54 protein-coding genes and 1 CRISPR repeat array (2 of these 55 cut by a window edge) are annotated in these 55,635 nt (G+C 66.5%); of the genes, 23 read left to right on the forward strand and 31 right to left on the reverse strand.

Annotation, left to right across the window (positions count from 1 at the left end):
* Positions 1-268 (reverse strand): TFIIB-type zinc ribbon-containing protein (locus U3A55_RS03060; RefSeq protein WP_330990059.1); only part of this gene is annotated, 268 nt, incomplete at its 3' end.
* Between the two features lie 130 nt (positions 269-398).
* On the opposite strand from U3A55_RS03060, the gene gatC reads away from it, so the two are divergent.
* Both gatC and U3A55_RS03070 read left to right on the forward strand, forming a co-directional pair.
* Positions 399-677 carry an Asp-tRNA(Asn)/Glu-tRNA(Gln) amidotransferase subunit GatC gene (gene gatC / locus U3A55_RS03065; protein WP_330990060.1) on the forward strand — a complete coding sequence of 93 codons (279 nt, stop codon included), beginning with the start codon at positions 399-401 and terminating at the stop codon, positions 675-677.
* On the forward strand, positions 678-2,105 hold the full coding sequence (locus U3A55_RS03070; RefSeq protein ID WP_330990061.1) for an amidase family protein: 1,428 nt from the start codon (positions 678-680) through the stop codon (positions 2,103-2,105).
* A gap of 157 nt (positions 2,106-2,262) precedes the next feature.
* Here U3A55_RS03070 and U3A55_RS03075 read toward each other — a convergent pair whose 3' ends face one another.
* Positions 2,263-2,532, reverse strand: a complete 270-nt coding sequence (locus tag U3A55_RS03075) for a hypothetical protein (RefSeq protein ID WP_330990062.1) — start codon at positions 2,530-2,532, stop codon at positions 2,263-2,265.
* A 199-nt stretch (positions 2,533-2,731) separates the two neighbouring features.
* On the opposite strand from U3A55_RS03075, the gene U3A55_RS03080 reads away from it, so the two are divergent.
* Complete coding sequence (locus U3A55_RS03080) at positions 2,732-4,168, forward strand: APC family permease (protein WP_330990063.1); 1,437 nt, start codon at positions 2,732-2,734, stop codon at positions 4,166-4,168.
* 1 nt (position 4,169) lies between these two features.
* Positions 4,170-4,850, forward strand: a complete 681-nt coding sequence (locus U3A55_RS03085) for a universal stress protein (protein WP_330990064.1) — start codon at positions 4,170-4,172, stop codon at positions 4,848-4,850.
* On the opposite strand, the gene U3A55_RS03090 is transcribed toward U3A55_RS03085, so the two are convergent.
* From U3A55_RS03090 to U3A55_RS03110, 5 genes are read right to left on the reverse strand one after another with little or no spacing between them, the layout of a single operon-like run.
* On the reverse strand, positions 4,851-5,207 hold the full coding sequence (locus U3A55_RS03090; RefSeq protein WP_330990065.1) for a helix-turn-helix transcriptional regulator: 357 nt from the start codon (positions 5,205-5,207) through the stop codon (positions 4,851-4,853). It abuts the gene before it with no gap.
* Positions 5,208-5,232: 25 nt separating this feature from the next.
* Positions 5,233-5,940: an NRDE family protein gene (locus U3A55_RS03095; RefSeq protein WP_330990066.1), complete on the reverse strand. Its 708-nt coding sequence runs from the start codon at positions 5,938-5,940 to the stop codon at positions 5,233-5,235.
* Between the two features lie 24 nt (positions 5,941-5,964).
* The gene (gene menE, locus U3A55_RS03100) at positions 5,965-7,443 is read right to left on the reverse strand and encodes an o-succinylbenzoate--CoA ligase (RefSeq protein ID WP_330990067.1); all 1,479 of its coding nucleotides are present in this window, start codon (positions 7,441-7,443) and stop codon (positions 5,965-5,967) included.
* The gene (locus U3A55_RS03105) at positions 7,443-8,447 is read right to left on the reverse strand and encodes a mandelate racemase/muconate lactonizing enzyme family protein (RefSeq protein WP_330990068.1); all 1,005 of its coding nucleotides are present in this window, start codon (positions 8,445-8,447) and stop codon (positions 7,443-7,445) included. Before U3A55_RS03105 ends, menE begins: the two co-directional genes overlap by 1 nt.
* Positions 8,444-9,379, reverse strand: a complete 936-nt coding sequence (locus U3A55_RS03110) for a 1,4-dihydroxy-2-naphthoate polyprenyltransferase (RefSeq protein WP_330990069.1) — start codon at positions 9,377-9,379, stop codon at positions 8,444-8,446. The genes U3A55_RS03105 and U3A55_RS03110 overlap by 4 nt, the downstream gene beginning before the upstream one ends.
* 87 nt (positions 9,380-9,466) lie before the next feature.
* Between U3A55_RS03110 and U3A55_RS03115 the strand changes: the two genes are divergently transcribed.
* Positions 9,467-10,795 (forward strand): MFS transporter, encoded by a 1,329-nt coding sequence (locus tag U3A55_RS03115; RefSeq protein WP_330990070.1) that lies wholly within the window; start codon positions 9,467-9,469, stop codon positions 10,793-10,795.
* Positions 10,796-11,041: 246 nt separating this feature from the next.
* On the opposite strand, the gene U3A55_RS03120 is transcribed toward U3A55_RS03115, so the two are convergent.
* The 4 genes from U3A55_RS03120 to U3A55_RS03135 all read right to left on the reverse strand — a co-directional run bounded on the left by U3A55_RS03120 (position 11,042) and on the right by U3A55_RS03135 (position 16,837).
* A complete protein-coding gene (locus U3A55_RS03120) occupies positions 11,042-12,607 on the reverse strand; it encodes a receiver/sensor box histidine kinase (RefSeq protein WP_330990071.1) in 1,566 nt (521 codons plus the stop codon).
* A 176-nt stretch (positions 12,608-12,783) separates the two neighbouring features.
* A complete protein-coding gene (locus tag U3A55_RS03125) occupies positions 12,784-13,728 on the reverse strand; it encodes a 1,4-dihydroxy-2-naphthoyl-CoA synthase (protein WP_330990072.1) in 945 nt (314 codons plus the stop codon).
* Between the two features lie 35 nt (positions 13,729-13,763).
* The gene (gene menD / locus U3A55_RS03130; RefSeq protein WP_330990073.1) at positions 13,764-15,512 is read right to left on the reverse strand and encodes a 2-succinyl-5-enolpyruvyl-6-hydroxy-3-cyclohexene-1-carboxylic-acid synthase; all 1,749 of its coding nucleotides are present in this window, start codon (positions 15,510-15,512) and stop codon (positions 13,764-13,766) included.
* Positions 15,509-16,837 carry an isochorismate synthase gene (locus U3A55_RS03135; RefSeq protein ID WP_330990074.1) on the reverse strand — a complete coding sequence of 443 codons (1,329 nt, stop codon included), beginning with the start codon at positions 16,835-16,837 and terminating at the stop codon, positions 15,509-15,511. The genes menD and U3A55_RS03135 overlap by 4 nt, the downstream gene beginning before the upstream one ends.
* A gap of 99 nt (positions 16,838-16,936) precedes the next feature.
* Between U3A55_RS03135 and U3A55_RS03140 the strand changes: the two genes are divergently transcribed.
* On the forward strand, positions 16,937-18,085 hold the full coding sequence (locus tag U3A55_RS03140; RefSeq protein ID WP_330990075.1) for a cobalamin-independent methionine synthase II family protein: 1,149 nt from the start codon (positions 16,937-16,939) through the stop codon (positions 18,083-18,085).
* Between the two features lie 78 nt (positions 18,086-18,163).
* Here U3A55_RS03140 and U3A55_RS03145 read toward each other — a convergent pair whose 3' ends face one another.
* Complete coding sequence (locus U3A55_RS03145) at positions 18,164-18,760, reverse strand: sulfite oxidase-like oxidoreductase (protein WP_330990076.1); 597 nt, start codon at positions 18,758-18,760, stop codon at positions 18,164-18,166.
* A 167-nt stretch (positions 18,761-18,927) separates the two neighbouring features.
* Here U3A55_RS03145 and U3A55_RS03150 point away from each other — a divergent pair, with 167 nt between their 5' ends.
* Together U3A55_RS03150 and U3A55_RS03155 are read left to right on the forward strand one after the other, a co-directional pair.
* Positions 18,928-19,137, forward strand: a complete 210-nt coding sequence (locus U3A55_RS03150) for a DUF7120 family protein (RefSeq protein ID WP_145847473.1) — start codon at positions 18,928-18,930, stop codon at positions 19,135-19,137.
* Between the two features lie 55 nt (positions 19,138-19,192).
* Positions 19,193-19,471 carry a UPF0058 family protein gene (locus tag U3A55_RS03155; RefSeq protein WP_330990077.1) on the forward strand — a complete coding sequence of 93 codons (279 nt, stop codon included), beginning with the start codon at positions 19,193-19,195 and terminating at the stop codon, positions 19,469-19,471.
* A 318-nt stretch (positions 19,472-19,789) separates the two neighbouring features.
* Here U3A55_RS03155 and U3A55_RS03160 read toward each other — a convergent pair whose 3' ends face one another.
* The gene (locus tag U3A55_RS03160; RefSeq protein WP_330990078.1) at positions 19,790-20,239 is read right to left on the reverse strand and encodes a hypothetical protein; all 450 of its coding nucleotides are present in this window, start codon (positions 20,237-20,239) and stop codon (positions 19,790-19,792) included.
* A gap of 386 nt (positions 20,240-20,625) precedes the next feature.
* Positions 20,626-20,913 carry a DNA-directed RNA polymerase subunit L gene (locus U3A55_RS03165; protein ID WP_330990079.1) on the reverse strand — a complete coding sequence of 96 codons (288 nt, stop codon included), beginning with the start codon at positions 20,911-20,913 and terminating at the stop codon, positions 20,626-20,628.
* A 129-nt stretch (positions 20,914-21,042) separates the two neighbouring features.
* Here U3A55_RS03165 and U3A55_RS03170 point away from each other — a divergent pair, with 129 nt between their 5' ends.
* The gene (locus U3A55_RS03170; RefSeq protein WP_330990080.1) at positions 21,043-22,839 is read left to right on the forward strand and encodes a rhomboid family intramembrane serine protease; all 1,797 of its coding nucleotides are present in this window, start codon (positions 21,043-21,045) and stop codon (positions 22,837-22,839) included.
* On the opposite strand, the gene U3A55_RS03175 is transcribed toward U3A55_RS03170, so the two are convergent.
* Entirely contained in the window at positions 22,836-23,447 is a 612-nt protein-coding gene (locus U3A55_RS03175; RefSeq protein WP_330990081.1) for an METTL5 family protein, read from the reverse strand. The two genes, U3A55_RS03170 and U3A55_RS03175, sit on opposite strands and share 4 nt — an antisense overlap.
* Before the next feature lie 32 nt (positions 23,448-23,479).
* The gene (locus U3A55_RS03180) at positions 23,480-23,875 is read right to left on the reverse strand and encodes a hypothetical protein (protein WP_330990082.1); all 396 of its coding nucleotides are present in this window, start codon (positions 23,873-23,875) and stop codon (positions 23,480-23,482) included.
* A gap of 128 nt (positions 23,876-24,003) precedes the next feature.
* Here U3A55_RS03180 and U3A55_RS03185 point away from each other — a divergent pair, with 128 nt between their 5' ends.
* Both U3A55_RS03185 and U3A55_RS03190 read left to right on the forward strand, forming a co-directional pair.
* On the forward strand, positions 24,004-24,369 hold the full coding sequence (locus U3A55_RS03185; protein ID WP_330990083.1) for a MarR family transcriptional regulator: 366 nt from the start codon (positions 24,004-24,006) through the stop codon (positions 24,367-24,369).
* Positions 24,366-24,722 (forward strand): type II toxin-antitoxin system PemK/MazF family toxin, encoded by a 357-nt coding sequence (locus U3A55_RS03190; protein WP_330990084.1) that lies wholly within the window; start codon positions 24,366-24,368, stop codon positions 24,720-24,722. Before U3A55_RS03185 ends, U3A55_RS03190 begins: the two co-directional genes overlap by 4 nt.
* A gap of 1 nt (position 24,723) precedes the next feature.
* Here the strand turns inward: U3A55_RS03190 and dph2 are convergent, their stop codons facing one another.
* Positions 24,724-25,758 (reverse strand): diphthamide biosynthesis enzyme Dph2, encoded by a 1,035-nt coding sequence (dph2, locus tag U3A55_RS03195; protein ID WP_330990085.1) that lies wholly within the window; start codon positions 25,756-25,758, stop codon positions 24,724-24,726.
* Between the two features lie 149 nt (positions 25,759-25,907).
* Here dph2 and U3A55_RS03200 point away from each other — a divergent pair, with 149 nt between their 5' ends.
* Genes U3A55_RS03200 through U3A55_RS03215 form a run of 4 tightly spaced genes read left to right on the forward strand, consistent with a single transcriptional unit; the run spans position 25,908 to position 29,870 of the window.
* The gene (locus tag U3A55_RS03200) at positions 25,908-27,038 is read left to right on the forward strand and encodes an ABC transporter substrate-binding protein (protein WP_330990086.1); all 1,131 of its coding nucleotides are present in this window, start codon (positions 25,908-25,910) and stop codon (positions 27,036-27,038) included.
* The gene (locus U3A55_RS03205; protein ID WP_330990087.1) at positions 27,039-28,166 is read left to right on the forward strand and encodes an ABC transporter ATP-binding protein; all 1,128 of its coding nucleotides are present in this window, start codon (positions 27,039-27,041) and stop codon (positions 28,164-28,166) included.
* A gap of 17 nt (positions 28,167-28,183) precedes the next feature.
* On the forward strand, positions 28,184-29,068 hold the full coding sequence (locus U3A55_RS03210; protein WP_442978259.1) for an ABC transporter permease: 885 nt from the start codon (positions 28,184-28,186) through the stop codon (positions 29,066-29,068).
* 1 nt (position 29,069) lies between these two features.
* Complete coding sequence (locus tag U3A55_RS03215) at positions 29,070-29,870, forward strand: ABC transporter permease (RefSeq protein ID WP_442978260.1); 801 nt, start codon at positions 29,070-29,072, stop codon at positions 29,868-29,870.
* Here the strand turns inward: U3A55_RS03215 and U3A55_RS03220 are convergent.
* The gene (locus U3A55_RS03220; RefSeq protein WP_330990090.1) at positions 29,867-30,520 is read right to left on the reverse strand and encodes a helix-turn-helix domain-containing protein; all 654 of its coding nucleotides are present in this window, start codon (positions 30,518-30,520) and stop codon (positions 29,867-29,869) included. The genes U3A55_RS03215 and U3A55_RS03220 overlap by 4 nt on opposite strands.
* Before the next feature lie 80 nt (positions 30,521-30,600).
* On the opposite strand from U3A55_RS03220, the gene U3A55_RS03225 reads away from it, so the two are divergent.
* The 4 genes from U3A55_RS03225 to U3A55_RS03240 are packed head-to-tail and all read left to right on the forward strand — an operon-like array spanning position 30,601 to position 33,228.
* The gene (locus U3A55_RS03225) at positions 30,601-31,428 is read left to right on the forward strand and encodes an MBL fold metallo-hydrolase (RefSeq protein ID WP_330990091.1); all 828 of its coding nucleotides are present in this window, start codon (positions 30,601-30,603) and stop codon (positions 31,426-31,428) included.
* Positions 31,425-31,874, forward strand: a complete 450-nt coding sequence (locus U3A55_RS03230; protein ID WP_330990092.1) for a GNAT family N-acetyltransferase — start codon at positions 31,425-31,427, stop codon at positions 31,872-31,874. The genes U3A55_RS03225 and U3A55_RS03230 overlap by 4 nt, the downstream gene beginning before the upstream one ends.
* Positions 31,875-31,900: 26 nt before the next feature.
* A complete protein-coding gene (locus U3A55_RS03235; RefSeq protein WP_330990093.1) occupies positions 31,901-32,821 on the forward strand; it encodes a hypothetical protein in 921 nt (306 codons plus the stop codon).
* 29 nt (positions 32,822-32,850) lie between these two features.
* Complete coding sequence (locus U3A55_RS03240) at positions 32,851-33,228, forward strand: acyl-CoA thioesterase (protein WP_330990094.1); 378 nt, start codon at positions 32,851-32,853, stop codon at positions 33,226-33,228.
* A gap of 1 nt (position 33,229) precedes the next feature.
* Here U3A55_RS03240 and U3A55_RS03245 read toward each other — a convergent pair whose 3' ends face one another.
* Complete coding sequence (locus U3A55_RS03245; protein ID WP_330990095.1) at positions 33,230-33,502, reverse strand: hypothetical protein; 273 nt, start codon at positions 33,500-33,502, stop codon at positions 33,230-33,232.
* A gap of 107 nt (positions 33,503-33,609) precedes the next feature.
* Between U3A55_RS03245 and U3A55_RS03250 the strand changes: the two genes are divergently transcribed.
* Both U3A55_RS03250 and U3A55_RS03255 read left to right on the forward strand, forming a co-directional pair.
* The gene (locus U3A55_RS03250; RefSeq protein WP_330990096.1) at positions 33,610-34,131 is read left to right on the forward strand and encodes a GNAT family N-acetyltransferase; all 522 of its coding nucleotides are present in this window, start codon (positions 33,610-33,612) and stop codon (positions 34,129-34,131) included.
* 104 nt (positions 34,132-34,235) lie between these two features.
* Entirely contained in the window at positions 34,236-35,504 is a 1,269-nt protein-coding gene (locus tag U3A55_RS03255; RefSeq protein WP_330990097.1) for an MFS transporter, read from the forward strand.
* On the opposite strand, the gene U3A55_RS03260 is transcribed toward U3A55_RS03255, so the two are convergent.
* From U3A55_RS03260 to U3A55_RS03275, 4 genes are read right to left on the reverse strand one after another with little or no spacing between them, the layout of a single operon-like run.
* A complete protein-coding gene (locus U3A55_RS03260) occupies positions 35,501-37,111 on the reverse strand; it encodes a hypothetical protein (protein WP_330990098.1) in 1,611 nt (536 codons plus the stop codon). The genes U3A55_RS03255 and U3A55_RS03260 overlap by 4 nt on opposite strands.
* Positions 37,108-37,854 (reverse strand): ABC transporter ATP-binding protein, encoded by a 747-nt coding sequence (locus U3A55_RS03265; protein ID WP_330990099.1) that lies wholly within the window; start codon positions 37,852-37,854, stop codon positions 37,108-37,110. Before U3A55_RS03265 ends, U3A55_RS03260 begins: the two co-directional genes overlap by 4 nt.
* Before the next feature lie 41 nt (positions 37,855-37,895).
* Positions 37,896-38,645, reverse strand: a complete 750-nt coding sequence (locus tag U3A55_RS03270; RefSeq protein ID WP_330990100.1) for a TrmB family transcriptional regulator — start codon at positions 38,643-38,645, stop codon at positions 37,896-37,898.
* Positions 38,642-41,998, reverse strand: a complete 3,357-nt coding sequence (locus U3A55_RS03275) for an efflux RND transporter permease subunit (protein WP_330990101.1) — start codon at positions 41,996-41,998, stop codon at positions 38,642-38,644. Before U3A55_RS03275 ends, U3A55_RS03270 begins: the two co-directional genes overlap by 4 nt.
* A 143-nt stretch (positions 41,999-42,141) precedes the next feature.
* Between U3A55_RS03275 and U3A55_RS03280 the strand changes: the two genes are divergently transcribed.
* Both U3A55_RS03280 and U3A55_RS03285 read left to right on the forward strand, forming a co-directional pair.
* Complete coding sequence (locus tag U3A55_RS03280) at positions 42,142-43,101, forward strand: oxidoreductase (RefSeq protein ID WP_330990102.1); 960 nt, start codon at positions 42,142-42,144, stop codon at positions 43,099-43,101.
* 269 nt (positions 43,102-43,370) lie between these two features.
* Entirely contained in the window at positions 43,371-43,604 is a 234-nt protein-coding gene (locus tag U3A55_RS03285) for a DUF7385 family protein (RefSeq protein WP_330990103.1), read from the forward strand.
* 105 nt (positions 43,605-43,709) lie between these two features.
* Positions 43,710-47,080: direct repeats of the CRISPR family, unit length 30 nt; unit sequence GCTTCAACCGCTCTAGCGTTCTGCTGTAAC.
* Positions 47,081-47,182: 102 nt separating this feature from the next.
* On the opposite strand, the gene cas2 is transcribed toward U3A55_RS03285, so the two are convergent.
* On the reverse strand, positions 47,183-47,446 hold the full coding sequence (gene cas2 / locus U3A55_RS03290; protein WP_330990104.1) for a CRISPR-associated endonuclease Cas2: 264 nt from the start codon (positions 47,444-47,446) through the stop codon (positions 47,183-47,185).
* 2 nt (positions 47,447-47,448) lie between these two features.
* Positions 47,449-48,441, reverse strand: coding sequence for a type I-B CRISPR-associated endonuclease Cas1b (cas1b, locus tag U3A55_RS03295; protein WP_330990105.1), 993 nt, complete (start codon positions 48,439-48,441; stop codon positions 47,449-47,451).
* A gap of 2 nt (positions 48,442-48,443) precedes the next feature.
* A complete protein-coding gene (gene cas4, locus U3A55_RS03300; protein ID WP_330990106.1) occupies positions 48,444-49,022 on the reverse strand; it encodes a CRISPR-associated protein Cas4 in 579 nt (192 codons plus the stop codon).
* Positions 49,019-51,607 (reverse strand): CRISPR-associated endonuclease Cas3'', encoded by a 2,589-nt coding sequence (locus U3A55_RS03305; RefSeq protein WP_330990107.1) that lies wholly within the window; start codon positions 51,605-51,607, stop codon positions 49,019-49,021. Before U3A55_RS03305 ends, cas4 begins: the two co-directional genes overlap by 4 nt.
* A complete protein-coding gene (cas5b, locus tag U3A55_RS03310; RefSeq protein WP_330990108.1) occupies positions 51,608-52,447 on the reverse strand; it encodes a type I-B CRISPR-associated protein Cas5b in 840 nt (279 codons plus the stop codon). It abuts the gene before it with no gap.
* A 2-nt stretch (positions 52,448-52,449) separates the two neighbouring features.
* Complete coding sequence (gene cas7b, locus U3A55_RS03315; protein WP_330990109.1) at positions 52,450-53,532, reverse strand: type I-B CRISPR-associated protein Cas7/Csh2; 1,083 nt, start codon at positions 53,530-53,532, stop codon at positions 52,450-52,452.
* Positions 53,532-55,635: the 3' portion of a type I-B CRISPR-associated protein Cas8b/Csh1 gene (gene cas8b, locus U3A55_RS03320; protein WP_330990110.1), read on the reverse strand. The gene runs 5 nt beyond the window's last position; 2,104 of the gene's 2,109 nt are visible here — the last part of the coding sequence; the start codon falls outside the window, past its right edge; its stop codon occupies positions 53,532-53,534. The genes cas7b and cas8b overlap by 1 nt, the downstream gene beginning before the upstream one ends.
* On the reverse strand, positions 55,627-55,635 hold the 3' end of the coding sequence (locus U3A55_RS03325; protein WP_330990111.1) for a CRISPR-associated endoribonuclease Cas6. The gene runs 804 nt beyond the window's last position; the window shows 9 of its 813 coding nt (coding positions 805-813); its start codon lies off the right edge, out of view; the stop codon is at positions 55,627-55,629. Before U3A55_RS03325 ends, cas8b begins: the two co-directional genes overlap by 14 nt.

A 55,635-nucleotide genomic window follows, 5' to 3' on the forward strand; every position in this document is an offset into this window, starting at 1 on the left:
GCCGTTGGGGGTGCTTTTTGTTGGTCGGCGGCGCCCCGCCGCGGCTCTTCTTGTCCTTCTCCGCCGAGTCGAACGCCCGCCACTCCGGCCCCCGGTCGATTTCGTCTTCCTCCACGACGAGGCCGCACTCCGTGCAGACGGTCTCGCCGCGCTCCTCGTCGACCGCCAGGTTCCCGCCGCATTCGGGGCACTGGAGGTCCTCTGAGGACTCTGTTTCCTGCTCGGTGCGTCGCTCGTCGCTCCGGCGTCTGATTCGTGAATCACTCATAGTGAACCCGGACGGCGTCCCGCTCGCGCCGTCCCTGTGTAATCAAGTGGCTAGTGATGACGCCCGCACGGCGAATAAGGCTTATGACCGTATCGAAACCCTTACCGACGACACAACCGAGTCTCGGAGTATGAGCGAACCCGCCGTCGACGCGGAGGAAGTCCGGCACGTCGCGGACCTCGCGCGGGTCGACCTCTCGGAGGACGAGGTCGACGCGTTCGCCGAGCAGTTCTCCGAGGTCCTCGACTACTTCGAAGCCCTCGAAGACGTACCCGAAGTCGAGTCCGAACCCGACCTCGTGAACGTGATGCGCGAGGACGAAGTCGAGGAGTCACTCTCGCAGGAAGCGGCGCTCGCGAACGCCGACGAGAGCGAGGACGGCTTCTTCAAGGGGCCGCGGGTGTCGTAGATGTCGCACAACGCGTTCATCACCGAGACGGATATCGTGGGCGACGACTCGGGCGTGCTCGACGGTCGAACGGTCGCCGTGAAGGACAACATCTCCACGGAGGGCGTCCGCACCACCTGCGGGTCGGAGATGCTCTCCGACTACGTTCCGCCCTACGACGCCACCGTCGTCTCCCGCCTCAAGGACGCGGGCGCGACCATCGTCGGGAAGGCGAACATGGACGAGTTCGGGATGGGAACGACGACGGAAACGTCGGCGTTCGGTCCCGTCACGAACCCCGTGGACGAGGAGCGCGTCCCCGGGGGGTCCTCCGGCGGAAGCGCGGCCGCGGTCGCCGCGGGTGACGCCGACCTCGCGCTCGGCAGCGACACCGGCGGCTCCATCCGCTGCCCGGCCGCCTACTGCGGCGTCGTCGGCATCAAGCCCACGTACGGCCTCGTCTCCCGCTACGGCCTTGTCGCGTACGCGAACAGCCTCGAACAGATCGGCCCCATCGCGAACACCGTCGAGGACGCCGCCGAACTCCTCTCCGTCATCGCCGGCCCGGACGAGAACGACGGGACGACCTACGAGGCGTCACGCGCCTCGAACGGTCGAGCGGGCGACGCCCGCGAGACGAGTGAGGAGGGCGCTAACGCGGACTACGCGAGCGCCGCGACCGGCGACGTCGAGGGCTTGACTATCGGCGTGCCGACCCAGCTGGTCGGCGGCCGCGAACGCGCGGGCGACGACCCCGCAGAGGGTGGCGAGACGCGAGCGGGCGCGGACGAGGCCGTGGTCGAGGTGTTCGAGGACGCGCTCGACGAGTACCGGGACGCCGGCGCCGAAATCGTCGAGGTCAGCCTTCCCTCGGTCGAGTACGCCGTCGCCGCGTACTACGTCATCGCCATGTCAGAGGCGTCCTCGAACCTCGCGCGGTTCGACGGCGTGCGCTACGGAACCTCCGCGAGCGAAGCGAGGGGGGGCTCGGAAGACGAGCACGGCGAGTCTTCCGGTGACTCCGGCGGCTACGACGGGAACTGGAACGAGGCGTTCTCCGCGGCGCGCGAGGAGGGGTTCGGCGACGAGGTCAAGCGCCGCATCCTCCTCGGGACGTACGCGCTCTCCGCGGGCTACCACGACAAGTACTACAAGCAGGCGCAGGAGGCCCGCGCGTGGGTGAAACAGGACTTCGACGAGGCGTTCGAGACGGTGGACGTGCTCGCGTCCCCGACGATGCCGATGCTCCCACCTGAACTCGGCGAAAGCCTCGACGACCCGCTCCAGATGTACCTCGCGGACGCGAACACGACACCCGTGAACCTCGCGAACCTCCCCGCAATCAGCGTGCCCGCGGGCGAGTCTGACGGCCTCCCGGTCGGCCTCCAGTTGGTGGGGCCGGCGTTCGGCGAGGAAGAGATAATTCGTGCGGGCAGTCTGCTGGCTTAGGCGGCGGTCCTGTCCTCTCTGTTCTCCGGTCGTTTCGAGCGCGTTGAGCGTTCTCGTTCCCGAATCGCGTTGCGGACGCGCTCGGAACGGTGACGACGATGTTATCTCGGATGGATGCGCGCCGGAGAAATCGGGATGCCACGGACGGGGCTGGCGCTCAGACGGGCGGGTCGGCGAACAGCGTATCGACGAGAAAGACGTAGAGAACCAGTGTAAGGAACCAGCCGCCGAAGAACGCGGCCCATGTCAGTACCTTGTAGAACCGTGACCGAGATGCGTGGAACGTCTGCGGCTCGTCGGCGAACCACACGTCACGCTCCGCGGTACCGTCGGTGACGACACCGGAACGAAACAGCAGACGGAGCGCGAGAAGCCCCGGGAGCGGCGTCAGGACGAATCCGAGGTAGACTAGCGCCGCTCGCCACATAGCTCCAATCACTCTCTTGATTCGATGTATTCTTTCTGTTCAGGGAGAGACGCCGTCGGCTCTGTCAGCCCCGGTCGCCCAGCGCTACTCAGTTTTCGCCGTCCGCGGTCGTTCCGGTGCAGCCGGTGAGCCGGCGCTCGGCGAGCATACTGTCTCCGGCGGCCACAGCGTTTTGGTGGGTTCGTTCGGGGAAGCCTGTATGGGAACTGAGGAACCGCCGGCCCCGAGCGGTGAGAACCGCGCCGGCGAGGAACCGAGCGCCGCCCCGGTCGGTGAAACGACCGACGAGGCGACGGTCGCCGAGGGAGGCGTCGAACTCGAACGAACCATCGGACTCGTCGGCGGACTCGCCATCGGCGTCGGGACGATGATAGGCGCGGGTATTTTCGTCTTCCCTGGATTGGCCGCGGCGGAGGCGGGACCGGCGGCGGCCGCGTCGTACGCCATCGGTGGCGTCATCGCGCTCCTCGTAGCGCTCCCGGCATCGGAACTCGCGACCGCGATGCCGCGCTCCGGCGGCGGCTACTACTTCATCTCGCGCTCGCTCGGGTCCCTCCCCGGCGCAATCGTCGGTATCAGCCTCTGGCTCGGACTGGTGTTCGCGTCCTCATTCTATCTCGTCGGGTTCGGGAGCTACGCCGTCGAACTGCTCGGGCGCGCGGGCGTCGCGCTCTCCTGGCCCGTCCCGCCGACGACTGCGCTCGGCCTCGTGTTCGGCGCGCTTCTCACCGCGATGAGTTTCACCGGGACGGAGAACACGGCGAAACTCCAGAACGCCGTCGTCGCCTTGCTCCTCGTGATTCTCTCGGTCTTCCTCGGGTACGGCGGCCTCGACGCGCTCGGCGTGTTCGGCGCGTCCTCGACGCCCGAGACGTTCGCGCCGTTCGGCCTCGCGCCCGTGTTCACCACGGCCGCCCTCGTGTTCACGTCCTACCTCGGGTTCGCGCAGGTCGCGACCGTCGCGGGCGAAATCAAGAAACCCGGCCGAAACCTCCCGCTCGCGATGGTCGGGTCGGTCATCCTCGTCACCGTGTTCTACGTCGTCACCATCTTCGTCGCGACGAGCGCGTTCGGCAGCAAGACCCTCGGCGAGTTCGGCGAGACGGCGATGGTCGAGGTCGCGGGCGAGTTCTTCGGTCTCCCGGGCGTCATCGCCATCCTCGTCGCGGGACTGCTCGCCACGGTGTCGAGCGCGAACGCCTCCATCATGAGCTCCTCGCGCGCGGTGTACGCGCTGAGCCGTGACGCCCTCCTCCCGAAGAAGGCTGGCGCGATTAATCTGAAGTACGGGACGCCGCACGTCGCGCTCACCATGGCGGGCGTTCCCGTCCTCGTGCTCGTCGCGTCCGGGCAGACCGAGGTGCTCGCGGAAGTCGCGTCCTTCCTCCACCTCGTGATGTACGGCCTTATCTGCGTCGCGCTGTTCCAGCTGCGGCGGAACACGCCCGAGTGGTACGACCCTGACTTCCGCGTCCCCGCCTATCCCGTGGTCGCGGGCGTCGGCGGTCTCGCGAGTTTCGCGCTCATCGCGTTCATGCAGCGGCTCTCCCAGATAATCGGCGTGGCATTGATGGTCGCGGCGGCCGCGTGGTACTACTACTACGCTCGCGACGTCTCCCTCAAGGGGGTGCTCTAAGATGAGAAAGATACTGCTTCCGCTCCGCGTGCTGGAGGACGAATCACTCTCGGCCGGCCTCGTCCACCTGCTCGCTCCGACGGACGTGCTCGTGCTCGGCTACTACCGCGTGCCCGACCAGACGCCGCCCGGCGCGGCGCGCGAGCAGTTCGGCGACCGCGCGCAGAAACGACTGGACGACGTGGCGGCCGCGCTCCGCGACGCGGGCGCGATCGTCGAGACCCGGATGGTGTTCACGGGCGAGGTCGAGCAGACCATCGCCCGCACCGCCGACGAGGTGGACGCGGACGCTGTCGTCCATCCGGGGGCGGCGATGCAGGTCGAGGACGTGCTCGTCCCGATAGTCGGGAAGCCCGACCTCGAGAAGCTCGCCGGGTTCGTCGCCGCGCTCGTCGCGGAGCGGGACATCGACGTGACGACGTTCGCGCTCGACGAGGACCTCACGCCCGAAGCGGTGACGACGGCGCTCGCCGACGCTGGCGTGGACGCCGAGCATCTCACCGCCGCGGAGGGACCGGGCGGCGGTCCCGTGGACGCCATCGCGGCCGTCGCCGCGGAGTACGACGCCATCGTGATGGGTGAACCGCAGCCGTCGCTTACTGAGTGGGTGTTCGGTGAACTCGAAGACAGAGTCGCGACGGAAGCGCTCGGGCCCGTGTTCGTCGTTCGGGCGCGCGAGTAACTACTCCTCGTAGACGAGGTTGAGAATCCACTGGCTGAACGCGTCGCTCTGCGGGTCGAGTTCCTCCTCGCCGACGAACGGCGGGAGCATGTCGCCCGCCATGAGGAGGGAGAAGTCGAGGTCGGCCTCGTTGATGATGGGTTCGAGGTAGTACGTGGTGTTCCCGTTGTAGACGGTTTCCTCCCGCTCGACGAGCCCGTACTCTTCGAGTTTGGAGGCGATTCGGCTCCCCTTCCGGGAGGACACGTCGAGTTCCTTCCAGAAGTCGCTCTGGTGGATGCCGCCGGTTTCGTGGACGAGCTCCACCGCCCGTCGCTCGACATCCGAAAGGTCCGGCTGGTCGTCGCTAGCGCTCATAGTCGAACAGGCGTCCGCGCGCGGTTTAAATGTGGCCGTTGCGGTCGCTGACGCGCTCGTACTCGGTGCGACAGGGCGGTCCGTCCGCGTAGTCGAAGCGCACGTCGCCCTCGGTGGCGATGCGGACGAGCGAGGACGACCGCGTGCCGAACCCCCGGTCTTCGTGGTGGACGCACGCGCCGATATCGTGGTCGCGCAACACGGCTTTCACGTCGTCCAGCCACGCGTCCGGGTCGACGGCGGTGTCGGGGAGGGCGTCGCGGACCGCGGGCGCACGTTCGGGCGGCGCATATCCGGTGTTCACGACGACGTGGACGCCGGGGGTGAGTCGCTCCTCCGTGAGTTCGCCGTCCCAGGAGAGCAGAACGGCGTCGTCGGCGTCCGCGAGCACGAGGTTGAAGCCGTCGTACTCGTGCTCGTCGAGTTCCTCGAGAACGCGTTCGCGCGCCGCTTCGGCGGTATCGGCGCCGAGTGCGTCGCGGACGAGCAGGCCGCGGGAGCGCTCGCCCGTGACGCCGTCCGCGCGGCGGTTCGTGATACCGACGAACAGCCGGCTGTCGGTGACGCCCATCCACGTTCCGCCGGCGCGTTCGTCGGCGGGCGCGAGTACGCGGCGTTCCCAGTCGCGGAGTTGTGGCGGCGTCGACGGCCGGTCGACGGCCTCGTCGCGGTTCGCGGCGACAACGACGGGCGTGCCGTCGAACACCCGCCACGCGAGTATCAGGGTGCACACGGGCGTCCCAACGGCCGCCGTGGCTTAAACGTCCGCGGCCGCAGCGAGCGTTTCGCGGACGGCCGCGCGGTCGACAGTCCCCGACGCCGTGCGCGGCAGGTCGTCCGCGAACGCCACGGTGCGCGGGACCTTGTAGGCCGCGAGGCGCTCCCGGCAGAACGCCTGAAGCGTCTCGGCGTCGACGTCGCCGTCTGCGACGACGAGCGCGGCGACGCGTTCGCCCCATTCGGGGTCGTCCACGCCGACGACGGCGGCCTCCCTGACGGCGGGGTGGTCGCGGAGCACGTCCATGACTTCGGCGGGGTGGACGTTCTCGCCGCCGGTGATGATGCGGTCGGACTGCCGGTTCAGGACGTGGAGGCGGCCGCTCGCGTCCAGGTAGCCGGCGTCGCCGGTGTCGAAGCCGTACCGGGTGAAGGCGTCGGCGTTCGCGTCGGGCGCGTCGTAGTACCCGGGCGTGATGGAGGGGCCGTCGACGTGTATCGCGCCGACCTCGCCCGCCGGGAGTTCGCCCTCGGGGCCGGCGACGGTCACCTCGTAGCCCATCAACGGCCGGCCGACGGAGTCGGGCGCGGCTTCGGTTTCGTCAGGGGTGCCGGTCGCTATCTGGGACGCCGCTTCGGTCATCCCGTAACTCGGGTGGACGGGGACGCCGCGGTCGACCGCTTCCTCGCGGAGGTCCACCGGCGTGGGTGCGCCGCCGACGAGGACGAACCGGAGCGAGTCCGGGAACGACCCGGCGTCGAGCATCCGACGGAGCATCGTCGGCACGAGGCTCACGCCCGTGCAGTCCTCCGCGTCGAGAGCGTCGAGGGTTCGGTCGGCGTCGAAGCCGCGCTGGACGACCGCCGTCGTGCCGTAGAGCACGCTCCGCAGGACGACCGAGAGACCGCCCATGTGGTACATTGAGAGCGGGCAGAGCCAGCGGTCGCCCGGGGTGACGCCGAGGCGGAAGGCGGACGCGGCGGCGGCGGCGAGGAAGTTCGCGTGCGTCAACCGGACGGCTTTCGGGTCGCCGGTCGTGCCCGACGTGAACATCAGTGCGAGCGTGTCGGAGACCGACCGCTCGGTTTCGGGAGTCGACGAGTCGTGCCCAGCGAGCGCGTCCACGCCCTCGTGTTCGGCCGCGTCCACGGACGCGACCGGAACGTCGCCGGCCGCTTCGACGGCATCGGTCTCGCTCTCGGCTTCGGTGACGACGACGTGCACGTCCGCGGTCTCGACCTGAGACGCGAGTTCGGTGGGCGTGAGGCGGGCGTTCAGGGGGACGAGGGTCGCGCCGACGCGCTGGACGGCAAACACGAGGCGGACGAACGCCGGCCGCGTTTCCATCAGCACACCAACGTGGTCGCCCGGTTTGACGCCCAGTCCCGAGAGCTGCCGCGCGGTCTCCGCGACGGCAGCGTCGAGCTCGCGGAACGACCACTCCCGGCCTGAATCCGCGTCGACGAGCGCGAGCGCGTCCGGGGACGCTCGGACGCGGTGGGCGAGCCAGTCCCGCATCAGGGACGCACCTCCCCGGGGAGGGTTCCGGGTTCCTGCGGGACGCTGATTCGACCCGATTCGACGGGTGCTGGGTCCGGGCCGAGGTCGGCGTCGAGCAAGTCGGCGGTGGCGAGGCCGCACGCGGGCACGCCGGGGAGGCTGGCGGCAAGGTGGACTGCCGCGGTGCGCGCGACCACGGCGTCGATGGTCGTCGTCACTACCGCCGCGACCCCGGCCTCGCGCGCGGTCAGCGCGGCCTCTCTCGCGCGGTCGACGCCGCCGAGCGCCATCGGCTTCAGGACGACGACGTCCGCCGCCTCGGCCGCGAGCACGTCCCGAACAGAGTGCTCGGTGAGCGTCTCGTCGACGGCGACACCCACGTCGTGCTCGCGGAGGGCGGCGTGGCCGTCCAAATCCGATTTCGGGAGGGGCTGTTCGACGTAGGAGACAACGCCGGCGAGTTCGTCGAGCGCGTAGTTCGCCTCGTCGGCGCTCCAGGCGGCGTTCGCGTCCGCGCGGAGTTCCACGTCGTCGTGGACGGCGTCGCGGACCGCACGCACTCGTTCTACGTCGTCCTCAACGTCGCGCGCGCCGACCTTCACCTTCACGCAGTCGAACCCGGCGTCGACGGCCTCGCGGGCGGATTCGACGGTGTCGTCGACCGAGCTGTCGCCGACGGTGGCGTTCACGGGCACGTCGTCAACGCGGGCGTCGTCGCCGAGGAAGCGGTAGAGCGGTTGGCGTTCGACGCGGCTGGCGGCGTCGAGGTGGGCGAGCGAGACGGCGTGCCTGGCTGCCGGCGCGTCCGTGCAGGCGTCGAGCGCGGCCTGCCAGTCGGGAAGCGCGGCATCGGCGGCTTCGAGCGCGTTCCGGCAGTCCTCGTGGGATTCCGTCCAGCCGGGGAGCGGAGTGGCTTCTCCCAGACCGTCGCGGGTGCGGAGGAGGAACCCCTCGCGTTCGGTGATAGTGCCGGCGGCGGTGTCGAGCGGCGACGCGAGAGGGAGGCTGAACGGTTCTATCATAGTGCGAGTCCGAGCGCGAACAGGATGGTGTAGAGCGCGAGCGTCTGACCCGTCCGCGTGAGCGCGGGGTTCAGTTTCTCGCCAGCGGTTTCGGTGAGCACGGTCCGGGTGACGGACGCGGCGAGCGGGAGCGAGAGCAGCGGGAGGAGGGCGAACGGGTCGGCGGTGCGGAGGTAGAACCAGCCGGGCGTGAGGTAGGCGAGCGCGAACAGCGCGACGTACTGCGCGCGGCTGAACGCGTAGCCGAAGCGGACGGCGAGCGTGTTCTTCCCCGTCCGGGCGTCCTCCTCGCGGTCGCGGACGTTGTTCACGACGAGAACGTTCGTCGCTATCGCGCCCACGGGAAGGCTCGCGACGAACGCGTCTACGGTCACGGTTCCCGCGGGAATCCAGAGCGGGAACGCGCCGGCGACGAGGGACGCGGCCTGCACGTAGTACGTGCCGACGACCGCGACGACGCCGAAGAAGACGAACACGAACAGGTCGCCGAGTCCGTGGTAGCCGAGCGGGTAGGGGCCGCCGGTGTACGCGATGCCGGACGCGACCGAGAGCAGGCCGATGACGAGGATTGGGAGGCCGCCAACGTACACGAGGTAGGTGCCGAGGAGGATGGCGGCGGCGAACGTCCCGTACATCGCGCGCTTCACCTCACCGGGTTCGATGAGGCCGCTCGCAGTCACGCGCGTAAACCCTTCGCGGTCCTCGGTGTCCGCTCCCTGCACGGCGTCGTAGTAGTCGTTCGCGAAGTTCGTGCCGATCTGGATGAGGAGCGACCCGACGAGCGCCGCGAGCGCCGGAAGCGGGACGAACACGCCGTCCCGGAGCGCGAGGCCGACACCGACGACCACGGGTGCGGCGGCGGCCGGAAACGTGTGCGGGCGCGCCGCCACCACCCAGGCGCGCGTCCGCGAGATGTCCGCTGACTCTGACATACGCCGGGGTTCGTGGCGGTGGAGGAAAGCGCCTGCGATTGGACAACCCCGTGCGCTTTATCACGCCGGCACTCGGAGTCCCCGGGCGTGTCCGAGACCGCGACCGACATCGAGCCGGAGCGCGCACCGCGAGGGGAGAGCTGGCTGTACGCGTGGGGTGGTGCGAACGTCGCCATCGGCGTCGCCAGCCTCCTCGTTCCGCTCTACGTCGTCCAGCTGGGCGGGGACGCGGTCGCGCTCGGCGTGCTCTGGTTCGCCACCTCGATGGCGATGGCGCCGAGTTCGCTCGCGGTCGGCCTGCTCACGGACAGATTCGGTCACCAGCGCACCATCGTTCTCGTTGGATTTGTGGGCGTCGCGGTCGCGTTCGCCGCGCTCCCGCTCCTCGGGTCGGTCGCCGCGGTCGTCATCGCGGACGCGGTGCTCTGGCTGTTCGTCGCCGCGGTCACGCCCGTGCTCACCACGCTCGTGCTCGCTGACGCCCCCCAGCACCGCTGGAACGGCCGCATCGCCCGCCTGAACAAGTACCAGGGGTACGGCTGGACCGGCGGCCTCGTGCTCGGGTCGGTGTGGACGCTCATCGTCGGCGAGTACCTGATACCCATCGAGACCCAGCGCGCGCTCCTCTGGCTCTGCACCGGCATCGTCGTCGTGTGCACCGTCGCGGCCGCGCGCTCGCTCCCGAGCGAACCCGGGACGCGCGGGCTGCGCGGCCGTCTCCGCGGTCGCCCATCCCGGCGCGCGGTGCGCTCCGTCTTCTCCCCGCTGCTTCCGGGGCGCGTCGTCTCGCTCGCCCGCAGCAGCAGCCCACGGGACCTGCTGTCCGGTCTCAGTCGCTCCCTCCTGCTGTACTTCGCGGCCGTCTCCGTCTTCTTCGCGGGGTTCTCCGTGTTCAGCGCCCCGCTCCCCGACTTCCTCACGAAAGCCGGGTTCGGCGACGACGCCGTGTTCGCGCTGTACGTCGTTTCCAGCCTCGCCTCAGCGGTGTTCTACGTCGGCGCGGGCGAACTCGCGGACCGCTACGATCTCCGCCGCCTCCAGTCCGGCGCGCTCGGCCTGCGAGCCGCCGTCTTCCCGGTCATCGCGGCTGTCGGCTACGCCGTTCAGGCGTCGACGCTCCCCGGCCTGCTCGCCGTCGCCTGCCTGTTCGCGCTCGTCGGGCTCTCCTGGGCCATCATCGCCGTCACCGCGAACTCCCTCGTCGCTCGGTACGCCAGCCCCAACAATCGCGGGGCCGCGCTCGGTCTCTACACCGCGCTCTCCTCGGCGGCTGGCGGGGTTGGCGGCCTGTTCGGCGGCTGGCTCGCCGCAACATACGATTACGTTCCAACCTTTGCTGCCGCCGCTGTGCTCGTCGTCGGTGGCGCCGCGGTCGTGCTCGCGCTTGACTACTTCGAGGGCGGTCCCACGAACTGAGAATGCGAGTCGGAGTTAACATGGAGGGGGTGGAAGGAGGAGGTGTGACACGCTCCCCGTGTCACGCTCGCTACGGGAGTTCGAACGACCCCCGTCGTTCGCCTGACCATCCCGACATGCACTGACTGGCACCGCCGCCGTCGGGCGTTCGCGCGGCTCCGTAGCGGCCGTGCGTGGACGCGCCCGCGACCGGCGATTCGGACACACTCGGGGACGGCTCCCCCTCGTCCCCTCCTGCAGTCTGTCCTACTCTGCGGTCTCTACGCTTCTGAACTCGAAGCGCGCACCGCCGGACGCGCTCTCCGTCAGTTCGACCTCCCAGCCGTGCGCTTCGGCGATACTGCGAGCGATGTTCAGCCCCAGTCCGGTTCCGGTGTCGCTCGACGAGTACCCGGTCTCGAACACGCGCTCGCGGGCCTGTTCGGGAATCCCTGGGCCGTCGTCCGCGACGTAGAAGCCGTCCGTGAGCGCGCCGACCGTGACGGTTACGCGGCCGTTCTCGTCCGCGCCGTGCTCCATTGCGTTCCGGAAGAGGTTTTCGAGGAGTTGCTGGAAGCGGCTGCGGTCCGCGAGTATGCGTTCGAGGTCGCGGGTTTCGAGCGTCGCGCCGTCGGTGTCGACGGCCGCCCACGCGTCGGCGACGACGCTGTCGAGCGCGACTGGCGCGGGGTCGTTCACGGTTTCGCCCTGCCGGGCGAGCGCGAGCACGTCCTCGATGAGTTCGCGCATCCGGTCGAGCGCGGCGTCCGCGCGGTTCAGGGAGTCTTCTGTGTCCCCGTCAGCTGTTTCCCGCGCGAGGTCGACGTAGCCCTCGGCGACGTTCAGTGGGTTGCGGAGGTCGTGGCTGACGATGGACGCGAACTCGGCGAGTCGTCGGTTCTGGCGGGCGAGTTCCTGCTCGCGTGCCGCGAGCTGTTCTCTGGTTTCGATGGCCGAAATGGCGTTCCCGAGCGTCTCCCCGAGTTCGGTGAGCACCTCGCGCTCCGCCGTGTCGAACACCTCGGGGCGGTCCGCGTAGATGCTGTAGAACCCGTAGACGGTGTCCTCGTGATGGATGGGGACGACGGCGAGCGAGCGGATGCCGTGCTCCTCGAGCGTGTCCCACCACGGCTCCATCGTCTCGTCCTCGAACACGTCCGGGATGGCCTGCGTCTCCCGGGTCTTGATCGCGCGGCCGCCCGCTCCCCGTCCCTTCGGCGTCTCGTCCACGGTGATGGTGATGGATTCGTAGTAGTCGTCGGGTAGTCCCGCCCACGCGGACGCCCGGACGGTGTTGTCCTCGCGGTCGTATCGGCCAACCCAGACCGACTCGTAGGGGGCGGAGGTGGCGAGGCGGTCGCAGACGGACTGTTCGAGGTCGTCCCGGTCGTCCGCCTGCACGACCTCTTGCGTGGCGACGCGGAGCGCGTTGGCGATACGGTTCAGGCGGTTGAGGTCGCGCTGGCGCTTCCGGTTCCGGGCGTCGTACAGGCCGACGACCACGCCCGCGAACGCGCCGACCGTCGCTGCGTCCGCCACCGCGGTGGAGAACAGCGAGGCGAGCACGGGCGCGTCCACGGTCACCCAGAGCACCGCCGTGGGCATCGACACCGCGCTGAGCGCCGTCCACGCGAGCACGCGGTCCGTACACCACGCGGACACCAGGTCGCCGCGCGCGACGAACACGCCGATGACGGCGATACCGACTGCGAGCACGATGACCGCGAACGCCATCGGGGGTTCTGACCCCGTCGTCATGAGGTGCGCGACCACGAGCACCGCGCCCAGCGCGACGAGCGCCAGACCGCATACGCGCCGGGATACGAGAGTCACACCGTCCACTCGGCACGACGAACGAAAATAGGTTGGGACACCCCAGTCGCACCATCACGGAATTCGGCGTTCGGAAGTACGCCGACCGTACCGGTCGCCGGAGGCGACCGGCGTTTTTGGTGGAGGTTTTTGCGGTGAGTGGTCAGCGAAGCTGACCCGAACCGGAAAAAAGTCCGTTAGTAGTACCAGGGGTAGTCGTCGAAGTCTGGGTCGCGGTTTTCGAGGAAGGCTTCGCGGCCTTCGCGCGCCTCGTCGGTCATGTAGCCGAGGCGGGTGGCTTCGCCGGCGAACACCTGCTGGCCGACCATGCCGTCGTCGGCCATGTTGAACGCGTATTTGAGCATGCGGATGGCGGTGGGGCTCTTCTGACTCATCTCGTCAGCCCACTCCAGGGCGACGTCTTCGAGGTCGTCGTGGGGGACGGCTTCGTTCACCATCCCCATGTCGGCGGCTTCCTCCGCCGAGTACGTCTTCCCGCGGAAGAACACCTCGCGGGCTTTCTTCTGGCCGACCTGTTTGGCGAGGTAGGCGGAGCCGAACCCGGCGTCGAACGACGCGACGTCAGGGTCGGTCTGGAGGAACTTCGCGTTCTCGTCCGAGGCGAGCGTGATGTCGCAGACGACGTGGAGGCTGTGGCCGCCGCCGACGGCCCAGCCGGGGACGACGGCGACGACGGGCTTGGGCATGAAGCGGATGGCGCGCTGGACTTCGAGGATGTGGAGGCGGCCCGCCTCACCCGGGTCGGGGTTCTCGTCTCGCGGCTCCGCCGCTCGACCGGTCCCGTCTCTCCGGTCCGGGTTCTCGTCCTCACCCTGATACTCGTACCCCGACTCGCCGCGGACGGACTGGTCGCCGCCCGAGCAGAACGCCCAGCCGCCGTCCTTCGGGCTGGGGCCGTTCCCGGTGAGGAGGACGCAGCCGATGTCGGTCTGGCGTTTCGCGTGGTCGAGCGCGGTGGCGAGTTCGTCCACGGTGCCGGGACGGAACGCGTTGCGTTTCTCGGGGCGGTCGAACGCGATGCGCACCGCGTCCACGGCCGTCCCACGGTGGTACGTGATGTCGCGGAAGTCGAAGCCCTCGACCGGCTCCCAGCGGTCGGGGTCGAAGAGTTCAGAGACCATACTCGCACTCCCGGGCAAGCGCGCAAAAAGCTTCCCTACTCGACGAGCTCGTCCACGACGGACTCCCTGAGTTCCTCGCGGCGGCGGTGGCTCGCCTCGGCGTCCGTCACGACCTCGACGACCTGGGTTCCCTCGCTTTTGAGGCTGGCGCGGTAGCGTTCGGGGAAGCCGTCGTAGTCGGTGCGGGCGTAGTCGAAGCCGTAGAGGTCGCTCGTGGGTTCGAAGTCGAGGCCGTGCGGCGTCTTGAACTGGCCCTGGAACGGGGGGTCGAACTCCTCGATGGGGAGCATGTGGAAGATGCCGCCGCCGTCGTTGTTCACGAGGACGACGGTCGCGTCGACGCCGCAGCGTGCGAGCGCGAGCAACCCATTGGAGTCGTGGTAGTACGCGAGGTCGCCGGTGAGGAGAACCAGGGGGTCGTCGGTCGCGCTCCCCGCGCCGAGGGCGGTGGAGGTGATGCCGTCGATGCCGGACGCGCCGCGGTTCGCGAGCACGGACACGTCGGCGTCGCGGGGGCGGGCGAACCGGTCGATGTCGCGGACGGGCATCGAGTTCGAGACGAAGACCGTGGACGGGTCAGGGGCGGACGCGACGACCTCGCGGGCTATCGCGCCCTCCAGTCGGTCGGCGTCCGCGACCACGTTCCAGTGCGCGTCCTCGGCTGTACGGAGTTCCGGCCAGTCCGCGCCCGGGGAGTCGACGCGCTCGCGGAGCTCGCGGGCGAGTGGAGCGGGGTCGCTGACGACGAGGTCACTCGCGGTGAACGAGGCCTCCCGCCAGCCGCCGGCCGGGTCGACGAGGACGTGTCGGGCGTCGGTGCGCGCGAGGTAGTTCCGGAGCGGCTTCGAGGTCGGGGACGCGCCGAACCGCAGGACGAGGTCGGGGCTGGGCCAGTCGGCGGTGACGCGCTCGTCGAGGTAGCCGTCGTACCCGCCGAGCGTCGGCACGCGCCGGGTGTGCTCGCCGAATCGGAGTCCGGAGAGCGGGTCGGCGAGAACGGGATACCCGAGCGTGTCTGCGAGTCGGCCGATTTCGGGGGCGTGCGTCGGGTGGTCGGTCGGGCCGGCGACGACGAGGCCGCGCTCCGCGTCCGAAACCAGGCTCGCGAGCCGGTCGAGCGCGTCCTCGCTGGGGTGGGTTTCGCCGTTTCCGATGGTGACGAACGGGCCGTCCCGGCCGTTCGCGGCGAGCGGATGCCGGTCGGCGAAGTCGTCCGGGACGGCGTGCGGCGGCTCCGCTTCCGTGGGTTCGAGCGGCTTCGGGAACGGACAGTTCAGGTGAACCGGTCCGGGGTTCGCCCCCCGGGTTTCAGCGAGCGCGCGGTGAACCGTCGTGCGGACGGAGCGGAGGCGACGCGGTTCCGCGTTCGGTTCGGGGAGCGTCTTGTAGAACCGGACCGCGTCGCCGTAGAGTTTCTCCTGGTCGACGGTCTGGTTCGCGCCGCTGTCACGGAGTTCGGCGGGGCGGTCGGCGGTGAGCAGGAGGAGGGGAACGCGGGCTTGGGCGGCCTCCATCACGGCCGGGTAGAGGTTCGCGGTCGCCGTCCCGGAGGTGGTGACGACGGGCGTTGGACGGCCGGTGCGTTTCGCGCGGCCGAGCGCGAAGAACGCCGCGGCGCGCTCGTCGAGGTGGCTGAACACTCGAATTTTCTCGTGGGCGTCGAGCGCGACCGTCAGCGGCGTGGAGCGGCTGCCGGGCGCGATGCAGACCGCCTCGACGCCGGCCTTCGCGAGTTCGTCGACGACGGCGCGCGCGAACAGCGTGCTCCGATTGGGTGCGGTCATTCGAGCGCGTCGAGGATTGGGCGGTACTTGAGCAGGACTTCCGCCCATTCGGCGTCGGGGTCGGAGTCCGCGACGATGCCGTTACCCGCGAACAGCGTGACCGTCCGGTCGTGCGCGACCGCGGAGCGGATGCCGACCGCGAACGTGCCGTCGCCGTCCGCGTCGAACCAGCCGACGGGGGCGGCGTACCACCCGCGGTCGAACGCCTCTATCTCTCGAATCGCGTCGAGCGCGTCGGCCGGCGGGAGGCCGCCGACGGCGGGCGTGGGGTGGAGGGCGTCCACGAGCGAGAGCACGTGTTCGTCCGTGTCGGCGCTGATGGGCGTGAAGAGGTGCTGGACGTTCGTGAGCTTCCGGACGCCCTGTTCGCCGGTCGCGACGTTCCGCACGTGTCCGTCGAGCTGGCGGCGGATGCTGTCCGCGACCAACTGGTGTTCGTGCTGGAACTTCGCGGACTCGCGGAGGTCGGCTTCGAGGGCGTCGTCCCCCGCAGGCGTGTCGCCGCGGGGTGCGGTGGAGGCGAGCGCGCCGGTTTCGAGGCGGCCGCCGTGGCGGGTGACGAGGCGTTCGGGGGTCGCGCCGAAGAACGTCCCGCCGCCGTTCGCGTGGAACGCGAACCGAAAGCAGTCCGGGTAGGCGTCGCCGAGGCGCTCGAAGGTATCGGGAAGCGAGAAGGGCGCGTCGAGAGTCGCGCGCAGCGACTGCGCGAGCACGGCCTTCTCTAGGTCGCCGGACTCAATGCGCGCCACCACGCGTTTGACCTGTTCGCGCCACGTCTCGCGGTCGGTGGTTCGTGCGGTCTCGCGGATTCCCGGCGGCGGTCCGGCGTCGTCGTCGACTCTGGCGTCTGTGGCGACGTTGTCGAGCGTGCGGTCGACGGACGCGGGGGTCGCGTCCGCACCGTATTCGTTCACGGTGAGGTAGGTGGCGTCGTCGGTGACGGTGAACTGGACGTGGGGGAGAACGAACCCGGCGCCGGGGAAGCCGTCCCAGACGCCGGTGTTGTCGTGCTGGGTGTGAAAGGAGAAGCCGCCGACGAACCGGGGGCGTGCGGCCCGGGGCGCGGCGTCGGGACGGTCGACGGAGGCGAAGACTGTCGCGGCCTGTTCGCGGACGGCGTCGAAGCGGTTCGTGCCGGCGGTGGTGATGTACGCGGCCGCACCGCGGGCGAGGACGGCGGGTTCGCTGGGTGCCGTCCACACCGCGTGGGGCCGTTCGGTGGCCCGCACGAGCGCGGTGAGCGGGGTGTCGTCGAGTCGGCGGGTCCGGCTGACGAGCCGTCCGCCCGCTGGGACGGACTCCTGCGCGTTACGCCGAGTTCCCATTACCCGATTTTTGACCGGCGGTCGTTTATACTTTCCAGTCCGCGACCACGGACGAATACCGTGAGTTATATTGCAAGCTAGATTTATTATTCGGATACGATGGTAGACGACCGGATTCCGACGACGCACATCGGCAGCCTCCCCCGACCGCCCGAACTCCTCGACCTCCTCAAGAAACGGGAGGACGGCGAGGACGTGGACCCCGACGAGTGGGAGGACGCAACCACCGACGCGACCCACGAGGTCGTCCGCCGACAGGCCGAGGTCGGCATCGACAGCGCGAACAACGGCGAGCAGTCCCGGGTCTCCTTCAACTGGTACGTGAAGAACCGCCTCAGCGGCATCGAAGGCACCGAAGAGCAGGAACTCTGGGCGGACCTCCAGGACTACCCGGACTACGCGGAGGAGACGTTCAAGACCGACGTCATCAACCTCGCGGAACACCCGGTCGTCACCGGCCCGCTCGAATACACCGGCTACGAGGAAGCGGAGGCCGAAATCGCCGAGTTCGAGGCCGCCCTCGACGATGTGGACGCCGACTTCGACGATACGTTCCTCACCTCGGCGTCCCCGAGCGTCGTCACCGCCACACACGTCGACGACCACTACGGCGACTACGAGGAGTACCTGTTCGCCGCCGCGGACGCGATGCAGGAGGAGTACGAACTCGTCGCCGACGCCGGGTTCACGCTCCAGATCGACGCACCGGAACTCCTCACGGTCGGCCAGACGGCCGCGTACGCCGACTCCTCCATCGACGAAATCAAGGGCGCAACCGAACTCCACGTCCAAGCCCTGAACGAGGCGCTCGAAAACGTTCCCGCCGAACAGGTGCGCCTCCATACGTGCTGGGGAAGCTACGAGGGCCCCGGCCACCTCGACACGCCGCTCGCCGAGATGCTGCCCGTGCTCTACGAGGCCGACATCACGGGCCTGAGCGTCGAGCAGGCGAACCCCCGCCACCAGCACGAATACCGCGCCTTCGGCGAACACCCGCTCCCCGACGGCTGGACGCTCATCCCCGGCGTCGTGGACGTGAAGACGAACATCATCGACCACCCAGAAACAATCGCCGACCGCATCGAACGCGTCGCCGACGCCGTCCCCGACGACACGCCACTGGTCGCCGCGCCCGACTGCGGGTTCGGCACGCAAGCCGGCCTCGGCATGGTCGACCCCGAAATCGCGTGGGCGAAACTCGAAGCGCTCGACGAGGGCGCAGAAATCGCCGCAGACCGCCTCTACTGAACGACCCGGCTAGCTATATCGCCGCACGCCTCGCCATCGCTCAGCGTTCACTCGTTCCGCGGCGCGTAGCGCCGCGTGTCAGCTGTACCGCTCTTCGTTCCAGGGGTTCGCTGTGTTCGAGTAGCCGCGTTTCTCCCAGTAGCCGCGCTCGGGTTCGGTGAGGAATTCGACGCCGTCCACCCACTTCGCGCCCTTGTAGGCGTAGCGGTGCGGGGTGACGACGCGGAGCGGGCCGCCGTGTTCGCGGGGGAGGTCGTCGCCGTCGTACCCCCAGACGAACATGACTTCCTCGCGCGCGCACTGCTCCAACGGGAGGTTGGTGGTGTAGCCGTCGAGCGCGTGGAACATGACGTGGACGGCGTCGGACTGAACGCCCGCGGCGTCCATCAGGGCGGGGAAGGTGACGCCCGTGAATGTACAGTCGAACTTCGACCAGCCGGTCACGCAGTGGAAGTCCTGGCGCTGTGTCTCGCTCGGGAGGCCCTGGAACTCCTCGAAGGAGAGCGAGAGTTCCTCGTCGACCGCGCCGGTGACGGTGAACGTCCAGTCGTCCGGGTCGTAGTTCGGCGTGCTGCCCTTCGAGAGCACGGGGAACTTGCTCGTCTCCCGCTGTCCCGGCGGGAGTCGCTCCCCGTTGAACTCCTCGTGGAGGTCCGTAACGTCCTTCACGCTCATACCTGGACTTCGGACAGGACGCACGTATGCGTACCGATACCGGGAACGCCTAACTCTCAATACTTCTCACCAGGATTCCTTTTCGACGAGAGGAAGAATACTTTCTACAGGGGAAAGTCGGCCCGCCAAGTTTATCAACGGGTGGGGCAAACGGCCACGTAGAACCCATGCCGACAGTGGAGCTAAACATCCCCGACCACATCGAGATGCAGATCGCCCAGCTCGTCGAACAGGGCGAGTTCATGAGCCGCGAAGAAGCCATCGAGGACCTCCTCTCCGCGGGAATCCGCGCGTACAAGACCAGCGGTCCGATGGACGACGACGCCGGCCTCGAGGACGAGGGCATGATGGGGCACGAGGACGAGTACGTCTTCTAGGGCGTGTGAGCGCGTAGCGAGCAAGGTTTTTACCGTCAAATCGCATAGCACGATTATGCACAAAGACGAACTGCTCGACCTCCACGAACAACTGGTCGAAATCAAGGACGACATCCGCGATTACGACCAGATTAACGAGGAGGCGTTCGAGGCCTACGAGCAACTCGACGTCGACCCGAGCCACGTCCACAAGTCCAAGAGCGAGCACAAGCACGCCGTGTTCGTCCTCGGGAACGCGCTCGCGAACGCGATGAGCGAGGACGAGTTCTCGAACGCCGGCCGCCTCTCCAAGCGCATGGAGGAACTCGCGGACGACGCCGGCTCAAAACTCTGAAGCGTTCTCCGCGCTCTGTTGAGTTACTGAGCCGGCAGTCTCCCGTATCCCGCCCGGTTTAACTAAATACGAGTCATACGATTGTCGTTTCTTGGTGTCGATCGTTCTGCCGAATGACGATAGCACCGGCGAATATGACGATTGATACAGCAATAATCGCTATTTTAACCCGTCCAGTAGCGAGGCCAGAGGCAGCGAACACAATCCATCCAAGGGCTCCAAGAAGGTGCCATGGACGCTGTTCCTGGGACTGGAGTGATTTCCATAGTAATCCAGCTGCCACTACCAGTCCAATACCGGAAATGACTATTTCTACCATTATGCTATTGGGGGGAACCACCACGGCAAGTCAGTTTGTTCTTCCGGCCTTACAACTATATCTCCCTCAGATATCTCCCCATGTTGTTCATCAGCACGTTTAAATTTGATAGTGTCGGCCTCCGGGTAGTGCTCTACAAACTCGTCGCGCACTGCACACGCAGCCCCAGCACTAGCCGTTGTTATTCCAAGAAAGATTTCATCACCAGGAACAGGGTCAGTCAGTGACGCAGCTGTCCACACAGACAGCCCTTCAGGAGCAAGGTCACAGAGTGTTTCTACCTCCTCAGAGTACACTGTACTGGGAGAGACGTATAGCATCCCCCTCGCGTTTCCAGCTCCAGAAGTAAGCCCAGCAGTTACTGCCGCCCCGCCTACCCCAACACTGCCAATTTTTTTAAGTACGTTTCTTCGCCCCTCGTTTATAGAGTTATAGTTATCATCTTCCATGGTGTATTACAGACAGCGCTCCCAAAGGATAAAAATTATTTGTCTAGTATTTACTCAATATAATTATAGTATAAAGTATAAGTTTGGATTGTGCTTATATCCTTCCTCCAAATCAGTGCAACACGCCGTATTCCAGTAGAACCTCGAAGTTAAGAGTTGAACAGCGTACTGTCTCCGTCGGCACCGCAGCCAACAAGTCGTTTACCCACGCTACGTCTTGCAGTTATGCTGGACACATCGTTTCGCATTCTACCACGTTGTACGTGACGCGTTCCATGACACACTCACGTCAGTGGTTCATCCATCGATACAGTTTCTCGGCTAGAGGCCTGCAAGATAGCGTTTCCGTAATGTATAGTATAGCGGCGCTTCGCCGTTCGATTTTATTACTGCGCCGCGGATTCGTACGCCGTCTGGAACTCCGTGAGCTGTTCGTTCACGCGCGCCGCGCCCTCCTCCAGTGCGTCCAGCGGATTCTCGCCGTCCTCCGTCTTGAGGGAGAGGAGGGGTTCGGTCTGGCCGCCCGACTGCTCGGGGTTCTGGTCGTACGTCGCCGCGGCGACGCTGTCCAGTTCGAGGAGCGCGCCCTTCAGGACGTTCATGAAGGTGTGGTCCTCGCCCCCGATTTCTATCACCAGTTCGGACTCCGATTGCTCGACAACCCGCAAATCCATACACGAACGCAGGGGTAGCGCGCGTTTCAATCGTCCGCACCGACCTCCGCGCGCGGCCGGCGGGACGCCTCCCGGGTCGCGCGGTGTCGGCCGACGCGTTTTATTGGTGGGGCGTGACTTGACTCGGGTATGGTGTCGCTCCCCGTCGTCCTCGCGCTCTCCTGCCTGCTCGGCGCAGCCGTCGCGGGCCTCCTCTCCCGGTTCGCCGGCGTCCGTCTCTCGGACGGCCTGCTAGTGGTTGCGCCCGTCGTCGGCGTCCTCGGGACCGGCGTCGCGGCCGCCACGGGCCTCGTTCCCGTCGACCCGGCGCTCGCCGCAGCGCTCGCGCTCGCGCTGGTCGCGTCGTTCGGAGTGGTTCGCGCCCTCGACCGCCCGCGCGGGCGGTGGTTCCGCCGCCTCCGCTCGCGCCTCCTGTTCGGCGTTCCGTGGGGGTCGCTCGTGTCGGTTCTCGGCGTACTCGCGTTCTACCTGTTCGTGCAGGGCGGCGCCGACGGCCTCTACTCGCCACTCACGCTTCCGTTCACGTCGTGGTCGTACACGTACCCGCTGGGCGTGCTCACCGCGCCGTTCGCGCACTCGGGCTACGGCCACCTCTACGGAAACCTCGTCGGGACCGTCGTGCTCGCGCCGCTCGCGGAGTACGCGTTCAGCCACTTCCCCACCGAGCGCGGCGAGGGGAGTTTCTCGTCGCTCCGCACGAACCCCTACGTCCGCGCGTTCGGCCTGTTTCCGCTGGGCGTCGTTCTCGTCGGCCTCGGGACGAGCGTGTTCGCGTGGGGGCCGGTCATCGGCTTCTCCGGCGTGGTGTTCGCGTTCGCGGCGTTCGCGCTCGTGCGCTATCCGATTGCGGTCGTCGTCGCGCTCTCCCTCCGCAGCGCTGTCTCGACGCTGTACACGACACTCACCGACCCCGTTGTCGTCGCGTCCGCCGGGTCGTCCTACGGCGGGCCGTGGTGGGCGGGCGTCGCCGTGCAAGGTCACTTCCTCGGGCTGACGCTCGGCGTCCTGCTCGGCGTGCTCGTGCTCGCGAAGCGCGACCGCAGCCCGTCCGCACTCCGCCTGTTCGCGGGCACCGTCCTGTTCGCGGCGTCGCTCTCGCTGTGGGCGTGGTGGTGGTACCGCGGTCCCGCGACCTACGTCCTCTACCGCGCCGTCGGCGTTCTCTTCGTCCTCGTGGTCGGGTGGGTCGTCGCCGCGGCCGTCCGTGCAGGCGGGTCCAGGCGACCGCTCGGCTGGCGGACGGACATCTCGCGGCGCCAGGCCGGCGTCCTCCTCGTCGTCGTGCCGCTCGCCGTGATGGCGGGCGTCGCCGCGCCCATCAACTACACGACGACCGACGGGAGCGGCCTCCCCGCTGACGCCGTCGAGGTTCAGGACTACCAGGTCGCGTACGCGGAGGACGTGCCGAACCAGCGCGTGAGCGGTATCGACGTGTCGCTGTTCGGCGAGTCCACGAGCGTGAACGCGAGCGGCGTTATCGTCTACAGCAGCGAGCGCGCGCTGTGGACGGAAGCGGTCTCCGCGGGTAGCCTCGCGTTCTCGGGGTCGAGTACGGTCCGCGTCGGCGGTGTCGGCTGGGAGGAAGTGGTGCGGGCGCAGCGCCTCGGGTGGGTTGCGCAGGGCGGCGGTACGGCGTACGTCGTCTACCTGAAACCCGGTGACGGCGACTGGCGGCACGTGTACGGGTCGGACCCCGCGACGGCCGACCTGACGCTCGCCGGAACGAACGTCAGCGTCTTCCCCCGCGATGGAACGTTCTACCTCGCGCTCACGCAGGAGGGGACCGTTCTCGACACCGCAGCCGTGCCACAATCCGGAAATTCGACGATGCTCGACGGCATCCGATTCGTCCACACGGACGGTGAACTGGTCGCCGTCTACGACGGCACGCGCGTGACGGTCGCGAGTGAGGAGACGTACAACTAGTCCCAGGAGATCCGATAGACTTCCGCGTCGAGCGTCTTCGATTCCGTGTCGTGAAACTCGAACTGGCGGGCGAGTTCGAACTCGGCGCGAAAGGCGTGCGTGACTTCGCCACCCGCGTCGGCCGCGAACGACTCGACGAACTCCCTGCTGCCGGCGTTGTGCACGGAGTAGGAGACCGCGGCGAGCCGGCTCGCGCTGTCGAGGAATCGTCGGTCGGCGTGTTCGTTCCCGTGCTGCGCGCCGAACGGCGGGTTCATCAGCACGGTCGCGTTCGAGGCCGAGAGCGGCGGCCGGGTCGCGTCCCCGAGAACCCAGTCCACCGAGGCCGTGGACGCGACCCGGGATTCGTTCTCGCGGGCGACCGCGAGCGCACTCGCGTCCACGTCGAGGCCGACGACCTGCGGCGCGTCCGCGAGCGCCGCGCCGAGCGCGAACATTCCCGTTCCCGTCCCTAAATCGAGGACGGTTCGGTCGAGGTCGTCGTGGAGGCCGGCGAGGTGGACGACGTGCGCCGCCAGTTCCGCGGGCGTCGGGTACTGTTCGAGGTCGACCCGCGGCTCTCGGAAGCCTTCGACGGACGCGAGTCGCTGTTCGAGCGCGCGTTTCACGGGGAGAGGAAGGAGCGGGAGGGAGAAACGCCTTACGAGAGGGAGAGCGGGCCGTCGAGTTCGAGGGTGACGCCCTCGCGGCGTGCGCGTTCGGCGGACGCGGCGAGCGCGGGTTCGACCTTGGATTCCTCGGCGACGCCGTCGAAGGAGACCGTGAGGGTGTCCGCGCCGAGGTAGGCGGCGGCGTCGATGTGGTCGCGCACGCGGTCGATTTCGTCCTGGGTGGCGAACGAGCAGTCCTCGTCGAAGCATGCGGAGAGTTCGAGGACGTCCGCGGTGTAGTTCTCCGCCTGGAGTTCGTCCTTCACGTCGCGCAGGTAGGTGGTGGAGAGGGAGGCAAGGGATTCCGCGTCGACGGTGACGGGAGTGGCGTTCGTCGGGCGACAGTTCGCGACCGCGCTTCGGATACCGGACTGCGTCGTGCTCATACACACCCATACATACTGAGAATACAAAAGCCTTTGTCTATGTTCAGTAGTAATTATAGGGTGGTCGAACGGCGTTTTCATTGATTTCACCGATAACACTCTTGACGCTGGGAAGCGTACCGGCGAGCATGTCCATCGACCGGGAAACGTTCGACGCAGCGAGCGAGGGCGAACTCGCCGACCTGTCGACGCCGGAGCGCGTCCTCGGGTTCCTCGCCGCGCACGCCGACCGGGCGTTCGAGGCGACCGAAATCGCGTCCCGCACGTCCCTCGACTCCGGCGCGGTGAGCACCGCGCTCTCCCGACTGAAAGAGCGCGGCCTGGTCGAACACAAGGCGACCTACTGGGCGGTGACCGACGACACCGACCGACTCGACTCGTACAGCGGCTACGAACGCGCCACCGCGCTGTTCGACGACCGACTCGGCGAGGAAGACGCGGACGCGTGGCGCGAGCACGCGCCCGACCAGCCCCACCCGAGCGAGGACGCGTGACCGCCGACGACACCGACCGAATCTACGCGCGCGGCGACGTCGTCTACGGAACCGACCCGTTCAAGCGGCGGGCGGCCGGACGGCCGTGGCTCGTTCTCTCAAACCACAGCGGGCGTCCGTTCCACGGCGACCAGTACATCGCGGTCACGCTGACCACGCGCTCGTGGCTCGACGGACTGCTCGACATCCCGGCGTCGAGTTGGGTTCGCGGCGGCACTCCCGAACCCAGTCGTGTCGTCCCGTGGGGCGTGCAATCGCTCGCCGCGGACGACATCGCGCGATGGCAGGGACGACTCTCCGAAGACGTGGTCGAGAAGACGGTGACGGCTCTCGTCGAAGAACTAGACGGGTAGCCTACCAGGTGCCGTGGAAGGTGTCGAACTCCAGTTCGTCGAGCGGCTTGTTCCCGACCGCAATCTCGTACTCGCCGGGCGTGAGCATCGGCTTGTGGAAGCGCGGCCCGTCGTCGGTCGTGATGCGCGGACAGCCCGTGTTCACGAACGCGTCCATGTCGAAGTTCATCAGCCTATCCGGCGTGACCTCGTCCATCGTGATGAGGTAAGCGTTGTCGTTTTCCTCCACGATCTGGTTCGCCTGGTCCCAGCGCCCCTGTCCGATTTTCGTGCAGAAGATGACGCCCCACTTCTCGGCGTCCATCGCCTTGTGCACGCTCGCGTACCGCTGCTTCATGAACTGCTCCTGGTCCGCGATGGAGACGGAGTTGTTCACGGGGTCGGCGATGACGACGTTCTTCTCGGGGTGCTCCATCGCGAGCCCGAGCGGGTGGAACTTCCCGCCGCCGACGTACAGCACCTGGTCGGCGTCGATGTCCGCGGAGGCGTAGTTACAGCCGAGGACCTGCCCCTCGTTCGTGAGGCGGTCGTCGCCGCGGCGGGTGTGGACGGTGAAATCGCGCTCCTCGAGCCACGTCCGCATCTCCTCGAACTTGTTCATGTGCTGGGCGGTCGTGACGAGGCCCACGTCGTCCCCGTCGAGTTCGTCGAGGGCTTCCTGCATGATGGGCGTCACGTCCACGTTCGAGAAGAGCGGGACGTAGATGATGTTCTCGGACTCCTTCATCGGGCTGTGACCGAAGTGAACGAACACGTCAGTCCGCCGCATCAGGTACGTGTCGAGGTCGCACGCGCCGTAGCACGGCTTCCCGGACATCATCACGCGAACGTCGTCGGGCAGCGCCTCCCGAAGGTCGTCGGTGACGGCGGGGCCGCGGCGCTTCAGTCCCTCCGGGAACTGGAGGCCGACCTTCTCAGCGCCGCGCTCCTCGACGGCGTCGACGATTCGGTCGAGTTCGTAGTCCCACGTCCGGTCGTGCTTCAGGGAGAGTCCGGTGTTCCGGAGGTCGCCCTCGGTCCGCTCCTGCTGGCTCATTACAGACGGCTATTGGTCCACGCCGTTTAACCCCGACGCTTACGGCGGCGAACCGCAATCAACGAACTCCGCGAAATCCTTGGTGTTGCGTCCCATACCGAGTTCCGAAGCCACCACCCTTTTCCGTGACCCGGCGTTTGTGGCCGGGTATGTCTGGCAATAGCCAGGACGAGCGAGAAGCGATGCCTCGAGACACCAATCACAGCTCTGCGAGCCGCCGGGCGTTCCTCGGCGCGGCCGGCGCGGCCGCGACGACCGGCCTCGCTGGCTGCACTGGGATGCTCGGTGGTGGCGGCGACAGTACAACGACGCTCCGCGTGACCGCGTGGAGCGGGAACTACGGCGAACGCTTCCGTCAGGCCATCAAGCCCATCTTCGAGTCGCGGTTCGACGCGGAACTCGAAGTGAACACGGGCTGGAACAGCCTGCTCGCGAAGATTCAGTCCGCGCCCGCGGACGACCCGCCGTTCGACGTGACGGTCACCTGCGAACCCATCTATTACAACGGCCGGAACGCCGGCCTGTTCGAGGAACTCCGCTACGAGGAGAACATCCCGAACATCGACAACGTCATGCAGCACTACAAGGACATCCGTCCCATCTCGCACGGCGCCCCCGCGGACGGCGCGCCGCTCACCATCCTCTACAACAACAGTCTCGACCAGCCGGTGGAGACGTGGAGCGACTTCACGAGCGAGACCGTGAAGAACTCCGCCGGCGTCGGCGTCGACGGCGGGTTCTGGATTTATCCCCTGCTCGGCGCGGGCGTCGGGACGGACGCCGCGCCGAGCGCGAACGAACTCTACCAGGAGCAGTACCACGAGAACCTCATTAACACCCTCGAAGAGTGGCCCATCACGGGCTGGGCGAACTCCGGGACCGACATCTGGCGGCAGTTCCAGGGCGGCACCATCGACGCCGCGCAGTGGTACTTCGGCCAGGTCTACTACGACATGGAGAGCCACCCGGACGTGTCGTTCTCGATGCCGGACGCGAACGCCGGCTACATGGACAACTGGGCGGTCGTGCGCGGCACGGACAAGCGCACGCTCGGCGAGGAGTTCATCAACATGCTCCTCGACCCCGAAGTCCAGAGCAAGTGGTCCGAGAACCACCCGCTGTTCTTCACGACCGAGGACATGTCGTACGCGGGCGACCTCGGCGAGTACCTCCCGAGCACCGCGGAGGAAGCGCAGAACATGGCGCTTCCGCGCTGGGGAGAACTCGCCGACTACTCGGATAAGTTCTCGACCAAAGTCAAAGAGATGAAGACGAACTAAATGGCGTCCGTCACACTCTCCGACCTCCGCAAGGAGTACGGCGACCTCACGGCCGTGGACGGCCTCACCCTCGACGTGGACGACGGCGAGCTCCTCTGCCTGCTCGGCCCGTCGGGCTGCGGGAAGTCCACAACCCTCCGGATGCTCGGCGGCCTCGAAACGCCGACGGACGGCGACGTGCACATCGGCGGCGAGCCGGTGACCGACCAGCCGCCCTACGAGCGGAACACGTCGATGGTGTTCCAGTCGTGGGCGCTCTTCCCGCACAAGGACGTGCTGGAGAACGTCGCGTTCGGCCTGAAAATGGACGGCGTGAGTAGCGACGAGCGCGAGGAGCGCGCCCGCGAGATTCTGGAGGTCGTGGAGATGAGCGACTTCGCGGACCACGACCCGACCGACCTCTCCGGCGGGCAGAAACAGCGCGTCGCGCTCGCTCGCTCGCTCGCCATCGAACCCGACGTACTCCTGCTCGACGAACCGCTCTCGAACCTCGATAAGCGGCTGCGCGAGCAGATGCAGCTCGAGCTCCGGAACATCCACGACGAGGTCGAGACGACGTTCGTTCACGTCACGCACGACCAGAACGAGGCGTTCACGCTCGCCGACAGCATCGCCATCATGAACAACGGCCAGATCGAGCAGGTCGGCGCGCCCCGCGAGGTGTACGACGACCCCGTGAGCCTGTTCATCGAGGAGTTCCTCGGGGACACGAACCTCGTGGACGCCACCGTCGAATCCGTCACCGCGGACGGCGTCGTCGCGGACACCGCGTTCGACGCCGATATCGAGGTGCCGACGGGCGACGCCGCGGTCTCGGAGGGCGACGCGCTCACGCTCTCCTTCCGGCCGGAAGAACTGGACGTGACGCCCGCGACCGCCGCGGACGGCGGCAGCACGGTTTCAGCGAACTCGACGACCGCGCTGTCGGGCGACATCACTGACGTGCTCTACCGGGGGTCCTCGGTCCGGTTCTACGTCGACATCGCGGGCGAGAGCTTGTTCTTCGAGCAGAGCGTCGGCTCGGACACCGCGTTCGAGGTCGGGGACACCGTCGACGTGTCCTGGGACTCGAGCGACCTCCTCGCGTTCGCGGGCGACGGCGAGCGCGTGGGCCGAGGTGGTGAGTAGTGTCGGAGTCCGAGTCCATGTTCGCGTGGCTCGGTCGCCGCATCAAGAGCCGGGACACCGAGAGCGTCCTGCTCGTCGCGCCGCTCGCCGCGTTCGAGCTCGTGTTCTTCGTCGTTCCCTTCCTCATCCTCGTTCGGATGAGCCTGAACGAGAGCGCGCAGGCCGGACCCTACCAGTCGGGATTCACGCTCGACGCCTACCGGTCCGTCCTGGATTCCGGACTCTACCACGACCTCGTGTTCTTCTCGTTCAAACTCGGCGTCATCGCCACCACGGTCGCCGTCCTGCTCGCGCTGTTCTACGCGTACGCCGCCTACCGCGCGACGGGGTTCCGGAAGTCGCTCCTGCTGTTCTCCATCATCCTCCCGCTCCTCACAACGCTCGTCGTGAAGACGTACGCGTGGCGGCCGCTCCTCGCGCCGAACGGCGTCCTGAACAACGTGCTGATGAGTATCGGACTCATCGGGTCGCCGATTCAGTTCGCGCCCGGAATGTTCGGAACCGTCGTCGGCCAGGTCTACATCGTCTTCCCGTACGCGGTGCTCGCCATCTACAGCGTGCTGTCGACGATGGACTGGGACACCGTCGAGGCGGCGCGCGACCTCGGCGCGTCGCGTCCGCGGTCGTTCCTCGAGGTCGTCGTCCCCGAGGCGCTCCCCGGTATCGCGGTCGCGACAGTCGTGTCGTTCGCGTGGAGCGTCGGCGCGTACGCCGCCCCGAGCCAGCTCGGGTCCGGCCAACAGACGACGTTCGCGATGGAGATTGAGAGCCTGATGCTCACGGCGTTCGACTGGCCGACCGGCGCGGCGTTCAGCCTCCTGATGCTCGGCGGAATGCTCGTCGTGTCGCTCGCCGTGATGCGTCTGTTCACCGGCTCTATCGGGGGTGTGCAGGATGTCTAGGGTGTCCCGCGAGCGCGTGGAAGACGTGCTCTTCCGCGCGGGCTACTGGCTGCTGTTCGCGGTCATCATGCTCCCCATCCTGGTCGTGTTCGTCACGTCCTTCCAGCAGGGCGAGTACCTCACGTTCCCGCCGAGCGAGTACAGCCTGCGCTGGTACGGGGAGTTCTTCGCGAGCGAGGAGTGGCTGAGCGCGGTCGTGGACAGCGCCGTCATCGGCATCGGAGCGTCCGTGCTCGCGACCGTGCTCGGCGTCACGGGGTCGCTCGCCGTGCAGCGCTCCGACTCCGTGCTCACTCGCGTGCTCCCGCCGATAATCCTCCTGCCGCTCCTGCTGCCGCCGGTGGTTATCGGGCTGACGCTCCTCATCTACGTCAACCGCATCGGGTTCACGAGCGCGTACCTCAACATCGTCGTCGCGCACACCCTGTGGGCGACGCCGCTCGTGTTCTTCGTGATGCAGTCCGTGTTCGCGCGCTTCGACTGGGACCTCCGCGACGCCGGCATGGACCTGGGCGCGCGCCCCTCCCGGGTGTTCTATCACGTCGTGCTGCCGAACGTCCGGAGCGGCGTCATCATCTCCGCCGTCATCGCGTTCATCGTCAGCCTTCAGGAGTTCATCATGGCGCTCTTCCTGAAGAGCTACTACGTGAAGACGGTGCCCGTGCTCGCGTGGACGTCGCTCGAATCCTCGCTCACGCCGATGGTGAGCGTCGTCTCCGCGTTCCTCGTTCTCGCCTCTATCGCCGGCGTGCTCATCGCTGCGGCGGTGATGAACATGGACTGGCTCGCGAAACAGCTCTAGACGGCGTTCTCCGCGAGCGCCTCCACGGCGCGCCGCACTCGTTCTGACGCCGCTTGCGTCGACACGCCGAGCTCGGACGCGATGTCGGACAGCGTCGCCTCCCGTGGCACGCCGAAGTAGCCGCAGTCGAGCGCGACCCGCAGCGCCTCGCGCTGAGCGTCCGTGAGGGCGTCCGGGGCGTCGGTGTCGATACCTTCGTAGAGCCGCCGCAGGGAGAACGCGATGTCGTTGCTCGCGCACTGTTCCCGGAAGTCGGCGAGCGTGTCCCGGTCGGGAAACCGCATCTCCACGCGCCAGCCGGACGGCGCGCCGTAGAGACCGACGAGTGCCGCGCCCAAATCGACGTACGACGGGTAGAGCACGGTGTCGTGGTGTTCACTGATCTGGACGCGGTAGAGCCGGCGGTCGTCGAGGTCGTCGAGGAGGACGGCGTTCGAGACGGATTGGTCGGCGTGCAGTGCGTCGTCGAACTCGTTGAGCGCGCCGTCGTCGGCGTCGTTGGTCGGGGTCGCCCAGAAGAAGATGAGTGGGCGTTCGGGGTCGGTTCCGACTTCGTGCTGGACGTTCACGTCGATATCGGGGACGGCGCTGCGGGCGTGATAGAGGACGAGGTCCGGGCCGGTCAGCCGGAACTCGGCGATGAGGCTCATCGTCCCCTCAACGGTCGGACGGGTGATAGTTCCTCCGAGTTTCCCGAACGCTTAGGGCGGTTCCGAGACACCCACGCGGTATGGAGAGCGACTGGGGCGACTGGCTGCCGACGGCGGTCGCGGCCGCCGACCCGGACACCGTCGCCGTCTGGTATCTCGGCTGTAACGGCTTCGTGCTCAAGGGACGCGAGGGAACCACGGTCTACGTGGACCCCTACGTGGGGACGGGTGACCCGCCGCGGACGGTGCGGATGATTCCCGTTCCGTTCGACCCCGCGGACGTGGCGGACGCGGACGCGGTGCTGGCGACCCACGAGCACACCGACCACGTGCACGGGGAGACGCAGGGACCGATTCTCGCGAACGCCGAAGCGACGTTCTACGGCCCGGGCGCGAGCGTCGCCGTGACACAGGAGGAGAACTGGCAGGCCGCCTACGACCTCGGCACCGACCAGTTCCAGACCGTCTCCGAGGGCGAGTCGTTCGAACTCGGCGAGTTCACGGTGCACGTCGAGTACGCGCACGACCCGGACGCAACCGACCCCGTCTCGTACGTGTTCGAGCACGAGTCTGGTATCTTCTTCCACGGCGGCGACACCAAGCCCGACGAGGGCCTGGAGCGCGTCGGCCGCGAGTACGACATCGACCTGGGCGCGCTCGCGTTCGGGTCGCCCGGCACGATTCCGGACAAGGAGACCCGCGAACCCAAATACACGAAGTGGTACAGCGACGAGGCCGAGGTCGCGGAGGCCGCGCGCCAGCTCGACCTCGACCGCTTGCTGCCGACGCACTGGGACATGTGGAAGGGCCTCACCGCGAACCCCGAGGCGTTGCGGCCGCACGTCCGGAGTTTCGACGCGCCGAACCGCCTCGAACTCGTGGAAATCGGGGACCGGGTGGACCTGTGAGGGTCGTCGAAGCCACCTCGGAGGCGGCGCGAGCGGACGCGTTCAGCGTGCGCCGCGAGGTGTTCGTTGAGGAGCAGGGCGTCCCCGAGGACTTGGAGTGGGACGAGCACGACGAGGCCGAGAAGACTCGACACTTCGTCGCGTACGACGACACCGAGACGCCCGTGGGGGCCGCGCGGCTCCGCCCGAAGGACGCGGACGCGGAGACGGGGAAGGTGGAGCGCGTCGCGACGCTGAAGGAACGCCGCGAGGAAGGCATCGGGCGGGCGCTCATGGACGAACTGGAGGACGCGGCGCGCGGGGAGTACGACCGCCTCGTTCTGCACGCGCAGACGCACGCGGAGTCGTTCTACCTCCACCTCGGGTACGAGACGACGAGCGACGTGTTCGACGAGGCGGGTATCCCGCACGTGGAGATGGAGAAGCGTCTGAACCGCAATCAGTAAACCGACGCGACCGCTTCCTTCTGGTGATGAGTGAGACCGTCCACGTTGCCGTGCCGCGGAAGGGCCGCCCGCTGGAAGCCGTTCTCGACCGGCTGGCGGGCCATCCCGACGCGACCGGTGACGCCGCGGCGGTCGCGGACGACGTGTCGAACGTCCTCCGGTACGAGAAGGCGGTGACGAAAGACAAGCAGGACGCGGCGGCGGGCGTGTACGACCGGCTCGCGGAATATTCGACGCCCGGTGACGCCCGCGCTCCCGACTTCACTCTGCTGCGGGACGACCGCGCGGGCTTCCCGCGCCGGGTCGTCTTCGACAGCGTCACCATCGACCTCGGGGACGTGGACGTGCACCTCGTCGGCCGCGAGGAGCCGTTCCGCGCGCTCCGCACGCACGAGTTCGCGCTCGGGTTCGACAGCGCCGACCTCGTCCTCGAAGAGGTAGTCGGGCTCGAACCCGACCCCCTCACGTCGCTCGCGGACGTGAACGACCGCATCGACCCGCACGACACGGACGTGCGTGTCGTCACCGGCCTCGGGGACACGGTCTACCACACGCTGCTCGCGACCCACGAGGCCGTGGCGTCGGGGCCGACGGACGCGCTCGACCGCGAGTTCGTCGCGAACTACGAGGGGCCGTTCTGTATCAGTCCGCGCTACGAGCGTCTCGTCGAGGCCGTGCTCGGCACGCGCGCCGCGGAGGGCCTGGACTTCGTGTACCCCGAGCCCGGTGTCGAGGAGGAGGCCGCCATCGCGGACGCCGGTATCGGCGCGTACCTCACGGTCACGGGGTCGACGGCGCGCGAACACGGCCTCGAACTCGGTGAACGCCTGTTCCCGAGCGAGACCGTGCTCATGGAGAACGCGTGCGAGGCGGACAGCGCGGCCATCGAACGCGTGCGGGACGCACTCGGGCGCGCCGTCGAGGAGACGGCGCTCGCGATGAACTAGCTTTTCCCCCTCGCCGCCCGAGACCGCGTATGTTCGAGTACACGCGCACGGTGGACGTGCGCTATCAGGACTTCGACACGGTCGGCGTCGCGAACAACGCGACGTTCGCCACGCTCGTCGAGGAGGGACGACGCTACTATCTCGAAGCGTATCTGGGCATCAGTCTGGACGACTCCCGTGTCGTGCTCGCGCATCTGGAGTTCGACTTCGAGCGGCCAGTGACGGAGCCGACGAGCGTGGACGTGTCCGTCCGCACGGAGGACGTGGGCACGTCGAGTTTCACGCTCGCGTACGAGGTGACGCAGAACGAGGAGCGAATCGCGACCGCTGAGTCGACGCAGGTGACGATAGACGACGCGGGGCGGCCGCGCGACCTCCCCGATGCGTGGCGGGCCGCGCTCGAATAGGCTACTGGACGGCGAGTTCGTCGGCGCGTTCGGCGGCGAGGTTCGCGAGTTCCTCGGGGGTGAGGTCGGAGCGGTCGGCGAGCACGCGCGTCAACATCCCGAGTTGGTCGACGGCGGCGTGGTGGAGGTCGCGGCCCTCCACGGTGCTTCCGAAGTAGAACTCGGGCGCGCCGTCCTCGTGGAGCAGTCCGAGGTAGATGGAGTCGAGATTCTCGGCGTCCAGCGCCGACTTCGCTTGCGCGCGCACGTCCTCGAACTCTGTGTCGTCGCTCATGGCGTCGTCTCGGGGTTCCGCGGTGAAAAACCCCGCCGTCCCGGCGAGCGACAGGTCGCGTCTGCAGGACCGACACGGGGAGGGATACGGGGAGTGTCGATGCGTGTATGACGACACTTCGGTACGCCTCGCCGGCCGACGCGTCCGCGGTCGCCGCCGTGCAGACCGCGTCCGCGCGGGCGTTCGGCCCCGGGCACTACACGGACGACGAGCTGGACCGGTGGGCGCGCGAACGCGACCCCGACGCGTACGACTTCGACGACGGCGTGCACGTCGTCGCGGAGCGCGACGGCGCCGTCGTGGGCTGGGGCTGGGTGCGGCCCGAGCGCTGCGAGGTGAGCGCCGTCTGCGTCCATCCCGACCACGCGCGCGACGAACTCGGGACGCGCCTGCTGGAACGACTGGAATCCGAGGCGGCGGACGCGGGCTGTGCGGCGCTCTCGCTGTGGGCGTCCCTCCCCAGCGTGGGGTTCTACGACGCGAACGGCTACGAGCGCGTGCGTCGCGTCACCCTCGAGTCGGGGTCGGTGTCGCTTCCGCACGTGGTGATGCGGAAGCACGGCGTCCCGCTCGAGAGCGTGGACGCGGGCGCGGAGAGCGCGGCGCGCACGGAGTGCGTCGAGGAGTAGGTTACCGAAGCCGTCACCTACTTCCCGCGGACTGAACAAGCGGTCAGTATGCCAGTCTCGCCTGCTGAGTCTTTACTGTGGCACGTCGACGGAGGGGTCGCCTGATGGGCGTCTTCGACACCGACCGCCGCATCATCGTCCTCGCGCTCGCGCGGATGGCCGACTCCATCGGGAACTCCTTCCTCATCGTCGTCCTCCCGCTCTACATCGAACACCTCGTCGGGGGCGGCGAGTCGGGAGTGTTCGTCGAACTGTTCGGCCTCTCGACCACGCTCTCGCTCGGCCTCGCGACCGGTATCGTGCTCTCCCTGTTCGGTTTCCTCAACAGCTTCGCACAGCCCTTTACGGGCCGGTGGAGCGACCGACTCGGGAAGCGTAAGATATTCATCATCGCCGGGCTCGCCATTCTCACCGTAACGAACCTCTCGTACGTCCTCGCGGGCAGCTACTTCAGCCTGTTCGGCATTCGCGCGCTCCAGGGTATCGGCGTCGCGTTCACCGTGCCGGCGACCATCGCACTCGTGAACGAACTCTCCTCCGCACAGAGCCGCGGGGAGAGCATGGGCGTGTTCAACACGTTCCGCCTGCTCGGGTTCGGCCTGGGCCCCATCGCGGCCGGGACGTTCGTCCACCTCTACGGGTACAACGCCGCGTTCGCGTTCGCGGCCGGCGCGGCGCTGGTCGCGACGGTTCTCGTGTACACGCTCGTCGAGGACTCGGAGGACACGGAGGCGAGCGCGGGCGAAGACCTCTCCATCGAGGTCTTGAACTCCGGGAACCGCGGCGTGCTCGACCCCGTGTTCACGCTCGGCCTCGCGTCGCTCTTCATGGCCATCGGCATCGCCCTCCTGGCGGCCATCGAGACGCACGTGAACGCCCGCCTCGATCAGGGGAGTTTCCTGTTCGGCGTTGAGTTCGCGGCGTTCGTCCTCGCGCAAGTCCTCGTGCAGGTACCTGTCGGGCGGCTGAGCGACAGGTACGGCCGCCGGCCGTTCATCCTGCTCGGCCTCGTCATCCTCGCGCCCGCGACGCTGGCCCAGGGGTTCGTCACGACGCCCGCGCAAATGATAACCGCGCGGTTCGTGCAGGGCGTCGCCGGTGCGATGGTGTTCGCGCCAGGGTTCGCGCTCGCGGGCGACCTCGCGCGCCACGGTGACTCCGGAACGAAGCTCAGCGTCCTCACGATGAGTTTCGGTCTCGGAACGGCTATCGGCCCGCTCGCGGCGGGCGCGCTCTACACTATCGATTACGCGGCGCCGTTCGTGTTCGGCGGCGTGCTCGCGTTGGTCGGGTTGGTGCTCGTGTACACGCAGGTCGCGGAGACCGTCGACCCCGACGCGGGACGCGTTGAAGGTGCTTCGCCGCAGGACTAGAGGGTGTACTCGTCTATTTTGGAGCCGGCGACGCGATAGCTGACGTACCCGCAGATGCCGACGAGTACGGCGGTGAGGAGCGTTCCGAGCGCTTGCACGAGGCTGGCGGCGAGGCCGAGTCGGTCGGCGAGCGTGTCCGCGACCGCGGGCACCTGCGTGGCGAGGCCGGGTGCGGCGACGACGAGCAGGACGAGCGAGTAGATTCCGAACGCGATGAGGCTCGGCGCGACGACGCGACGGCTCCGGGAGATGCGGACGCCCTCGAAGCGCGGGAACAGCGCGCCGACGCCGGTCGCGAGCATACACGCACCGACGAGCAGGGCGGCGGTGGAGACGACGAGCAGGCCGACCTGAACGGGGTCGAAGGGGACGAGGACGGCTGCGGCGACGGCGATCGGGAGGACGACGGACGCGCCGGCGAGCGCACCCGCGGCGACGAGACCGCGCGCGAGCGACCGGCCTGGCACGCCGCTCGTCAGGGTGACGGGGAGCATCGCGCCCTCGTCGCCGAGCGGGTTGAGCGCGAATCCCGCGCCGGCCGCCCACGCGCCGTAGACGGCGAAGATGGCGGGGAGCGTCGCGGGCACCTCTCCGGTCTGGACGGCCTGCGTGACGGGCGTGAGCAGGACGAACGCGGGGTAGATGACGAACACGAGTTTGATGGGGGCGCGGCGGGCGCGCGTCCAGGCGGTGCGCGCCACCCACGCGGCGGGTCGTCCGACGACGCGCTCCAGGGGGCCGGCGGAGACGGAGGTTTCCTCGCGTTCGACGCGTGACTCGGTGTGGGCCTCGTCGACGTACCAGGCGGCGCCCGCGCCGCGGACGGCGGCCGCGAGTAGGACGGGAATCGCGACGACGGCGACCGCGAGGCCGACGGTAGCGTCCGTCAGGGAGGCGGAGTCGATGACGGCGAACGGGAGCAGGCCGACCCAGCCGAGCGGGGTCGCGCCGACCGCGTCGAGGAGGGGCATGAAGAACGAGGCGTCCTGTGAGACGCCGACGACGTAGATGTATGCGAGGAAGACGGCGACGCCGAGCGGCGTCTTGTACTTTGAGAGTCGCTCGCTCGCGGTGAACGCGTAGCGGAGCGCGTAGCCGAGCGCGTGCCCGGTGACCGTGCCGAGCAGGCCGAGCGCCGTCGCGACGACCAGGATGGACGCGCCAAGGGCGGGCGAGTTGGCGCCGATGGCGAGTGCGACGGATACGCAGAGCGTGGGGAGCGCGGCGTACGCGGCGACGCCGACGAGTTCGGCGAACAGGAGGCCGAGGACGGCGTCCCTGTAGGGGATGGTGGTGAGCATTCCGGCTTCGTGGTCGAGTTCGCCCTGTTCGCCGACGATGCGGATTCCGGTCAGGCCGGTGGACGCGAGGAAGAGTGCGGCGGCGGCGAGCGGGCCGTACTGGACGACGTCGGCGTCGACGGTCCCCGAGAGGGATTCACCGATGTTGAACGCGCCGACGGCGGCCGCGATGCTGAACACGACGAGGAAGAGGCCCGCAACGGCGAGCGCGCCGCCCTGGAGGCGGCTTCGGAAGAGCACGCGGATGCGGCGCTTCGTTTCGACGCGCGCGAACAGGAGGGCGTGACCGACGTTCGGGGTTTTCACGTGCCGTCTACCTCCGTGGTGACTTCGAGGAAGACGTCTTCGAGGCTCTGCTGTTCGCCGGTCTCTGCGCGTTTCTTGAGGGCTTCGGGGCCGCCTTCGGCGACGAGGTCGCCCTTGAACAGGACGCCGACAGTGTCCGCGAGTTCGTCGACGACGGAGAGGATGTGACTGGAGAGGAACACCGTGGTTTCGTCCTCGGCGAGGTCGGCGATGGTGTCGCGGACGGTGCGGGCGGCGCGCGGGTCGAGGCCCGATGTGGGTTCGTCGAGGAACACGACTTCCGGGTCGTGGAGGAGCGCCTGCACGATGCCGGCTTTCTGCTTCATTCCCTTCGAGTACGCGCTGATGCGTTTGTCCGCGTCGTCAGCCAATCCGAATCGTTCGAGGAGGGAGTCGATGCGCTCGGTGGCGTCCGCGGGCGGGAGGTCGCGGAGGCCGGCGATGTACTCTAGTTGTTCGCGGCCGGTGAGTTCGTCGAACAGTGGCGGTTCCTCCGGGAGGTAGCCGATTCGTTTCACGAGCGCGTCCCGGTCTTCGATGGACGCGCCGGCGACGGAGGCGGTGCCGTGCGTCGGTTTCGTGAGCGTCGTCAGCATCCGCATCGTCGTGGTCTTCCCGGCGCCGTTCGGTCCGAGGAACCCGTAGACGGTGCCCTGCGGGATGGAGAGGTCGAGTCCGTCGACGGCGGTCTCGTCGCCGTAGCGCTTGGTGAGGCCGGCTGCCTCGATAGCGGGGGTAGGCATACCCGGGTGTCGTTGGCCCGGTGAGGAATAAGTTCCGGGAGCTACACGTCGAGTTCGTTCGCGAACCAGGACTCCAGGGACTCCGTGAGCACGGACGCGAACCGCGAGTTCGCGCTCCACATCGCGGTCTCGGTCGCGCCGTCGTGCACGCCGAGCACGATGGTGTCGCCGTCGACGAGCGTGACGCGACTCGACGGCGGCGCTGGCTCCATCGGGGTGGCGAGGCCGCTGGTTTCGAGACCAACGTCGGACGCGGCGGCGATGACGTCGGCGTCCTCGCTCACGACCTGCACGGCGACGCCGCGGTCGTCGGCCTCGACGAGCGCGTTCCGGACGGAATCCGGGAAGAACGCCGTGAGTCCGGTGCCGAACAGTACGCGGTCGTCGGCGTCCTCGATGATTTCGACGATGCGGTCGGTGACGGCGTCCGTGCCGGTGACGGTCCAGATGGCCTCGTGGCCGTCCTCGCTGTCCGCGAGGTCGCCCTGTACGGACTCGATGTAGTCGAACGCGCGGTCGCGGTCGGTCTCGAAGCGCTCCCGGAGGTGGTCGCGCGCCGCATCGAGCGACACCGGCCGGTAGCGCCGCGGCGTCGTCTGCTGGACTTCGAGGAGTCCGGCGTGTTCGAGGTCCTCGGCGGCGCCGTACACTTGCGACCGCGGGACGTCCGCGACCTCGGCGACATCGCTCGCCGTACCCGTGCCGAGGCGTTGGAGCGCCACGAACACGCGGGCTTCGTACGTCGAAAGCCCCAATCGGGCGAGGGCGTCGACCGCGTCCGACTTGTTCATTCTTCCTGGGTCAGCCACTGTTCGTGGATGCGTTCGTACTGCTCGGGCGACAGCGCACCTGCCTCCAGTTGCTGGGCGGCGAGCGCGAGGTCCTGCTGGCTGACTTCGCCCTCGCTGACGATGCGTTCGAACACGTCGCTGACGACGGTGACGAACCCGTCGCCCTCGATGCTCGCCGCGCCGCTGGGGGTGCGGAGTTCGCCGTCGAAGCAAACGGTCTCGTTGTCGTGTGCGTCGTCGGGAACCGTGACGGTGTACTCGACGCGTGCGGGCGTCGGGTTGTCCGTCTCCCAGACGGCGTAGAGCGTGCCGTCGTGGACCGTGGCGCTGAGCGGTTCGGGGTCCACGTGGTCGAGGGAGGCGACGGGTGCGTCCTCGCGGAGGAGGGCACGCCCGGACAGCTCGGGGATGTGGAGGACGACGGTGGCGTCGCCGCCGGGCTGGACGAACCGGGGTGAGGCCTCGCGGGTCGGCGCGTCGACCGCGCCCTCACCGACATCAGCTACGGAGTCGGAACCGGCGCCGCCGTTGCCGTCGTCGTCCTCGAACTCGTCGCCGCCGAGCGGGTTCGTGTACCGCGTCCAGACGACGAGGAGGCTCGGGAGCACGAGCACGGCCGCGAGGAACGCGTAGATGATGGTCATGCCCGTGATGATGCCGAACTGCTGGAGCGGCGGGAGCACGGCGAAGACGAGCACGCCGAACCCGCCGACGGTGGTCGCGGCGCTCCCGAGGAGCGCGCCGCCGGTGCCCTTGAGCGCGACGGTGAGCGCGTCGAACGCGTTCTCGCGGCGTTCGAGCTCCTGGTTGTACCGTTCGCTCAAGTGGATGCTGTACGCGACCCCCAGTCCGACCGTGAGGCTCGTGATCATCCCCGTGAGGACGTTGAACGGGATGCCCGCGAGGTACATCGTCCCGAGAATCCACGCGACGCTGAAGACCACGGGGAGGAGCGTCACGAGGCCGAGCGTGGCGCTGCCCTCGGTGAGCCGGTAGGCCGCCATCAGGAAGACGACGATAGCGACGAGCGTCACGATGAGGCTCTCGATGACGGTTTGGAGGAGCTGGTCCTGCACGATTTTGAACAGGATGCTCTGGCCTGTCGCGGTGGCGGTGAGGCCGCCGCCGTCGACGACTGCCGCGACGGCGCGCATCTGTTCGGTGACCTCGCCGCCGGACGCGCCGCCCTGAATGGAGACGACCATCCGGAGCGCCTCGTACTCGCCATCGGACTGTGCGATGACGCCGCCGGCCTGGTCGGGCGCGACGGCGAACAGCGTGTCGTAGACGCCCGCGATGTTCCGGTCGGGGACGCCGTTCCCGTCAGTGTCGGCGGCGGTGTACGTCTCGTCGAACGTCTCGTTCTGCGCCGCGACCTGCTCCATCACCGTGAGCGGGCTGGTGATAGCGGCTTCGTCGCCTGAGAGCGTGACGGTCACGTTCTTCTCACCGGCGGCCTGCTGGGCGTCGTAGAGGCGTTCGAGCGTATTATCGCTCGCTACGCCATCCTCTATCAGTATTTGTGCTTGCGAGTCCTGGCGGAGGAAGTTGTCGTTGACGTACTGGAGGTTCTTCTTCGCCGTGTAGTCGTGGGGTGCGAACGGCTCCGGGAGGTCCTCCATCCACGCCGGCGGGTCCTCCGCGATGAAGTCGGTCTGACTGAACGAGGTGTCGACCTGCGTCGCGCCGTACGCGCCGCCCGCGCTGAGGAGGACGGCGAGCAGGATGACGAGCCACGGCGACTTCTTCGCCGCGGTGCTGCCGACGGTGAGCGCCTTTCCGAGGCGGCCGCCGCCCGTCCCGAACGCGCGCTTCTTCCGGTCGAATCCTTTGGATTCGAGGAACTCGTCGAGTTCGACCTTCAGCGCGGGAATCAGCACGCCGAACACGAGGAGCGCGGCGGTGATGCCCACGGAGCTGACGATACCGAAGTCCTGAATCGGCGGGAGGGGGCTGACGAGGTTCGAGAGGAACCCGATGACCGTCGTCGCAGTCACCCAGATGAGGGCGATGCCGACGCCGGCGAGCGCGACCCGCATCGACCCGCGCGGTCCTTCCTCGACGGCCTCGCGCTCCTCGCGGTGCCGCATGAAGATGTGTATCGCGTAGTCGATACTCAGTCCGATGAGCAGCACGGGCACCGCGATGAAGATCTGGTTGAAGTCGATGTTCGTCCAGCCCATGAAGCCGAACGTCCACACGAGTACCGCGACGATGCCGACGAGGCCGAGCGCGATGTCGAGGAGGTCGCGGTACGCGATGATGAGCGTGATGAGGACGAAGATGAGCGCGAGCGGTCCGACGATGAGCACGCTGTCCGTCATGGACTGCGTGATTTCGTCGGCGATGATACCGCCGCCGAACACCATGTACGTGTTCCCGTCACTCCGGGAGGTCGCGATGTCCTGCATCGCGGTCTGGGTGTCGACGAGCCGGTTGCTCGCGGACCCCATCTCGCTGTCGCTTTGTGCGGTCTGCGTGACGACGATCATCGTCGCGTCGGCGGACGCGCTCCCGGTCTCGTAGTCCGTCGGCATGAGCGCGAGTACGCCGCCACCGCTGCCGCCGTTCCCGTTCCCGAGGACGGTGGTGACGAGGGATTCGACCTCGCTCGCGTTCATCGACTCCAGCTGGGATTTCTGTTCGGCTAGCGTGGGGGAGTCGGCGTTCTGGAGGGCGTTCGCGCGTTCCTGGAGGTCGGCGTACTCGTTCGCGAGCACGCTCTGCGTACCGAGCGTGTACGCCTCCTGAGTCGCCTCCTCACTGGAGGCGTTCCGGAGCTGTTGGGCCGCGGTTTCGAACGTCGCGTAGTCCGTGTCGTTCAGGTCGACGGAGGTGCTCGCACGCACGTCAGAGAACGCGGCTTCGACGGACGCGTTCGGGTTCTGGCGGAGTTCCGTAAGCGCGCCGCGGAGCGTCGCCGCGGTCTCGTTCACGGTTTGGCGGCGCTGTTCGAGGTCGGCCGCTTCCTCCTGGCGGATGGCGGTCGTCGCGACGGCGTTCGCCACGCCCGTCGTCGGCGAGTCGTTCACCAGCGAGGGCGCGACGGTCTCGTTCTCCCTGAGGTCTTGTTGGAGGTCGAGGCCCGCGAGGAGTTGGTCTTTCGCGAGGACGTCGTCCCCGCGCATGATTATCTGGACTGTCGTCGTGTTCTGGTCGCCGGTCTGGAAGTTGTCCTGAATGTAGTCGAGTTTCTGGGACTCCGTCGTGTCGCTCTGGAACTGGCTGAGCGACGACGACTGCTCGACCATCGGCGCACCGGCGCCGACGACGACCGTCAACAGCACCATGATTGCTATCGCTGCCTTGCTGTGGTCGGTGACGGCGGTGACGAGGCGGTCGAACCGACTCACCCAACCACCACCGTTGTCAGTAGGAAGGTACTCACAGGTGTATCTCGTTCGTATCGAATGGCGTTCGGTACATAGCCTTTCTGGAACCGACACGTCCGCCCGCGGGGTGTGAACCTATCTGTCACGCGACCGAAGGACGAGCCATGAGCGAGTGGACGCCGTCTGAAATGGAGTCACAGGCCGGGACGACTGTCGTCGTCACCGGCGCGAACAGCGGCATCGGGTTCGAGGCAGCGAGCGCGTTCGCCGCCGCGGGCGCGCACGTCGTCATGGCCTGCCGGAGCACCGACCGCGGCCGGGACGCGAAACGCGAGATAGAATCCGAGTACCCGGGCGCGTCCCTCACCCTCCGCGAACTCGACCTCGCCGACCTCGACTCGGTTCGAGAGTTCGCGGACTGGTATCGTGCGGAGTACGACGCGCTGCACGTCCTCGCGAACAACGCGGGCGTGATGGCGATACCGCGCTCGGAGACCGCGGACGGCTTCGAGACCCAGTTCGGCGTGAACCACATCGGCCACTTCGCACTCACCGCCCGCCTCCTTCCCGTCCTCCGACAGACGAACGACGAATCGCGCGTCGTCACTCAGTCGAGCGGCGTGCACGAACGCGGCCGCATCGACTTCGACGACCTCCAGAGCGAGGACGAGTACGACAAGTGGGCCGCGTACGCGCAGTCGAAGCTCGCGAACGTCCTGTTCGCGTACGAACTCGACCGCCGCCTCCGCACGGCGGGCGCGAGCGTCACCAGTGTCGCCTGCCATCCAGGATACGCGGCGACCAACCTCCAGCTCCGCGGGCCCGAGGCCGAGGGGAGTCGTCTCCGCACGCTCGCGATGAAAGCCGCGAACGTAGTGGTCGCGCAGAGCGCCGAACGGGGCGCGTGGCCGCTCCTCTACGCCGCCACAAACCCGGATATCGACGGCGGCGAGTACATCGGTCCGACGGGACTGTTCAATATGCGCGGCCACCCCGGCCGACAGGAGTCGAGCGAACGCAGCCACGACGACGACACCGCACGCCGTCTCTGGGGGGTGTCCGAGGACCTCACCGGCGTCACGTTTGCCCTTCCCGAATCCGGCGTGAACGAAGACGCCAAGTAGCGGCAGTGGGGCGGTTCACTGGGTTTCGTCGGCGGATGGCGGGTCGTCGTCCAGGAACCCGCGGCAGGGGCAGACGTACTCGTCGCGAATCACCCACCCGGAAGTCGCGGATATCCGCTCCACCACCGCCTCGAACGACTCACGTTCTCGGTCGAGGCGTTCGGGCCGTTAGAATTGTTTCCGGTCGCCGCTGTCGTCGACGTCATTCTCTTCGACGAACCCCCCTGGTGGCGCCGAGATTTTATAGTATATCAGGCCAGTGGGACCGTATGGACGACGTCAAACTCGACGAACTCACCGCCTCGCTGACACCACGCGAGGAGAACCGAGCACTGAAAACCTACCAGAACACGGTCTCGGTCGCCTGCCCCGCCTGCGACGAACCGTTCGACGACCTCGTCGTCTGCAAAGAGAACCCCACGAGCCTCAACCTCTCCCAGCAGCTCGACTTCTGTGTCGGCGTCGAAGACGACCGCGCACTCATCTTCACACACAAACGCTAACCGAACCCGCGAACCGTCAACCGCTCGCAACCCCAGCTTGGAAGATGTGGCCCACTCCGCGAAAAACTGCGACCGAATGACGGAGACGAACTGGGCTCCGTCGTTACTTCAACCGCTCTAGCGTTCTGCTGTAACACGTTTGGCGAGACCGAGACGACGGACGACGACGGGCTTCAACCGCTCTAGCGTTCTGCTGTAACGACCGGCTGGTCCATGTCGGGGCCGAACTCCTCGCTTCAACCGCTCTAGCGTTCTGCTGTAACCCCATACGCGACTCCGCTATCCGCGGGATTCTCGATGCTTCAACCGCTCTAGCGTTCTGCTGTAACGGTCGCCGTCCTCACTGAGTGCTTGGACGCACTCCTCGGCTTCAACCGCTCTAGCGTTCTGCTGTAACGAGGCACACGACCTCGGCGCTCAGGACGTGGTCATGGCTTCAACCGCTCTAGCGTTCTGCTGTAACCGTGCCGCACTCACGGCGGTCTCTGCGGCAACAGTTGCTTCAACCGCTCTAGCGTTCTGCTGTAACTGGCAATCTGGACGTTTGAGGATATGCTTTCTCGTAGCTTCAACCGCTCTAGCGTTCTGCTGTAACCGGTTTGTTGTGCAATGTGGTGGTACGAGCGCGCAGCTTCAACCGCTCTAGCGTTCTGCTGTAACATGCGGCACCGAACGCACGGTCGACTACGACCGTTCGCTTCAACCGCTCTAGCGTTCTGCTGTAACCACCGACAAGGCGCACGTTAGCGCCGAATACGACGGCTTCAACCGCTCTAGCGTTCTGCTGTAACACGAGATGTGGCTCGCTCCCGTCACCCGCGAGAACCGCTTCAACCGCTCTAGCGTTCTGCTGTAACCCCGCGTTGGACTCATCGGCGACGAGGCGCTGGCGCTTCAACCGCTCTAGCGTTCTGCTGTAACTGTTCCGAGGCCGAGCTGCGAGCGCATCCAGTTTTGGCTTCAACCGCTCTAGCGTTCTGCTGTAACAACGATATAGATTCTATTCCGTTTCTCGCCGCTCGCTTCAACCGCTCTAGCGTTCTGCTGTAACAGAGAGGGACCGGCGACGGATGGATGCGATGGACGGGCTTCAACCGCTCTAGCGTTCTGCTGTAACCCGGCCGCCACGCCGGAACGACTGCACGGATTTCTGCTTCAACCGCTCTAGCGTTCTGCTGTAACCAACGACCTCGACCCCGCGCCGTGGAGTTGGAGCCGGCTTCAACCGCTCTAGCGTTCTGCTGTAACTCGCCGGGCCAACCATGTGCTACGACGGTACGCCGGCTTCAACCGCTCTAGCGTTCTGCTGTAACCCTCAGTCTCGTAGTCCAACACCGCGTCGTTGTAGGCTTCAACCGCTCTAGCGTTCTGCTGTAACCGTTTTACTCAGAGGAAGTCGGACACGAGTTCGGGGGCTTCAACCGCTCTAGCGTTCTGCTGTAACGACGGGTCTACGATGGACACGATGGTAGCGGTAGCGGCTTCAACCGCTCTAGCGTTCTGCTGTAACCATCAAACAGCGGCCGCTCGGGGAGGACGAGGATGCGGCTTCAACCGCTCTAGCGTTCTGCTGTAACGATTACTCAGACGATCTGCGAAAGTAGTTCAGACGGCTTCAACCGCTCTAGCGTTCTGCTGTAACCTGTCTTCGGACATGGTTACGGAATGTCGACGTCGTCGCTTCAACCGCTCTAGCGTTCTGCTGTAACCACTCTTACCCAACCCAAGCGCGCCGAGGCACAGGTGGCTTCAACCGCTCTAGCGTTCTGCTGTAACCGTCGATGGCCTCGCGGTCCTCCTCGTCAAGATAGTCCGCTTCAACCGCTCTAGCGTTCTGCTGTAACTCGAGCACCGTATCCGCCACCTCAGACGTAGCGGGCTTCAACCGCTCTAGCGTTCTGCTGTAACCCATTAGTCCATCTCCTCGTCTATCTTCTCCCGCAGGCTTCAACCGCTCTAGCGTTCTGCTGTAACTGCGAACTCGACGACGGGGGACGTGTTCCTGTACCACGCTTCAACCGCTCTAGCGTTCTGCTGTAACACGCTCCAACCGCTCCACATCCGGGCCGTCTTGGTAGCTTCAACCGCTCTAGCGTTCTGCTGTAACTCCACGAGGTCGCGGAGGTGGTCGGCGCGCGTCGTGCTTCAACCGCTCTAGCGTTCTGCTGTAACTGTTCCGTCATGGATTTTGACGGCCCACAACGGCGAGCTTCAACCGCTCTAGCGTTCTGCTGTAACCCGCTCGGCGCTGGTGCGGCGATTCTTGAGTTCGTCGCTTCAACCGCTCTAGCGTTCTGCTGTAACCGGTCTGGACACGAGCCAGGTGACGCGGGAGATGGTGCTTCAACCGCTCTAGCGTTCTGCTGTAACCGGCGGGCAAATCTCGTTCCGGTGGTTGGTCCCATGCTTCAACCGCTCTAGCGTTCTGCTGTAACCGGCGCAACCTTTGGCCCGTTCGGAGTCGCCGCCGGCTTCAACCGCTCTAGCGTTCTGCTGTAACCGCCCATGACGATATCCCAGTTGATAATCGCGAAGTGCTTCAACCGCTCTAGCGTTCTGCTGTAACCCGACCGGCGTCACGTCGCCAGGCGCGTAGTAGTCGCTTCAACCGCTCTAGCGTTCTGCTGTAACCATATCGCTCCAGCGCGTACACTTCGGATGGAGGCTTCAACCGCTCTAGCGTTCTGCTGTAACTCAACTCCCACCCCGAGGACATCATCACCGCTCTCGCTTCAACCGCTCTAGCGTTCTGCTGTAACACTGGATTCCGGGTCCAGTCTGGAAGCCGATCTCGGGCTTCAACCGCTCTAGCGTTCTGCTGTAACACAGACGGCGGTCGGCCCACGGGCTGGTGGAACGGGCTTCAACCGCTCTAGCGTTCTGCTGTAACCGCGGACGCGAAACTCAAGTGGAGTGTCGCCTCCGGCTTCAACCGCTCTAGCGTTCTGCTGTAACCAGCGTCGAACGGCGACGGCTGCGGGTTCAGCGTGCTTCAACCGCTCTAGCGTTCTGCTGTAACGCGACCGAGTTTCGGAACTCTTTGAGGTCAACCTCGCTTCAACCGCTCTAGCGTTCTGCTGTAACTAGCCGAGCACCTCCACGTCCGGCGTGTCGGGAGCGCTTCAACCGCTCTAGCGTTCTGCTGTAACCGCCAACCGACACGGGTTATGTCGGACATTGCCCGGCTTCAACCGCTCTAGCGTTCTGCTGTAACTCGCGGTCGCAGCGGCTGGCGTGCTTATCCTGACTGCTTCAACCGCTCTAGCGTTCTGCTGTAACCTATCTCGGCCGGTCGTCGAGCCCACGTCGATGTGGCTTCAACCGCTCTAGCGTTCTGCTGTAACCACCGGCGACCGACCGGCCGACCGCGTGTTCCGCGAGCTTCAACCGCTCTAGCGTTCTGCTGTAACGAGAGAGAACGTGACTCGTTGGTTACGCCGGAGATTGCTTCAACCGCTCTAGCGTTCTGCTGTAACCATGGCCAGTTTGCGGGCCATATGGCGTCTGTGGGTGGTTTACGTATCAAGGTTTCCGTCGACCGTCAGTAGTCGGTTGTCCCCCAGGGGGTCGATGGGAGTCTAGAGAAAGTGTTGGTCGTCCAGTGGGTCGTTGCCGTAGACGGAGCGGTCGAGATAGCTTTCTCCGGCTGTTCGGTAGATCATGACGGATTCGTCTGGTTCGAGCATCTCTTGGAGGGTGTCTTCTATTTCGACGAGCTGTCCGTCAGTGAGTTCGCCTTCGAAGACGGAGTTTTGGACGTGAACGAGGTATCGGTGGAGGTAGTGGAGGAATTTCTGGGTTCGGTCGGCTTGGACGTCGTAGACGATGATGGCGTAGGGCATGATTACCACCACCGTTTGAATGGAGTGTATTCTTCGCCGGTGAGGAGGTGTTTTTTGAGTTTGTAGGTTTCGACGCGGAGGAGGTGTTGGTAGCTGACTTTGCGCTTGAGCCGGGGGTGTTCGACGGTCTGGTCGAGCGTTTCTTCGAAGGCTTTCGAGTAGGTTTGTCTGCCCTGTTCGTTGAGGAGGCAGGCGTTGAGGCGGTCTTCGAAGTCGTCGAGTCCGAGCTGGTTTCGGTTGACGACGCGAAAGATGACGCGGTCGGCGAGCAGGGGTTTGAAGATGTCGGCGAGGTCGAGTGCGAGTGAGTATCGTCGGTCGCCGGGTTCGTGGAGGTAGCTGACTGCGGGGTCGAGGGCGGTTGCGCGGATGGCGGAGACGATGTTCGCGTAGACGAGGGCGTTCCCGAACGAGAGGAGGCTGTTCACTTCGTTCTTCGGGGGGTTGTATTCGCGGCCGCCGAACACGAAGCCGTCGGGGAGGATATCGTCGAACGTGGAGTAGTAGGCGCGGCGGGCGGTGGCTTCGACGCCCATCAGTTCGGATACGTCTAACGACGGGTTGAGCGCGTCCTGTTGGGATTCGAGTTTGTTGAGCGCGTGCTCAAAGTCGTGGTCGCGGCTGTCGTAGTATTTGATGTTCGCACGCATATTGTGGATGCTGCCGGCGATAATCTTCCGCGCGATATTGCGGCGGTGTTCGGAGTCGTCGTACGCGCGGACTTGTTCGACGAGCGTGCGCCCCGAGGTCTGCCCGCGTTCGGGCATCACTGAGCCTGCGTAGTAGTCGTTCCAGCCGAAGACGTGGACGGCGACGCCCTGGTCGTTGAGGAATGAGACGAGCCGGGTATTGAAGTCGATTTGTCCGTGGAGGAAGACGGCTTCCGCGTTCTCGATCGGGAGGTATTTCTTCTCGTCGTCCTCGGTGACGAGACGGACCGTGTCGTTTTGGCGTTCGAGGCGGCCGTCACTGAATACGTGATAGTTATCAGTCATTTTTAGCAGCTCCAGCAGAAGTCGTGGTAGGCACACGAGTCACAGAACGGTTTTTCCTCCGCGAGTGGCGGGGAGTCTTCCGTGACGATATCGTGAATACCGCGAATGGCGTTCTCCACTCGTTCCGTGTTCTCCACGGTGAGTTCAACGTGTTCGCGCTGGCGTTCGGTCGGGTGCGCGAGCACTCCATCGCGTTCCACGCCGACGATTCGGTCGAGGTACCAGAGGTAGTAGAGCAACTGGAGTTTCGCGGGGTCGACCAGCGAGGACGACGGTTTCACTTCCATCACGCGCCCGTCCTCCAAGACGTCTATCGAGATTGTGCCGTCGATGGAGACGTTCCGCCGTTTCTCTGCGTACGCGGACTCGTCGACGCGCGTTCCGCGTACCACTGATGCGTTGTCCCGGTCGATTTCGAGATGGCGGGACGCGAACCAGAGTTCACGCTCACACACCTCGTAATACTGCATCATCACGCCAGTCACCCGGAACTCGTCACTAGTTGTTTCGTCGCGTGCCGACCGCAACAGCTTCTCCACCGGGTCTTCGTTCGATTCCGCGGGTGAGTCGTCAGCCGTCATAGGAACTGGTGGGCGACGCTACTCTCCGGCACGACGAAGCCGGTTCGTGCGTCGAAGTGGTCCGGTCGGTCTCTGACATCCAGTTCTCGCAGTCCCCGTTCGCTGAGTACCTCTGGAAGGTCTCTAACCGCGTCTTCCGTCTCGTCGTCGTAGAGCGGGACTGACACCCGGATGGGTTTCGTCTCGTCGAGCAGGCGGTCGAGGTCTTCGAACTCGTAGTTCCGGTCTGCCTTCCGAATCGCGTCGACGCGGTCGCGGTCGGCGGCGGTTCGCACGACGAGCACGTCCGCGACGCGCCGCTGATCGATGAGCGAAAGACGTCCGAGTTCATCGGCGCGCGCGTCGTTCACGTACTCCGCGTACTCCCGTTTCCCGACGTTGCGTCCGTCGGCGCCGATTCGCTGGTAGTACTCTCGGACCGCTGTCTGTGCCATCGCAGTCTCGTCCAACTCGCCGACGCGCTCCCGGACCGCGGCTATCGCGTCAGCGGTAACGGGGAGAAGGTTCGTGCCGCGGTTGTAGACCGCTGCCGCGGGCGTCTTCTCGCTCTCATCAGTGGGTGCGTCGAGCCACCAGATGGTGACGCGGCCGCGGTCGCGCTCGAACGACCGATTACACCGGCCGGCGGCCTGCACGATACTGTCGAGGGGCGCGAAGTCGCGGTAGACGCGGTCGAAGCTGATATCCACGCCGGCTTCGATGAGCTGTGTCGAAACGGTGAGCAGGCCGCACTCGCGCGCTGTAAGCTCTTTGGCGGTTTCGACGAGCGTCAGGCGGTCGACGGGGCGGAGACGCGTCGACAAGTGGAGGACCGGACGCCCGCCGTCGTCAAGCACGGCATCCGCAACACTGTCGGCCGTAAGCGCGAACGCGTCCCCCTCCGTTTCGAGCAAGTCCTCGTACACACCCGCCACGTCCACGACTGACCGGCCGTCCGTGACGCGCTCTGTGAGTTCTCGCGCGCTGTCGATGGTGTTCGTCACGGCGAGCGCGGACGCGTCCTCCGGAACTCCGCGGAGTTCGGCCGCGGCGTCCGCGTACGACTTCGGGCCGTCCCGGGAGTCGATGTAGCGCTCGATCGAGTCGTCGAACTCGTAGGCCACGCGTTCGACCGCATCGAAGTAGTCGTAGTCGTCAACGAGCTCGGTGTCGGCGTCGAATAACTCCGGCTGGGTTGCCGTCATCGCGATAACCGTCGCGCCGTACTGCTCTTCGAGCAATCGGACGAGCCGGGGCGCGAGCTTCCACCACTCCAGGGGGAGGCTTTGCGGTTCGTCCAGCACGATAACGCTATCCCGGAGCGCGGGGAGTTTCATGGACTGCGTGTTCCTCGGGCCGGCGAGACTCTCGAACAACTGCACGAACGTCGTCACTGTCAGTCCCGCTCGCCACGATTCACCGAGCATCGCCGCAACATCGTCGTTACGGTCGGCATCGTCCGCGGACGCGTCGTTATGGTCGTAGATCGCCGTTGTTTCGAGGTGGTGGTGAGCGGTGAGCAGACGGTCCAGACCATCAGTGTCGTAGATGGTTTCGAGTTCGTCCACGACCTGGTCGATAATGCTCGTGAACGGAAGCGCGTACACCACGCGCTCGCCGTTCAGAACGTCCCGAATCGTGAACGCAGCCGACAGTCCGGTGAGCGTCTTCCCCATCCCCGTCGGGAGTGTCAGCGTCGCCACGCCACCGCCGGGGTCCGCGAACGCCGCCGCGTTCTCCACGACGCTCTCCCGCGCCCGGTCTCGACAGTAATCGAGGCGCTGCGCGCGCGTTCCGTGCTGGTCGGGGTCCGCGGGGAGGTCGTCAATGTAGTCGTCGAGCGTATCCAGGGAGGGAGTCTCCGCCGCGTACGTTCCCGCCGCTGACGTCGCGCCGGCCGCGCTCGTTTTGTCCGCGAGGACGAGCGCGCTCCAACACTGCAGGACGAGTCCGTAACACGACTCGGAGAGCGCGTCACGTTCGAACCCGGGCCCGGTTCCGGTTGACGACACCACGCTCTCGATATCGTCGAGCACGCCGACGAAATCCGACGCGAACGCGATCCACGACCCCGCACCCCCCGTCGCGTTCTCGAACACGTCCTCGGCGAGGTTGCGCGCGTTCTCGTGAATGTCCGTCAACTGAACGTTGACCGCGTTCTGTCGTCGCTCCGCATCGTTCTGTTTCTCCGCCGGAACATCCTCGCGGCGGTGTGCGCGCTCGTACACGTACGCCGCAACGTCCGGAAGACTACCATGGTGTTTCGCGACCGCGACGAACCCCGCGAGACACGTTTCCGGCGTGAACCCGCGCGCGTCCAGGGCGTAGTACGCCGCGAACGACCCGAGAGGGGCGTGATGTCGGTACATCTCGTAGTCCGGAGACCCGGGACGTTCACCGAGGTACTGCTGGAAGTACGTCGTCGCCTTCCCGAAGTCGTGCACGTGCGCGAGCACGCGAACGGCCTCCTGGAGGGAGTCGTCGTCCGGGGTCGTCGCTCCTTCGGGAACGACGTAGCCAACGCGCGTTGCGACATCGTCGAGGTGGTTTTCGAGTAACACCCCGTCCTGTCCGTCCTCCGGGGGATGCGAGTACCGGACGGTCATTCAGACGAACACCACGGTCCGACCGTCAACCGTTGCCGCGTCGACGCCGCGCACCGAGAGCGGCCCGGCGTCCGGATTGTACGCGTACGCCGTGAACGCCCGCGTCGTCCGGCCGCCCGCGTCCGTCGCCATGAACGCCGGGGATTCCTCGATCTGACATCGCGTTCCCGCACTGGGGACGACCGAGTCGACGGCGTTCGGGACGGCGGAATCCACGTCCACCACGCTCCCGTCCGGCCCGGGCTCGACCGCGTTCTCCCCGTGATACTCGAGTTCGGCGAGGTGCTCCGAGAGCCCGAGACTCGGCACGTAGTGTGACGTGCCCGATTCGAGGTGGTCGCGGAGGTCGCGATACGCGGTGTCGTCCGTCAGCGCCACGTCGACCCGGTACGCGGGTTCCACAAGCACCTCGTAGTTGTGCTGTTGACGGAGGTTCGACGGGTCGGGGAGTTTCACGCTCACGTTCCCCCGCGAGTTCAGCGAAGCCATGGACTCGTCCGCGGTCGAAAGCGTGTTCATCGGCATGTTCAGCGTCCGGAGCTCACGGACGGGTTGGATAGCGACGGCGGACGCCTCGGGCGCGAACAGGTCGTAATACTCGTCGCGGCCGATTCCCAGCACTGCCGCGAGCAATCCAGCGACGGTCGTCCGCGGGATGATTCGGTACGTCTGCTTGACGATATTCCCCTCGACGCGGCGGAAGTGCCCCCACGGCCCTCGGACCGTGAACGACAGACAGCGCTCGGGGAACCCGTCGCTGTCACTCAGTCCGTCACTGGCGGCCGCGTCGCTCTCGCCGTTCTCGTCGCCGAACCAGCCATCGAGCGATTCCTGGGCCACGGTTACTCGTCGCTGGCGGCGGGGAGCGTTTCGGTGTGCTCCCCGTAGACATCGATTTCGTCCACGGATGCCTCGCCGACGGCGTCCCGGAGCGCGCCGTAGAGCACGTCCGGGCCGCCCGTTTCACCGTCGTAGGACACGTCGAGCACGTCGCTTGCGGCGACGCGGATTCGGTCGATTCGGTCGCTCGCGCCGTCGATCCGCTCCACGAAGTCGTCGACGGCGAGCGTGAGGTCGCGAATGTTCCGCAGTTCGTCCTCGGACTTCGATTCCTCGGGGTCGAGCGCCAAGTCCTTATCGAGACCGCCGAGGTGGTAGCTCTCGTCCGCGTACTCGACCCGACAGTAGAGCCGGGGTTCCTGACCGACCTTCGACCGACTCACCGTCTGATTCTTCAACGCGCGCCAACAGAGCGTGTCCAGCCGTCGCACGTCAGCCGCCGTGAGTTTCGTGTCTTGCGCGCCGTGTTCGTCCACGAGCCCGTGGAATCGGATGAGGCCGTACTGGATGCGGTGGTCGTCCAAATCGAACCCGCCCTGTTCTTTCTCCCCCTGCGTGGCGATGACGCTCGTGAGACTGTCGTACTCCTCGTTCTCGTTCACCGCGTGCATCGACTTCCCGGGCGAGAACTGCACCGGTCCCGTGAAGTGGTCCGGAAGGAGGTCCTCGTAGCCGTCTTTCGTGTCGACGCTCATCGTCGCGCCGAAGTACCGCACGTCCGCGCTTTCGTCGAGGAACTCCCCGAACACGTCCTCCCGGAGGCGTTCGGCGTCCTCCTCGTCATCCCGGTCGTAGTCGTCGAGGTCGATATCCTTCAAGCGGTCCTCGAGGAGGTCGACGCGCGTCGACTGATAGCCGGACTCGTTCTGCACGTTCCGAATGTAGACCCCGTGACCGTCGTCGTCCAGCTGGTCGCGGAGATAGCGTTTCAGTCGCACGTCAGTCACAATCGCTTGCTGGGTCTGCGGGTCGATACGCGGCCTATTCGACCCACTCAGAGGGTTGCCGTTCGGGTTCGCGTCGACGGCGTCGTACAGGAAGACTATCTCGGAGCGGTTCTCGACGGAATCAGTGGAATCAGTCATCAGTATTCGTCCTCGTTCGTATCGTCGTCCCAGTCCGGGTGGTCGTTCATGCCGTACGTGACACCTAACGCGTAGTAGAATCGGAGGTCGTCCGTCTCTATCTCCCAGTCGTCCGGGTCGGGACGGACGACGGTCTCGCGGAGGCGGTCGACGAGGTGTTCGAACAGCGTAATCGTCCGGTCTTCACCCCGCGTGTACGTCACCGTCTTTGCAATGGCCTCGTGAGCGACCTTCTTCACGCGCGTTCGAGTTATCGACTTGACGGGATACTGGTCGATGAGTGTCGTCGAACGGTCCTCGCTGTACCCCTGATAACTCCCGACTTCACCGACGAGCGCTCCGAGCAGGAATGCGCCACGACGTTCGTCGTTTATCGGGTTGGCTTCGTCGTGGACGAGCGCGGGCGTGCTTTCAATAAACGTTGCGAGTTTCGACGCGGGGGCGTTACCGCCGTCCGCGATAGGGTTTGCTTCGAGTGTTGGCATCGTCTGAGTGTCGTAGTCCGGCTCTCGTGTTATCGACTGCTTTCCGGGGTCGTTCGTCGTAAGGAGGTCGAGTTCGTCGGTGGCGAGCGCACACAGTTGCGCGAACTGACTCGCGACGCGGAACGACGGGAACCGTTCGACTTGATCGTCGTTCTCGTCCGCCATGATGCGTTCTACGTACTCTTCGAGGAGCGTGTCGACGGAGAGCGGATCGCCGCTCAGAACGTCGATCAGTGCTTCGATACGGGGGTCGTCCGCGTCCGCGTCCGCGTCGTCCCGCTCCGCGAACGTCTGCGTGAAGTACCAGCCCGTCGAGACGGAGTCGAGCATCCCGTCGTTCGACGCGAGCAATCCCCACTTCTCGTTCCGCGGGAGCGGCGCACTCCAGCCACCCCTACTTTCGAAGAGGGCAGTCCGCGTCATGAAGTTGTGTTCGACGGCGAGCTCCTTCGGATAGAGGAGGCGGCCGTTCAGCGTCTCACCGAACACGTCGTATCGAGACATCTGATGGGGCATCACGGCGGAGACGTAGAACCGAAGGTCGTCGTCTTTGTCGGCGACACCCGCGCGCTCGTCGTACGCCAGTTCCACCGGTGTCATCTCCGCTTCCTCCGTGTTCCGGTAGAGCATCCCGTACAACTCCCGAGCACTCGCCGGATCCGGCGTCCCGAAGAAGTACGGGAGCGAGTAGACTTTCGCGCCGAACGTCCGGTACGTACACGCTTCGACAAACGTCTCCGCGTTCATCAGCGTGATAGCAGCGTCCTCGGAGACGGGATGTGTCCGCCACGCCTCGTCCACGTCCAAACCGGGGAATTTCTCCAGTTGCTTGCCGAGATAGTAGTTCTGGGGGTCCTCGGCCGTCCCGACTGTGCGCGCGCCCTCGCCCGTGACGAGGTCGACCGCGTCACCCGCGGACTCCGTCGCCTGCCCCTTCGAAACCAGCTTCGACAGCTTCCGCGCGCGCATCGCCGCCTGGAACACGTCGACAGCTCCCGGCCACTCGTAATCGCCGCCGGTCTCAGTCTTCACGCGCACCGTGAGAAGCGCGGTCGCGGACTCCCCGTCGAGTTCGCGCTCGACTTCGTTCTCGATGGTTTCGAGGACAGTCTCGTTCTCCCCGAGCTCGGCGAGCGCGTCGACAATCCAACCGTCCTCGTGGTCGGCCGCGGCGCCTTGCACGACATCGTCCGTCGCCCACTTCGTTAATCGTTCGTTCGCGTACCGCGCGAGTTTCTCGGGGTCGCTGTTCTTCCCCGCCTGATGCGTGATACTGTGATCGATACCGCGCGCGGCGGGATACTTACAGTGCGCGACCGCCGCGACTAGTTCGTCGGTGTACCGCGTCACCTCGACGGGACCGGTTTCGTCGTCCGCGAGCTGGGGGGCGTCCTCGGAGAGGTCGACGCGAACGACGATGAGGCTGTCGTCGGTGTCCACGAGGTCGCCTGCCGCGTCCGGCGTGAGGTAGGGCGCGTACTCGCCGCCGCCGGCGGTCGCGAGCGTGTAGAGCTTCCCGTAGAGGTACTGGAGGTCGCGCAGCGACGCTATCGGGGAGTCCGGGAGTTCCGACCGTAACTCCGAGTCGTCGTATCGGTCGTCGAACGCCTCAGGGGAG

Source organism: Salarchaeum sp. III (genome assembly GCF_036418315.1).
GTDB lineage: Archaea > Halobacteriota > Halobacteria > Halobacteriales > Halobacteriaceae > Salarchaeum.

Excerpts from the sequence above, each read along its gene's own strand:
- gatC (WP_330990060.1), top strand. The coding sequence starts at position 399 with ATGAGCGAACCCGCCGTCGACGCGGAGGAAGTCCGGCACGTCGCGGAC.
- U3A55_RS03070 (WP_330990061.1), top strand. The coding sequence starts at position 678 with ATGTCGCACAACGCGTTCATCACCGAGACGGATATCGTGGGCGACGAC.
- U3A55_RS03075 (WP_330990062.1), bottom strand. The coding sequence starts at position 2,532 with ATGTGGCGAGCGGCGCTAGTCTACCTCGGATTCGTCCTGACGCCGCTC.
- U3A55_RS03080 (WP_330990063.1), top strand. The coding sequence starts at position 2,732 with ATGGGAACTGAGGAACCGCCGGCCCCGAGCGGTGAGAACCGCGCCGGC.
- U3A55_RS03085 (WP_330990064.1), top strand. The coding sequence starts at position 4,170 with ATGAGAAAGATACTGCTTCCGCTCCGCGTGCTGGAGGACGAATCACTC.
- U3A55_RS03090 (WP_330990065.1), bottom strand. The coding sequence starts at position 5,207 with ATGAGCGCTAGCGACGACCAGCCGGACCTTTCGGATGTCGAGCGACGG.
- menE (WP_330990067.1), bottom strand. The coding sequence starts at position 7,443 with ATGCGGGACTGGCTCGCCCACCGCGTCCGAGCGTCCCCGGACGCGCTC.
- U3A55_RS03105 (WP_330990068.1), bottom strand. The coding sequence starts at position 8,447 with ATGATAGAACCGTTCAGCCTCCCTCTCGCGTCGCCGCTCGACACCGCC.
- U3A55_RS03110 (WP_330990069.1), bottom strand. The coding sequence starts at position 9,379 with ATGTCAGAGTCAGCGGACATCTCGCGGACGCGCGCCTGGGTGGTGGCG.
- U3A55_RS03125 (WP_330990072.1), bottom strand. The coding sequence starts at position 13,728 with ATGGTCTCTGAACTCTTCGACCCCGACCGCTGGGAGCCGGTCGAGGGC.
- menD (WP_330990073.1), bottom strand. The coding sequence starts at position 15,512 with ATGACCGCACCCAATCGGAGCACGCTGTTCGCGCGCGCCGTCGTCGAC.
- U3A55_RS03135 (WP_330990074.1), bottom strand. The coding sequence starts at position 16,837 with ATGGGAACTCGGCGTAACGCGCAGGAGTCCGTCCCAGCGGGCGGACGG.
- U3A55_RS03140 (WP_330990075.1), top strand. The coding sequence starts at position 16,937 with ATGGTAGACGACCGGATTCCGACGACGCACATCGGCAGCCTCCCCCGA.
- U3A55_RS03145 (WP_330990076.1), bottom strand. The coding sequence starts at position 18,760 with ATGAGCGTGAAGGACGTTACGGACCTCCACGAGGAGTTCAACGGGGAG.
- U3A55_RS03150 (WP_145847473.1), top strand. The coding sequence starts at position 18,928 with ATGCCGACAGTGGAGCTAAACATCCCCGACCACATCGAGATGCAGATC.
- U3A55_RS03155 (WP_330990077.1), top strand. The coding sequence starts at position 19,193 with ATGCACAAAGACGAACTGCTCGACCTCCACGAACAACTGGTCGAAATC.
- U3A55_RS03160 (WP_330990078.1), bottom strand. The coding sequence starts at position 20,239 with ATGGAAGATGATAACTATAACTCTATAAACGAGGGGCGAAGAAACGTA.
- U3A55_RS03165 (WP_330990079.1), bottom strand. The coding sequence starts at position 20,913 with ATGGATTTGCGGGTTGTCGAGCAATCGGAGTCCGAACTGGTGATAGAA.
- U3A55_RS03170 (WP_330990080.1), top strand. The coding sequence starts at position 21,043 with ATGGTGTCGCTCCCCGTCGTCCTCGCGCTCTCCTGCCTGCTCGGCGCA.
- U3A55_RS03180 (WP_330990082.1), bottom strand. The coding sequence starts at position 23,875 with ATGAGCACGACGCAGTCCGGTATCCGAAGCGCGGTCGCGAACTGTCGC.
- U3A55_RS03185 (WP_330990083.1), top strand. The coding sequence starts at position 24,004 with ATGTCCATCGACCGGGAAACGTTCGACGCAGCGAGCGAGGGCGAACTC.
- dph2 (WP_330990085.1), bottom strand. The coding sequence starts at position 25,758 with ATGAGCCAGCAGGAGCGGACCGAGGGCGACCTCCGGAACACCGGACTC.
- U3A55_RS03200 (WP_330990086.1), top strand. The coding sequence starts at position 25,908 with ATGTCTGGCAATAGCCAGGACGAGCGAGAAGCGATGCCTCGAGACACC.
- U3A55_RS03205 (WP_330990087.1), top strand. The coding sequence starts at position 27,039 with ATGGCGTCCGTCACACTCTCCGACCTCCGCAAGGAGTACGGCGACCTC.
- U3A55_RS03210 (WP_442978259.1), top strand. The coding sequence starts at position 28,184 with ATGTTCGCGTGGCTCGGTCGCCGCATCAAGAGCCGGGACACCGAGAGC.
- U3A55_RS03220 (WP_330990090.1), bottom strand. The coding sequence starts at position 30,520 with ATGAGCCTCATCGCCGAGTTCCGGCTGACCGGCCCGGACCTCGTCCTC.
- U3A55_RS03225 (WP_330990091.1), top strand. The coding sequence starts at position 30,601 with ATGGAGAGCGACTGGGGCGACTGGCTGCCGACGGCGGTCGCGGCCGCC.
- U3A55_RS03235 (WP_330990093.1), top strand. The coding sequence starts at position 31,901 with ATGAGTGAGACCGTCCACGTTGCCGTGCCGCGGAAGGGCCGCCCGCTG.
- U3A55_RS03240 (WP_330990094.1), top strand. The coding sequence starts at position 32,851 with ATGTTCGAGTACACGCGCACGGTGGACGTGCGCTATCAGGACTTCGAC.
- U3A55_RS03245 (WP_330990095.1), bottom strand. The coding sequence starts at position 33,502 with ATGAGCGACGACACAGAGTTCGAGGACGTGCGCGCGCAAGCGAAGTCG.
- U3A55_RS03250 (WP_330990096.1), top strand. The coding sequence starts at position 33,610 with ATGACGACACTTCGGTACGCCTCGCCGGCCGACGCGTCCGCGGTCGCC.
- U3A55_RS03255 (WP_330990097.1), top strand. The coding sequence starts at position 34,236 with ATGGGCGTCTTCGACACCGACCGCCGCATCATCGTCCTCGCGCTCGCG.
- U3A55_RS03265 (WP_330990099.1), bottom strand. The coding sequence starts at position 37,854 with ATGCCTACCCCCGCTATCGAGGCAGCCGGCCTCACCAAGCGCTACGGC.
- U3A55_RS03270 (WP_330990100.1), bottom strand. The coding sequence starts at position 38,645 with ATGAACAAGTCGGACGCGGTCGACGCCCTCGCCCGATTGGGGCTTTCG.
- U3A55_RS03280 (WP_330990102.1), top strand. The coding sequence starts at position 42,142 with ATGAGCGAGTGGACGCCGTCTGAAATGGAGTCACAGGCCGGGACGACT.
- U3A55_RS03285 (WP_330990103.1), top strand. The coding sequence starts at position 43,371 with ATGGACGACGTCAAACTCGACGAACTCACCGCCTCGCTGACACCACGC.
- cas2 (WP_330990104.1), bottom strand. The coding sequence starts at position 47,446 with ATGCCCTACGCCATCATCGTCTACGACGTCCAAGCCGACCGAACCCAG.
- cas1b (WP_330990105.1), bottom strand. The coding sequence starts at position 48,441 with ATGACTGATAACTATCACGTATTCAGTGACGGCCGCCTCGAACGCCAA.
- cas4 (WP_330990106.1), bottom strand. The coding sequence starts at position 49,022 with ATGACGGCTGACGACTCACCCGCGGAATCGAACGAAGACCCGGTGGAG.
- U3A55_RS03305 (WP_330990107.1), bottom strand. The coding sequence starts at position 51,607 with ATGACCGTCCGGTACTCGCATCCCCCGGAGGACGGACAGGACGGGGTG.
- cas7b (WP_330990109.1), bottom strand. The coding sequence starts at position 53,532 with ATGACTGATTCCACTGATTCCGTCGAGAACCGCTCCGAGATAGTCTTC.